The organism is Sulfurimonas marina (assembly GCF_014905095.1).
Lineage (GTDB): Bacteria > Campylobacterota > Campylobacteria > Campylobacterales > Sulfurimonadaceae > Sulfurimonas > Sulfurimonas marina.
Genome location: NZ_CP041165.1, coordinates 461,372 through 519,042, shown reverse-complemented (window position 1 = coordinate 519,042; position 57,671 = coordinate 461,372). Strand labels below are relative to the sequence as shown.

The following is a 57,671-nucleotide window of genomic DNA, read 5'->3' as shown; positions in this document are numbered from 1 at the left end:
CCTGGTCAGTCAGCGGTGTCTCGTGAGATTCATTCTCTACCAGGTTTTCAATGAAATGTTTCACTTCCGATGAAGAGAGGTTTTTAGAAACTGCATTTGTAAAAAATGATTTTAGAGAGAATATACCGCGTTCACATTTTATATATTTATTTGATACCGCTCTAGAGATCGTTGATTCTTCAAAACCTATCTCCTGTGCCACTTGTGCCATTGTCATAGGTTTAAGTTCACTCCCGATAAAAAAGCCCATTTGTCTCTCAACTATAATAAGCACAAGTTTATAAAGTGTCGATTTTCTAAGTTCTAGAAGATTCACAAGATCACGCGCTTCTTTTAACTTATATTTTAACTCATCATTTTTACTCTTAAACGGGTCCTTGATCACGATGTCTGGATAATAACTATGGTTTATTTTTACAGATATATCTTCATCTACATCTACAAAAAAATCGGGAACGATATATTCGTTATCCTCTTGATAATCAATTGCAGGAGGTGATTTGAATTTTTTTATGATATGAGTTGCCTCTTCAAAATGGTGATGTTTATGGTACTTGTCAATACTTTTAAGATTTTTGACCATCTTCTCGATCAACTCACTCAAATCATTCTCAATATTTAGTTGAGAAAGTTGAAACAAGAAACACTCGATCATATCTTTAGCACCCACTCCACACGGGTCTATATATGCAAAACGTTGGCGTATACTTTCGGCGAACTCTTTTGTTGTATTGCATTTTTTAGCTAAAACATCTATATCTCCGTCAAAATAGCCGTCACTGTCGATGTTGTCTAAGATCTCCATTGCAACCTTTTGCGAGTTTGGCGTCGGAAACAGAGGTGCATCGATCTGGTTAGCCACCTTATCGTAAAACGATTCTTTGTAGGTATTTATCTCTTCAATCAAACCACTGCTTGAATAATTTGATTCAAAAGATGAGTTGTATTCCAAAAATGGGTTATCGAAACTATGCTCTTTAAATACAGTTTCTAGGTCTTGCAGAGGTGCCTGTAAAAGCGGCAGCCATAATCTTAGTGACAATTGTAAAGTTTGTTTTTGTTTTGCTTGAAAGCCTAATGATGCTGACATAATATAATTTTACTCAAACCAAGAATGGTTTGAGTCCCTTTATTGCGTAAGATTTATGCAATTTATTAGTATTTTAATCTTACTAAACCGTTTGGCTTAGAGATTTTCATTTGACATGATAAACGAGAGTTTGGTGTACAAGTACCTGAACAGATCTCTTTAAGTACTTTTACCTCTTTATCTGTTTTATCAGAAAGAAATTCCATTCCAGATTCAACTTCAACGATACATGTACCACATTCACCGTCACGGCATCCAAATGGAAGTGCACTACCACTAGCTTCAACGATATCTTGAATAGTACTTCCCTCTTTTACGTTAATTGCTAAAAAATCATTAATGATCTCTACTCTTGTTGTCATTTTTCTCTTTCCTTAGTTTGATTTCATAAAATGAAGAGTTCTCTTCATTCATAACGGAGCACTTGGCTCACTATAGCTTGCCCCTTTGCGAGGCAGTAAACTATAGTTTATTTTTACTATTGTAAAAATGGTTTTATGATTACATCACCCTTTACAAGTGTTTGACATGCAAGTCTCACTTTAGGGCTAATTGTAAACTGTTGACAATGTTCAGCATCTTTAGTTTTTAAGACACCTAGTTCTACTAACTTTTCTAGCTCTTTATCTTCAATATAGTTTGTCGGTTCTTCATCCTCTATATTTTCATACTTGATTAAACAACTAGCACAGTCACCGTCTTGACATTCAAAGTTAATCGGGATTCCGTTATCTTTTGCCAATCTTACGATTGGTTCACCCTTAGGTGCATGATATAATCCATCTTTATCCGAATCAAATCCAATGAAAATTACCTTTGCCATTATTCCCCTCCTTATCTCACTATTTCTCTTCTCTTAATTTAGCCATTTTCTTTCGATGCGCTTCAAATGCTTCTCGCTCCAAAGTCTCTTCATCGACATAGTCATCTTCCATAGATTCTAGTTCATGTTCACGACACCCAACTATTTCAACTTCCATATCGCTTCCAAAAAAATGGACTTCATAAACACGAATAACTTGAAGAAAATCCCCCATTGTTTTGATATATCCGATACTCCCCTTTGGCATCATTAAGGTACCTATTTTTGCATGCGGATATGTTCCATCATTCACAATATCTTCAACGAGTCGTACTTTTTGTCCCACTTTATACTTTGGTTCATCAGCGTCACGCCCTGATCTATCTGCAGTAACACTATCGTACAGAGTAACGTCCGGGTCAAATGTAAAATTAGCAGCCACAACTATTTCCTGCCTGTGGTGTACAACTCATACAACCACTTAATTTTCCATCTTTAAACATATCCCAAACATCTGCTGCACTCGGAGCATAACCGTTTGCAAATTCACCGTACACTTTCAAAAGAGAATACTTCAAAAAGTCTAAAAGACGTTCCTCTTGATCACCCAGGTTTTGCATACCTGTTTTGATCAAAGTTCCATACTCTTTTAAAATGTGAAAGCGCTTTACATTGACCAAGCGTGCATCGTATTCTAAATCAAAAAAATCGAAATAATCTTCTGCATCAGTTAGTTCATAGAACTCATCTAATGACTTTTCTATAGTATTCATAATCTGTTCCTTTAACTACATGGAGTATCAATATGTGTTGTTGCTATGTGAGTAACGTTAGCAATTTTCTTATCTATTTGCGTTGTTAAGGCATCCTGATCTCTTTCACCCGTTCTAATACGCTCAACACCGCCAACTTCAATCCACCACATTTTTCCGGCACCTCGACCTAGGTCATGTGCATTTGAGCGGACACATTCCATAGCACGCTCTTTATTTTCAGCTGTAGAAACTACCATCTCCAGTTTCACTTTTTCAACGAGATCTGCTACACCGTTATCAGCTTCTTTTAGACCAAAAGAACCCTTTCCGATAACATCGCTAACTGTTATCCCTTCAAAATGTTTTGCAAAAAGATCTTCTAGTACGTTTTTTAAATTTGTTTTGTTTATTACCGCTGTAACCAAATACATTTTATTCTCCTAGTTCTGATTTTAATAAGCCAACCCATTGCTCTATCCTTTCTGGAGTTTTTTCACTTTCATTGTGCTCATCAATTCCCAGACCACAAAATTTTCCATCTATCTCTGCAAGAGAAAATTCATACTTATAATCATCTTTAGCAATAGCACCGATAGCTTTTGCTCCTGCATTTGTAAATGTTTGGTGAAGTTTTCCTAAGGCTGAACAAAAGTGCTCACCGTGTTTTTTACAATCACCCGCACCAAAGAAGGCAACTGTTTTACCGCTAAAATCTATGCCATCATCTTCAATCTCTAAAATTGGGTCTACCCAAGAGAAGTGAAGATCACCCTGACCCCATGTTGAACTTCCTAAAAACAGCACATCATATTCTAGAAGTTGCTCCTCTACATCATCAAAGTCCTCTTCCATATTGATGATATCATCCTCATCAATACCGAACTCCTCTGCCAATACGTCTGCTACTTTCATACTAGTTCCACCTGCAGTACCTACAAAAATCCCATATTTAGCCATTTTTTACCTCCTACTTTTTATATTCGTTATAAATTTTTATTGCATCTTGAACCATCTTCTCACCCTCTTCAACAAGCTTCTCGTATGTTCTAAAAGAGAAACGGTGAGCATCTTTAAAAAACTTATTTACGATTACGATCTTGTCTGCAATTACAACTGCACGACCGAAACCTTCATGACTCATCTCCATAACAACAGAGCACATAACACCTGTCTCTTTTTCGAAAGCGAGTGCTACAGATTGATAGATCAAACGGATATCTTGAATCTGCATCTCATCGATATCTGCAATTACTGGAATATTTTTGAGTTCCTCTTTGCTCTTTACATACTTCTCTTTGAGGATCTCTTCGTCTTCACGGTTTGCCCATGTTCCAAACTGATCAAGCGCTCTTACTTGTCCTATTAAAGTATCTATAAAAATATTTTCCATTATGCAGCCTTTTTTTCTATTATTTTTTTAATAAATGGAGGGGGATTTGTACCTAACATAGATACAATTTTCTTAAGCTCCTCATCAATTGAAACAATCTCTTTGTATTTAATTGGGAAAACGCCGGAATTAATAATTTTTGCAGCAGCCGTAGGACCTATATTTACAAAATAAACGATGTCACATTTATCTAGTAATGCTACTGTTTTGTCCGTATCTTTGCTATCTATTTTGATAATCGTAGATATATCAAAACCCTCGCTTGAGATATCATAAACATTAAACTGTTTAGCACTTCCAAAGTGTGCATCAATGTTCTCGTTGTCATTTGTTGCAAAAGCAACTCTAATTGTTCCTACTCCACCGACATTTGATGTCACCGTAATTGTTGAAGCCATGATTTCTCTCCATTTCTTGTATATATATACTTAGATATATACAGAAAGTGTTCCTTAGAGAATTTCCTAGTGCTCTTCAGAGGTGTTTATAAGGTTTGCTAAACTAAAAAGGAGATAACAACTCCCCTCATATAAAGTATCGTTTATCAGCTGGTTTCCGACTGTCTCATAGTTTGGATAACCCCGTAACAGCAGTGCTTTACCCTGCTGATGGGCAATACGTTCACCGTGGAAATTCGTAATTAAAAGATCTGCATCTTCAAGCTTCTCTTCTACATCTTCAAAATCTCCCACAATCACTTCACAATCTAAATGCTCTAAAAGTGTTGTTTTTGTCGGTACAACTATAGTTTTAATATCTGCTCCCGCTTCTAAAACAGTCGTAGCGACACTTAAAGCTTGATCAGCTTCAAGAGCTATGATCATTTTTGTCCCGCCGATTGCAAAATGGGTATCTAAAAGTGCATCTTGAAGTCTTTTTCTCCATCTAACTACACTCGGATGCGGTTTAGAGATCGTTTTAAACTCCATCAGTGCTTTATAAAAAGAATCAGTTGCCAACAAACCGCTTACAGTATCAAAATGTAAATGATTCATCTTTTCATTTTTCTTTTGGAGTAAATTTCCCGCTTTTTCAACAGAAGCACCGATAGAGATAACTACACTAGCATCACCTAAAGACTTTATCTCCTCAACACTGATTCCACCGCTGCTCAGAGCCCCTTGTTTTAAGCCCAGATGTCCATCTAAAGAATCGCTCAAATCGGGTAAGGCATACACTTCAAAACCAAATTTTGCTATCTCTTCTTTAATCTTTTCAACCTCAATGGGTGTCAGATTTACGTTGGGAATTAAAACCGCTTTATTACTATCTACACTCTCTTTCTCTTTTACCAGCTGCTCTACAAGTGCCTCTATCGACTTTGCAAAACCGCTCTCAAGTCCACCTTCAAAATCGGGAGTATTTACATAACAGATCAACTGCTCATCTTTAAGTAATACGGTTGCACCTTTAATGTCATCACCTTTGGTCTCAGTCATCCCGGTTGTAAAGAGTCCCACTAAATCGGGTGTCACTTTTTTCGTAATATTTTTAATCGCTTCAGAGATTGAATACTCCCCTCCGTCAATTACGGCTGTAATATCATTCACTGCTGTGGTTTGGATCGCAATAGGGTCACTAAAATGTCTTGTAAAAAAAACTTTGGAAAATGAAGCACATCCTTGTGCACCATGCATAAGAGGCATACAATTTTTGATACCTAAAAAACATAATAATGCTCCCATAGGTTGTGATAATTTTATCGGGTTTGTTTGTAATGGTTTACTCATAATATCATCCTCTACACCTGAAATATTCATATAATGTTCCATAGAGGTAATTTGATGAATTCCCAACAATTAGATAAAATACCTTTAGATATACACATAGAGGTTGTAATGGATAATAATATAGCTATTTTATGTTCCGGCGGTGATGTTTCAGGAATGAATCCTGCGGTAAAACACTTTGTAGAGTACTCTATACAAAAAGGATTAACGCCCTACTTTATTTACGACGGTTATGAAGGTTTAATCGACAATAATATTGAGCAGGCAACTTATGCGGACGTTGCAGGTATCATCACTAAAGGGGGTACAAAAATTGGGAGTGCCAGAAGTAAACGTTTTCTTGAGAAAAAATATAGAAAAATAGCGAAAAAGAATCTCGATAAACACAATATAAATATGCTCGTAGTACTAGGTGGTGACGGTTCATTTCGAGGATTGGATATCTTTTATAAAGAGCACGGTATAAAATTTTGCGGTATACCATCTACAATTGATAACGACATCAACGGAACAGAATACTGTTTAGGGGTAGATACTGCTTTAAATGTGATACGAAGTGCACTTGATTCTATTCGTGATACTGCATCATCTTTCAAGCGTGCTTTTGTTATAGAGACAATGGGAAGAGATTGCGGTTATTTAGCGCTAGTATCCCATTTAACTTCCGGAAGTGAACTATGTTTAATTCCCGAAGTTCCTTACAATTTAGAACTTTATGTAAACGAATTCAAAAAACAGCTTCATCATGGAAGACGCTACTTTTTGGCTATAGTTTCTGAAGGGATTGAACAAGATACGAATGAAATTGCCGAGTGGTTTGAAAAAGAGGTTGGTATTGAAGCACGTGTTACTGTTCTTGGACATATACAAAGAGGTGGTAATCCAACATCTTATGATCGACTTATGGGGTACAAGTTTGTGAATTATGCAATCGATGCACTTATAATGGGGGAGCAAGAATCTGTTATCTGTTATGATAAAAACGGATTTAACCTCAAAAGTATTGATGAAGTCGCCGGTATCAAAAAAGATTTGGATCCTGAACTTTTACAATATTTGATCGATTAAACTGTATTGGATGAACTATAGCGCTGCAAATGCAGCACTATAATCTACAATGTAGTCTTAACTAAGTTTGTATAAACTTTACTTTGCAGGTCTTCTAAAGACTGCTGTGCTTCTTCTGCGATCTTTGAATCTTTATCTTTAAGAGTTAAGTTCATAGAGAATCCGCTTTCAGCCAAACTTACATTTAAGTTTACCGTTTCGTGAATAATTCTACGTTGACCGCGATTAACCGCATGATTATAGTATTTTCGTTTCTGTGAAAAGTTTTTTTCCAAACTTAGCTTTTGGGGAGTATCACCTGTAACACGCCATGATTCTTTTGAGGCAGCATCCATAAAAGCATCTTTTAATACCTGTGTATCAAAACTGTTTTTAAACGTTTTTTCTACTTTGATCGAATCTTTTTGAACACTCTGTGCCTGTGCCTGAGTAAATAACATACCAGCTGTAAATAATGTAGATACAAGAATTTTTTTCATATTTTTATCCTAAGTTTATAATTTATTTTTTTACTATAGACAATGCTATATTTTATTTGTTTTTGAAATTTGTTTGAATTTTAAGGAGGGAGATATTATAAAACTATAGGAGGTCTATGAATCTCTGTCGAGAACTCTTGCATAGATATAGTGTTATGAAAATCTATTTTTTTTACAAGAGGATAAGCATTTTTTGCAATATCTTCAACTGTAAAAAACAGTCTATCATCATCTTCGATCTCTTCTGGAACATCGATAGTTTGCTGCACTTCTTTTTCCACTGAAATAGGTTCTATACCCTCTGTATAGAGTTGTGCTTCTAAAGCTAAACTAAACAATGATAACAATAAGATTACCAATAACGATTTAATTTTCATACCAGAATTGTAATATTTTAAGGGTAAATATTTAGTAAATAATAAAGGTGTAGATATTAAATTTAAGCTAAAATTAATGCTGTAGTTTTATCCTACAGCATTTTCTCCAGTTTCACCGGTACGAATTCTAATAACATTAACCATCGAAGATACAAAGATTTTCCCATCACCCGCTTTGCCGGTATGATTAACCTCTTTTATTACATCAGTTACTTTTGTAACCTCGTTATCTGCAACAATAATCTCTAATCTCATATGGGGCACAAAATCTATTTGATACTCTGAACCTCTATAAAGTTCAGAATGTTTTTTCGCTTCTCCATACCCTTGTACTTCTTCTACTGTTAAACCACTTATACCAACTTCAACTAATGCAACTTTTAGGTCTTCAAGTTTAAAAGGTTTTATGATTGCTTCTATTTTTTTCATCTCAATTCTCTCTTTTTCAATATCGAAAAGTTCTTATAAGTTAAGAACTTTTTCGCCATGAACAGCTTCATCAAGACCAAGTTGTTCAGTTTCATCATCAACTCTACCACCACCAGTGATTGCAGAAGCGATATAGTAAACGATAACAGTACCAACTAAAGTGAAGATACCAACTACTACTACAGATTCAACTTGAACCATAAATTGACCCATTCTGTCACCTGCAGCTTTTAGTGGACCATCCCATAGTAAGTCTTGGTCGTTTAGAGCTAATAAACCTGTTGCTAATGCACCCCATAGACCTGCTAAGAAGTGGATACCAAATGCATCTAAAGAATCATCATAACCAAGTTTCTTTTTAAGTACAGCTACACCGAAGAAACCTACAACTGAACCTACACCACCTACGATGAATGCACCAGTTACATCAACGAATCCAGCAGCTGGAGTAATTGCAACTAAACCTGCTACAACACCTGAAGCAGCACCTAATAGTGTTGGTTTTTTGAATACCATCCACTCTAATCCTACCCATACCATTGCAGCAAATGCAGTAGCTAATGTAGTTGTTAAGTAAGCAAGACCAGCGATTTCGTTAGCACCGAATGCAGAACCACCGTTGAATCCATACCAACCAAACCATAATAATGCTGCACCTAGTGCTGTTAACATTACTGACATTGGTTTCATTGCAATTTTTGGATAACCGTTACGTTTACCTACTAGGTAAGCTAATACTAAACCAGCTAAACCACCATTCATGTGTACAACTGTACCACCTGCGAAATCTAATGCACCTGCATCAAATAATAAGGCACCGTCTCCACCCCATACCATGTGTGTAATTGGAGCATATACTACAATTGTCCAGATTGCAACAAATACGATCCATGTTGAAAACTTGATTCTCTCAATAACTGAACCAGAAGCAATAGCTACAGTAATAGCTGCAAAAGTACCTTGGAATACAACAAATACATAAGTTGGATATGTACCACTTAAGTCATTCCAGTTAATACCGCTTAAGAATGCGTTACCAAATCCACCGATAAATGTTTGAAGGCTTCCACCGTCACCGAATGCCATTGAATAACCTGCTGCTATCCATGCGATAAAAGCAACTGCAAATGCTCCTAATACCATTGCATAAGTATTAAGCACATTCTTACTTCTTGTCATACCTGCATAAAAAAGCGCCAACCCTGCCGGCGTCATTAGTAATACTAATGCAGCTGATACCATCATCCACGCTGTATCACCTGTATCTAGTGTAGGCGCATCTTCCGCTAACGCCAAAGTCGGTAATGCGAACAACATCGCTACTAGCCATTTCTTCATGTTAATCCTTCGAAATAATGTAGAAAAATTATATACCTTTTCAAAGTGATTGACGACAAAAAACTGATTATTTTTTAGGCAGTTATTTTGATTAATTATTAATCAAAAAGTGATTAATAATTGAGGGGAAGTGTGTAGAGAGGGAGTATGGAGAGACTATAAATCTCTCTCAATTACTCTTTTAAATGTATTGAAGTAGTTATCTTTAAGTAGTTCCATGCTCATTGAAACATCATTGATTCTGATTGTATCGCCACCAACTGTACCGATTTTTTCACAAGCAAGACCGTTTAGTTCAGCTTCAAAAGCAGCTGCATTTTCTGGTTTTACAGATACGATCGCACGAGAAAAAGACTCAGCAAAGATATCACGCTCATCTTCTACACTCATATTTACGTCACATCCAAGACCTGAAGTTGCCGCCATTTTAGCTAAAGCGATAGCTACACCACCGCTTGAAGCATCTTTAGCACACTCTAGTAGATGTTTTTTATTTGCTTCGATCACTAAGTCCCAAAGCGCAAGCTCTTTTTTGTAGTCGATCTCAGGAAGAGTTCCAGCAACAGTTCCACAAATCTCTTTCATATATAATGAACCACCGAACTCACTTTTTGACTCACCAACCAGGTAAAGGATATCACCTTCGTTTTGGAAGTTTGAAAGAAGTACATTGTTTTGGTCATCATTTACACCAACAGTTGCGATCGAAGGTGTAGGGAATACTGAAACTCCGTTTGTTTCATTATATAGTGAAACGTTTCCACCGATAACCGGAGTAGTAAGTTCAGCACACGCTTCTTTAATACCTAGACAACCTTCACCGAATTGCCACATAACTTCCGGATTTTCAGGGTTACCGTAGTTTAGACAGTCAGTGATCGCAAGTGGACGAGCACCAGACATTGCAACGTTTCTACCAGACTCGATTACTGCAGCAGCCCCGCCCCCTTTAGGATCGATAAAACAGTAACGAACGTTACAGTCAGCACTCATTGCAAGTGCGCGACCATTCTCTTTTACACGGATTACAGAAGCGTCAAGCTCTCCACCTTTTTTTACCGTATTTGTTTGTACCATTGAATCGTACTGAGTATAGATCCAAGATTTATCTACAACTTCCATAGATTTTGTAAGTGTTTCAAACGCTTCTTGGTTTGACACTTTTGCAAAGTCATTAATAGTAGTATCTTTGATCTCATCTAAGTAAGCAGGTCTTTTCATCGGACGGTTCAGCTCAGGTGCCTCTTCAGAAACCGGATCAACTGGAACCTCAGCAACTTTATCACCGTGCCAGAAAAGTTCCATGTTTCCAGTTGCAGTTACTTCACCGATAACTGCAGCATCAAGATCCCATTTTTCAAAAATCTTGATGATCTCCTCTTCTGAACCTTTTTTAGCACAAAGAAGCATACGCTCTTGAGATTCTGAAAGCATAAAGTCGTACGGAGTCATCCCCTCTTCACGAGCAGGAACTTTGTCCAGATGCATAATCATCCCCGAACCTGAACGTCCAGCCATCTCAAAAGATGAAGATGTAAGTCCAGCTGCACCCATATCTTGGATACCAACAACGTGATCAGTTTTGAAAAGCTCTAAACACGCTTCAAGTAAAAGTTTTTCAGTAAACGGGTCACCTACCTGAACAGTCGGGCGAAGAGATTTTGACTCTTCAGTAAAAGAATCTGAACTCATAACAGCTCCACCAAGACCGTCACGACCAGTTTTTGCACCAACGTAAAGTACAGGGTTACCAATACCCTCTGCACGACCGTAGAAGATCTCATCAGATTTTGCAAGACCTAATGTAAATGCATTTACTAAAATGTTTCCATTATAACATTCATCAAAACTTGTCTCACCACCGATAGTCGGTACACCCATACAGTTACCGTATCCACCGATACCTTCAGTTACACCGCGTACTAAATATCTTTGGTGCTTAGAGATATCATCATCGTTTAACACATTACCAAATCTTAGTGCATTTAAATTTGCAACAGGACGAGCACCCATTGTAAATACGTCACGCATAATACCACCAACACCAGTTGCAGCACCTTGATACGGTTCAATAAAACTTGGGTGGTTGTGTGATTCCATTTTAAATACGGCAGCATAACCGTCACCGATGTCAATAACTCCGGCATTTTCACCTGGACCTTGGATAACCCATGGTGCTTTAGTAGGGAAACCTTTTAAGTGTACTTTTGAAGATTTGTACGAACAGTGCTCAGACCACATTGCTGAGAAAACACCAAGCTCTACAAGATTCGGTTCACGACCTAAAATCTCTTTTATATGTGTGTAGTCATCTTGGCTTAACTTGTGATTTGCAAGTTGTTGATCTATATCAGGTAATTGTTGGCTCACGGATAGTTCCTAAAATTTGAGTTTTTAAATGCGGATTATATCGAAATTCTGCTAAATCTTATTTTAATGGAAGGAAAAGTCTTTTTTAGTCCTAATATTCTTTTTGAGTGTAAAGATATTTATATACTCTATCGCTTCAATCTCATACTCTTTAATACCGTTTGGAAGTTTTACTTTAAAATCATCACCTACTTCTTTACCGAGCATTGCACGAGCAAGCGGAGAATGAATAGAGATCAAACCGTTTTCAATTTCACTTTCAAGCACACCACACAATGTATATTTTTCCTCTTCGTCAGTATCATAATTTACAATGGTAACGGTACTTCCAAATGAAACTTTTACATGGGGATGAAGCGAAGGGTCTATCACATTCGCGGATTTTATCATTTTATCTAGATAAAAAAGTCTCTTATCAATAAAACGAAGTTTCTCTTTAGCGGCTTGGTAATCTGCGTTTTCGCTTCTGTCACCAAGGGCAGCAGCCACCCTTTTCTCTTCTGCAGTTTTGGGTTTTTCAACCTCTAGTAAAAATTTAAACTCTTCTACCAGAAGGTCGTACCCTTCTAAACTCATAGGTTCTGTCATAATTTTAGTGATGAAATCCTAAAATGTAGTACGTTTCTTTTTGAGGGATTTTTTCAAGTTTAACTTTATACTTATCGCTGAAGTGCTTTACTTTTTGATGCGCTTCTTGCACCAATTCTTCCGAATCTGATTCAATTTTAATCTTTAAATAATCTTTCGAATTTGAAAGGGCTACATAGGCATTGTTCACTTTTAAATGATCGTGTAAATCCATAATGTGTTTTTCAATTTTTGCATAATCTTTTGTATTATTTTTTATCTTTTCAAACTGTTGAACCAGTGTTTGATTTGGTGCATATCCTAACTGTATTAGCATCGCATCATTTTGCATATTAAATCTCCCTGTTTTTAGTAATTAATTTTTAAAGAAAATCATAACAGCTTTTTGTAAATATTCAGTCTGATTTTATCTATAAGTTATATAATTATACAATTACAATAAATCTAAAATAAGAGAGTCTACCCTTATGACTGAAGCAATTTTAAAAAAGATTAAACAACTGCCGCCACTTCCGGAATCTGCTATGGAGATCGAAGCAGTATATCAAAATCCGGATAGTACGTTTAACGATATGGTAAAGATCCTAGAAAAAGATCCTCTTTTAACTGCAGATATTTTAAAAGCTGCAAACTCTCCACTATACGGCTTTTCACGTGAGATTAACGCTATCTCTCAAGCAGTAGGACTTTTTGGAATGGGTACTGTTCGCGGTTTTGCTTTAGCTTCAATTGTAAAGAAAAGTTTTCCTCTTGACTTATCTCCTTACGGAATCTCAAATGAAATGTTTTCTACTCTTTCAAAAAAACAACATGCACTTGTAACAGCATGGTGTTTAAGAAAAGAGAACAAACTGATGGGTGTTTTATCTCCTGCAGCTTTTTTAGTTGAGATTGGAAAAGTTCTTATAGCTCAACAAATTATTGCCGAATCAAAACAAGAACAATTCCGTGATACTTTAGAGAAAATAAAAGATGTTGAAGAAGCTGAAAAAGAAGTAGTGGGTGCAGATACTCCTGAAGTAAGTTCTTTAATCTTCAGTCAGTGGAAATTTGAAGAAAGTCTTGTTAATGTTATAGCACATTGTGAAGACCCTGAAAAAGCTGAAGATGAAGATACAAAACGTGCAGCAAAAATTCTTCATGTTGTTCGTGTATCGGTACCTATGAATGGTACGGTTACAGAAGAAAGTATTGCAGCAGCAAAAGAGTTAATCGCAAAATATGAACTTGATTTAGAAAGCTATGAAACAGCTATAGAAAATCTATAGAAAAGATCTTACAAGTTGAAATCTCTACTCATTAAGCTCACTCATGGATTGAGTGAGCAAGATACCACTGAACACGAACTCCAACTTATCGGAGAGTGGCTCTCCAAAAACTACCTCACATACAAAGACAATGTTTATAAGTTTCATTCTAAATATCGTGCAGGTACTTTAGGACTTGTACAAAACAATACAGCATATCTACATGTTATCGGTGAGAATGTAAAAGACTTGTATATAGATGATATTGGTGTAGCTACAGAGGGTGATCTTATTATTGCGAAGAGATTACTTGGGAAACGGGGAACTCCTGCTGCAACTATTGCTGAAATTGTAGGGCGTGAACAAACTTACTCTATCGGGTATATTATAGAAAAGTACGGGCATAGATCATTCGTAGATCTTAAAACTGAACATCCCGTCGGAGCAGAACTTAGTGAAGAGGAATTAAATAGCCATAATCTGGGGGACCTCTTTAAAATAGATAACTTCGAAAACACAGTAGTTGAATTTCTTGGGAACCTTGATGATCCTCTAGTAGATGAAAAAATAGTACTTGCACAGTTCAATAAACATGATGAATTTGATGAAGAGGTTTTAAAACTTGCAAAATCATTTCCTGAGGTAGATGCTTCAAAATATCCAAAAAGAAAAGATCTCAGATCACTACCGTTTTCTACGATCGACCCTGTTACTGCAAAAGATTTTGATGATGCCATCTGCTGGGATGATGCAAACTCTGTACTTTATGTAGCAATCGCAGATGTAAGTGAATATGTAAAACCATTCGGTCCAATAGATGATGAAGCGATATACAGAAGTTTTTCTATCTATCTGCCTCATCGTTCAATTCCGATGTTACCGCGTGAACTAAGTGAGACTTTATGTTCACTTCAGCCTCATAAGGACAGACTCTCTTATGTTTTTGAGATGCACCTCGACAGAGAATCTTTAGAGGTTGTACACTCTGAAGTTTATGAAGCTATTATCCATTCAAAAAGAAGATTTAACTATGAAGAGATAGATCTATTTTTTGAAGGGAAACTCAAACCGAAAAACAGTGATGAGGAAGAGGTTTTAGATGCAATCTCTAAACTCAAACCTATTACCGATGCGCTACGTGAGAAAAGATTAAAAATAGGATTTGATTTCAGATCTAGCGAGATAGAGATGCAGATCGATGAACAGCATAATATCGTCTCAACACATGAAGCTGAGGAGACTCCTTCACACTCTTTGATCGAAGATTGTATGCTTTTAGCAAATAAAGAAGCAGCCAGCCGTTATGATCGCGGAATCTTTAGAATTCACGAACCGCCTAGTCAAGCAAAACTGCAAGTGCTTTACCAAGAGTTAGCATCTATCGGTATTCAAATAGAGATAAAAGACACAGTTAAAGAGACTATAGAGTTTATTCAGGAGCAGGCTCGAGATCTGAACCTGGAGAGTGAAGTCGATACCCTCATTATTCGTGCACAGATGCAGGCTCGATATGCACCGCTTAATTACGGTCACTTTGGACTTGGCTTTGATCGATATACACACTTTACATCTCCAATTAGAAGATACAGTGACCTGATTGTACACCGCCTTTTAAAAGCTATTAATGCAGGTGATACAGCTGAAGGTTCTTATGTTCTTAGAAACATAGAATCTCTCTCAATGGCGATCAGTGAAAAAGAGCGTGAAGCAAGTACCATAGAGATAGAGTTTATGGCTCGTAAATACGCACGATGGGCAAACGAAAATATAGGGAAAGAGTTTAAAGCAAAAATCACGGCAACCGATCCAGAACTTCGTGGCGATCTCAAAGATGAGATCATCGGTGCGAAACTTCAACTCACTGCACATGATAATTTTGTTCTCTTTGAAGATGTAATTGTAAGAATAGATAAAGTTGATATTGCACGTGCAAGAATCTTTGCAACAATTGTAAGAAGAGTTGATGTATAAAGCAGAGTTTGACAAACATATTCAAAGTAAAAGTGTTTCAAACGCCTTAGTTTTTTTCGGTGAGAGTGCTTTTCTTATAGATATGTACACAAAAATGATGACAAACATCGAAGATGCAAACACTCTTACATATTATTATGATGAGTATGACTTCAACTCTGCAAAAGCGCATCTTTCACAAGCTTCACTTTTCGGCGATCGCAATATTTTGATCATTAAGAGTGAAAAAAAAGTTAATAAAAAAGACCTCGAAACTCTCATAGCACTATGTGAAAAAAATCCCGATAATATTTTTGTGTATGCTTATTACGGAAGCGATCATAAAACATATACGAAAGCGTTTGCAAAAACAAAAGCGATGAACGTGAGATTTTTCAATCCAAAAGAGTATGAAGCGCAAAATATCATCCTCAATCTGGCTCAGCAAAAAAATGTCAAGATAGACAAATACAGTGTTTCACATCTTCTGAACACTCATAATGCAGATGTAGCACTAGCTGCAAATGAGCTTGACAAGCTCGCAGTTTTCGATCGTGAAATTACAACAAAAGATATAGATAATGTAGTATATGGTTTAGGGGAGATAAACCTAGAAGACTTTATGAAAAAGCTTTTAGAAAAGCGTGACATTACGGAGGATCTTCAAAACATACTTGAACACGGTGAAGATGAGATTAGAATCCTTACCACACTAACATCTTATATTACGCAGCTCTATATGTTCAATATCTATATCCGTGTTAACGGTGCACCAAATGCCCTTGAAATACTCGGCTATCCAGCACCGAAGTTTGTAGTTGATGCAAAAGCAAACCAGTCAATTAAGATAAAACCGCCTGTATACTATAAGCTTCATGAGCTCCTTTTAGATAGTGAGCTTCAGATGAAAAGTACCCATACCGACAAAGGTGCCATTTTACGCTCTACCCTTATCCGATTCCAAAAGATACTTTAAAAAAAATTATAATTAAAATATAAGGATTCTCCTTTAATAATTGGTGTTGTATAATATAAACATGGAAAATTATACAGAACTATTAAGAGCTCATAATCTAAAAGCGACGCCTCAACGTATTGAGATCGCGAATGCTTTAATGCTCAATGGGCACTTAACAATAGAAAAACTCTATGATATATTGTTAAAAAAGTTCAACTCAATATCTTTGGCGACGATCTATAAAAATATCAATATTATGATCGAAAATGCCTTTATACAAGAGGTAAAACTTCCAAATGCCAAATCTGTGTATGAACTTACTAAAGAAGCACATTCTCATTTAGTATGTGAAAAATGTGGAGAGGTGGAAGATATCCATTTAGATCTTTCCCCTATTCATGAGTTCGACCTAAGCCATATAAATTTTCAAGTTAATAAAGTTGATATGGTTTTATCAGGACTTTGCAAAAACTGCCAATAATTTTTCAACATCCTCTTAGGACAGTTGGAGTATAATCACGTATTAAATTTACCAAAAGGTTAACTTATGCGTGGTTATAAAATTTTTGCTGGTACTGCAAGTGTCGATTTTGCTAAAGAGATCTGTTCTGTTTTAGATGTGCCGTTGGCAAAAGCTGATGTTAAAAAGTTTAGTGACGGTGAGATCTCAGTACAAATTTCTGAGTCTGTTCGTGGTCGTGATGTTTTCATTGTACAATCTACTGGTGCTCCATCTAATGATAACTTAATGGAACTTCTCATCATGACAGATGCACTTCGCCGCTCTTCTGCATCAAGCATCACTGCTGTTGTTCCATACTATGGATATGCAAGACAAGATCGTAAAGCTGCTCCAAGAGTTCCAATTACTGCAAAACTAGTAGCCGATATGTATCAAACTGCAGGTATAGACAGAGTTGTAACTATCGATCTACACGCTGGACAAATTCAAGGATTCTTCGATATTCCAGTTGATAACCTCTACGGAAGTATCACTTTTGAGACATATATCAAATCTAAAAATCTTAAAAACCCTATTATCGCTTCTCCGGACATAGGTGGGGTTGCTCGTGCTAGATATTTCGCAAGCAGAATGGGCTTAGAGATGGTTATCGTTGATAAACGTCGTGAGAAAGCAAACGAGAGTGAAGTTATGAACATTATCGGTGATGTTACAGATAAAGATGTAATTATGATCGACGATATGGTAGATACTGCAGGTACTATGGTAAAAGCGGCAACTGCACTTAAAAATAAAGGTGCTAACTCTGTAATGGCTTGTGCAACTCACGGAGTTCTCAGCGGAAAAGCATACGATAACCTTTCAAACGGTGAACTTGATGAACTTATCATCACAAATACACTAGAGACAAAACAACACAATAAAATTAAAGTTTTAACAGTAGCTCCACTTTTCGCTGAAGTAATCCGTAGAGTTTACCACAACGAAAGTGTTAACAGCCTGTTTATGTAGAGGAAAACCTTGGAAAATATTAGAAACTTTTCTATTATCGCACATATTGATCACGGTAAAAGTACACTAGCAGATAGAATTATCCAGGAGTGTGGAGCAGTAAGTGATAGAGAGCTTAGCTCACAGATGATGGATACTATGGATATTGAACAAGAGCGTGGTATCACGATCAAAGCACAATCTGTTAGACTTGACTATGTAAAAGACGGTGAGCACTATATCCTTAACCTTATAGACACTCCGGGCCACGTTGACTTTTCTTATGAGGTAAGTAAATCACTTGCCTCATCTGACGGTGCACTTTTAATCGTTGATGCTGCACAAGGTGTTGAAGCACAAACGATTGCAAATGTATATCTTGCACTTGACAATGACCTTGAACTGATCCCTGTTATCAACAAGATAGATCTCCCTGCAGCTGAACCTGAACGTGTAGCTGAAGAGATTGAAACTTCAATTGGAATCGATGCAACAGATGCCGTACTTGTCAGTGCGAAAACAGGTATAGGTATTCGTGAACTAATTGACGCTATCGTTGATCGTGTACCTGCACCTGTTGGAGATCCTGATGCAACAACGAAAGCGATTATTTACGATTCTTGGTTCGATACATATCTCGGTGCACTTGCACTTGTTCGTGTATTTGACGGAGAGATCTCAAAAGGTCAAACGATTAAACTTATGAGTAGTGGAGAGGAGCATCAGGTACTTGATCTTATGTATCCACACCCTAAGAAAAAGATCAAAACAGGTTCAATCAAATCAGGTGAGATCGGTATTGTTGTACTTGGACTTAAAGAGGTAAGTGTTGTAAGCGTTGGTGATACAATTACAGATGCTAAAAATCCTACTGCAGAGCCTGTTGGAGATTATGAACCGGCAAAACCGTTTGTATTTGCAGGACTTTATCCGATCGATACTGATAAATTTGAAGATCTTCGTGATGCGCTTGACAAGTTAAAACTTAACGACTCATCTTTATCTTATGAGCCTGAGACATCAGTGGCTCTTGGATTTGGTTTCCGTGTAGGTTTCCTTGGAATGCTACACATGGAAGTTATTAAAGAGAGACTTGAGCGTGAATACGGTCTTGACTTGATTGCAACAGCACCTTCGGTAATCTATCATGTATATATGACTGACGGGACAAAGATTGAAGTACAAAATCCTTCAGAACTACCACCTGTTCAAAAGATAGATCATATTGAAGAGCCGTATGTACGTGCAACTGTGATTACTCCAAGTGAATATCTTGGAAATATTATCACGCTACTGGTTTCTAAACGCGGTAACCAAACGAAGATGACTTACCTCAACGAGGATAGAGTTATGCTTGAGTATGAGATCCCTATGAATGAGATTGTAATGGATTTCTACGATACGCTGAAATCTATCTCAAAAGGGTATGCTTCTTTTGATTATGAACCAATTGACTTCAAACAGGGTGACCTTGTAAAACTTGATATTAAAGTTGCAGGTGAAGCTGTGGATGCTCTAAGTGTTATCGTGCCACGTACACAAGCGCTGCCGCGCGGACGTGCACTTGTAAAAAATATGAAAGAGTTAATTCCTCGCCAACTTTTCGAAGTTGCTGTTCAAGCATCTCTTGGAAGTCAGGTTATTGCTCGTGAGACTGTAAAATCTACAGGTAAAAATGTTACGGCAAAATGTTACGGTGGTGATATCACCCGTAAAAGAAAACTGCTTGAAAAACAAAAAGCAGGTAAAAAACGTATGAAAGCTATCGGAAAAGTACAACTTCCGCAAGAGGCATTTATGTCCGTACTAAAAATGGATTAATAAATATGAATGTCTCTCTTTGCGAAAGCAAAAGCTTTAGTGAGATGAATTCTAATTGGAACTTGTTCCAATTGCAAGAAGACAGACAAACAGTAGTTGTTATGTCTGTTCTTAAAATGGACTAACATGCGCTGTATGATGTGTGAGAGATTCTCTTACACTCATATCTGCAAGTTGTGTCAAGAAAACTTTCTTCAACCATCCCTCTACAAAAGAACACTTCACAATAACATCGAGCTCATCTCTTTTTATAAATACGATGAGATCAAAAAACTGCTTCATACAAAACATACAGATGTGGGTTATCATATTTACAATATCTTAGCCAAACACTCATTTGCTAAATTTGCCGAAGAGTTTCATACAAAAGAGAACTATATATCTCTTGCAATCGATGACAAGATTACAAGTGGATATTCACATACGGCTATACTCAACAAACACCTCAGCTCTTACAACATCAAACCTCTTTTTAATAAGATAAGAGCAAAAAACAAAGTCTCCTACTCCGGAAAATCAAAAGCTTTTAGAGAGAACAATCCCAGAGATTTTCAACTGAAAAACTTTCAAGGTGAGAACGTTATTTTGGTAGATGATATCGTAACAACTGGTCTTACAATGAAACAGGCAATCGATATTATTGGCCAGAACAAAGTCGCTCTAGCCCTTAGTCTTGTGGATATCAGCCAAGGTCAAAAACTCTAGCTGATTAAAAAACATACAATTTTGTAATGTGAGTGTAATAAAAAATAGTTATAATTCTTTTATGTTTAAAACAGTAATATTAACTATTTTATTGGCACTATATCTTAACGCTTCAGAGGTTCAACACAATAGTTCCCCCTCGTATGAAACTTCAATTTCACTCCTAAAGAGTATAGAAAGAGATGGGCTAATTTACGGTAAGGGAAAGCGTTTAGTCTATGTTTTTTTAGATCCGTTATGCCCCTACTCTCGTAAGTTTATCTCTATGGTTTCACAAAACCCTAAAATGTTATTAAAATATCGTTACTGTATCTATCTGTATAGTATTCCCCGTCTTCATTCAACAGATGCCGTATCAGCCGTTTACCTCTCTAAAAAACCGATAGATACCCTACTAAAGATCATGATAGCAAAACAAACAATTCTCGCTACCGGTACTCCTCTTTCAAAACAAAGAGTACAAAGGATTGCGACTGTAGCCAAAAAGATGAATGTTAATAAACGTCCCTTTTTAATTATTCAAAAGTGAGTTCTTAAATGTACTACCATACACCAAATATAAATAGATATGTTGATCAAGTTGTAAAATATCGTAAAACTATTATAGTTTTCTATTTTTTACTTGCAGCACTACTCGCATTTTTATATCAACCGAAATTTCTCTCTTCAGATGAGCTGTTTTGGTTAAAAGATTCCCAAGAACTTAAAAAAACAAACGCTCAACAGTTTGATACATATGATCTTTCCAAACTAATAGTCCATATAAAAAATTTTGATGAGAATTCGCTTGAAAAGTTAAAAAATCTTCACAAACAACTTTTGACACTTCAAGGGGTTACAAAAGTATCTTCCCTTTTTAGCAATGACTTTATAGAGACTAAAAAAGAAGATGGTTCAGAGATGGTTGTAGTTGTAAACTCTACAGACTTAGATACTTTACGTCTTAAAAAACTTGTAAAAGAGGTGCATAATGATTACTGTAATGTAGTAGATGAAGAGTTTCAAACATTTTACTTTTTTATCCGTAGCCAACAAACAATAGATCTAAGCAGTTTAAATATTCCCGGGGAATATGAATATGTAGATGTAAATCACGAAATTAACTGGCAAGTAATGTTTTTCTATGCATTTATTTTTATGTTTGTTACATTGATTGTTTTTCGCTTGCTGTTTCGCAACTATCTTGCTGCTATCGGTGGGATGATACTTGTCGGACTATCAACGATCTTGACATTTACAACAATCATAATGGTAACAAACATCTATACGATACATGTAACCATGCCATTTATCACCATTAGTATCGCTTTAGTTGATTTTTTATACTTCTACTACAGATGGCATGTCTCTCAGTACAAAACGAATAAAATGAATGCCCTGAGAAAAATGTTAAACCGCAGTATGGTTCCGGCAATGTGGACCTCTGTTTTAACGGCACTAGGACTTGGTAGTTTAGTGTTTATTGATTCTGATATTATTAGACTTCTGAGTTTAAGTGTAATCATCTCTTCGATCATAGGGTATCTGTTAAACTTAACATTTTTACCTGCATATGTGAGTCACTTTGAACTCAAACACACCCATGTTCCTTATGCAAAACTAGGCTACCTTCTTGCATCAAATGAATTGCACTATTCAAAAAAATACCTTTATAGTTTTTTAACTGTTACCTATCTGCTTCTTATCAGCGGCGGGTATCTGATCTACTCAAAAAGCAATAACCTCTTTAAACTCCCTGTCAAAAATGAGCAGATTGAACTTAAAGTACCCTACAAACAGCTTGATCTAAACCTCATCCACTCTGTAGAAAAATTCAGTAACGATCTCCAAGAGAGGTTTGAGGATGAACTCGGAGATATCAACTCTCTTGCAACTGCCATAGAGAACCTGAACAATGCAAATACCCAAACTGATGAACTTGACCAAGAGGCACTGCTACAAGCTCTTTTTTATATGGATCTTTATAATCTAAGCGATAAATATTTTGATGAGAGTGCCATAAACATCGAGATCAATCTTTTTGATATCAATAAACTTGAACTTCTGGAGTGGCTTGTCAACTATAAAGGGATAGAACTCTATTTTATAGACAATAAAACACTGCTTGGTATCTCTAAATACAGCCAAACATTGTTACTTGCTACATCGCTTTTTTCAGCCCTTGTTATTATAGGACTTATAACAGGATGGATTTTTAGATCAATTGGGATGGTCTTTGTCGGTTTTACTATAAATGTTATCCCAATACTATGGTTTGGAATTATTATCTCACTCCTAAGCATTCCTCTAAGTTTAGAGATGCTTATAGCCATGACTATATCTTTGGGGCTTGCTTCAGATGCAACAATTCACTTTGCCTTTAAATACTTCCGTTTGAGATATTTTGGACGCTCTCAAAAACATACACTTGAAAAAGTTTTTTTCTATGCAGGGATACCTGTTATTATAGGCTCTTTTGTACTTATTTTAGTGTTTGCATCTTTATACTTCTCACAGATCCATTCACTGCAGCTTATCGGAATGTATAGTGCGATGTTAATTTTACTCTCTTTACTGACAGACCTTTTCGTATTGCCTGTCATGTTACTGTTTGTAGACAGATTTAAAACCCAGCGTTAAAAAAGTTTTTTAAAGAGTTTGTTCACCTCTTTGTTGATCACTTTTTTTGCCTCGTCTTTTATAAGTGCACTCGCATCCACTTGTACTTTTGGGGCATTTGCATCCCCTGTCAGTTTTACATAAATTGCAGGATTATTGTTTGCAACAATAGCTACTTTTGAATCTATCTGTTTAGTTTTCGAATTTAACTTCGTGCCTGTAGTTTTTATCGAAGATGTGTTTGATTTGAGATCAAGCGAAGCTACAATATTCTCTTTTTTAATTTTTGCGTTAAGATCACCGAAAAACTTTTGTTTATACAGATCAATCTTTGCATATTTTTTTGTTAAATCCAGAGCTTGGTTACTCATAAACAACCCATCTTTGAGTTTTGCATCACACGTACCGCTGGCAGTTGCCAAGTTATACTTCACTTTTGCATCTACGTCTGATTTAAAGAGTTTCGGGTAAATCAGGATATCTAATATTTTTAAAGTATCCATATTTGAAATATTTGCTACAAAATCATCATTATGAAGTTTTGCATCCAGCTTTCCTCCCGCAATATTACTAAGGGCCGTAAAATCTAAATCTTTATCTTTCTTGAGCTCACCGTTAGCCAGGATAGAACCTTTCAAATGTCTCTCTGTTACAAAATAAAACTTATCTAAGTTATCTACATTTACTTTATAATCACTCTGCAGTGAACTATCTTTAAGATTAAAGCGGGCACGTTTAATATCTAAGTTTGCCAAATTTGAATTTAGATCCAGTTTAGTATCAACTAAATTTCCATCTAGTGTTGTAAAAGTTGTAGCATTAAAAGTAGTGCGTGGTATAAGTGTCTTAAACTCATACGTTTTACTGAGATATTTAGAATCAAGTACACCCTCACTGATAGCTGTTTTTATATTACCTTTTAAGTTGTTCATATCTAAACTGCTCAAAGATGCACTAAGATCAAATGTAGCGTCTGCATAATGAGGTTGTTTTACCATATATAAAAGTTTTTGCAGCTTAAGATGTTTGATAGAAGCTTGAAGTGTTTTTGGTTCAAACTCTTTGAGCACTGCTTGAAAAGTTGTATTTGATCCTGCTATATCAGTTTTACCTTTTATCTTCATCTGCTCTTTTGAACCTTTTACATCACCATTAAGTTTTAAATTTCCTCTTATATCGGCATTTGTAATCGGCTTTAATACTGCAAGTTCTTGAACATCAAGCGCATACTTTAGATCAACTGCTAACGGCTCTGGAACCACTTTACCCTCTGAAGATATTTTTGCCAGATTTGAATTTAGTAGATAGTTGTAATCTATATCATCACCCTGGAGTTTTGCATCCAGTTTCATTTTAAAATCTGTTTTTGGGATTTTGATATTAAAATCTTTTCTCATTACTTCAGAGTTTAGTGTCCCGTTGAGTGTAGTAAGTTTTATATCTCCGTCAAGCTGATGGGGTGTTATGTTTTTAAAGTTAAGGTCCAGATTGATCACTGCACTTGCATAAGCAGGTTTATTTACCATATGTAAGAGTGTTTTGAGATCTGCTTTTTCAACTTTGGCAATAATTGCACTTGGGTTAAACTCATTGAGCTTTACATAATATGTAGTATCGCTTTTTCCCAGATCACTTTTTCCCTTGATCTCAAGAAGTTTCTTGTCACCTACTATAGTTCCGTCTGTAAAAAACGAACCGTTTAGCTCCGTTTGTGTTAAATGTTTCAAACTTGCTAAATCTTTTAGATCAACCATATAGTTCAAGTTAAATGATTGAGAAAAAAGTGAATACTCCCCTTTTACAGATAGAATATTGTTTTGAGGAAGCCATATCACTACCTCGATCTCGCTCATACTTAATTTAAAGGTTTCAACTTTAGCATTTAGCTTAGCCTCTTTATTAATTTGCTCTTCAAGTATAGGCTTAACTATAGAGTTTCCAAAACTAGTAAACACAAGTGTATAAACACTTGCCAAAATGAGTATGAATATTCCAATAATCCACTTTAAATACTTCATAATAACTCCAAATTTTTCATATATACAATAATACATTAATAGATATAATAGAGCAAACAACAAACTTGATACAACTAGACTAAACTTTATTTATATAATTTTCCTAAATTAGCACTTGACATTATTACACTCAATATGTATAATAATGTCATCTTTAGTAAAGGAGAATATAAACAACTATGTCTGAAGAAAAAAAAGATACACAAAATGAAGAACTAGAAGAGACTCTAGAAGAATTAAACGAAGAAGCAGAGGCTGATGCCCAAGCTGTTGATAATGAACTAGATCTTTTACAAAATGAATTAACAACATTAAAAGATAAATATGCACGTGTTCATGCAGATTTTGAGAATATCAAAAAAAGACTTGAACGTGAAAAATATACAGCTGTAGAATATGCAAACGAAAAATTTGCAAAAGATATCATTCCTGTTATAGACTCATTAGAGGGTGCTTTAAAATCAGTTGCTACTGATGGTGATAAGGCAGAACTTTTTGATAAACTAAAAGAGGGAATTGAATTAACACACAAGCAATTTTTAACATCCCTAGAAAAGCACGGTGTAACAATGGTATCTCATGATGAACCGTTTGATCCGAATATTCACAATGCTATCCAAAGTACAGATAGCGATGAAGTTGAAAGTGGACAAATTGTTCAAACTTTCCAAACAGGTTACAAATATAAAGAGCGTCCATTACGTGAAGCAATGGTGGTAGTGGCGAATTAATTTCACTTATGCAACAAAAGTTGCAAAACATATTTTTTAAAGATCGTACAATTACAACGGTTAAAAAATAAATAGTTTTAATAAATTAAGAAAATAAATAAAAAGGAAAAAAAATGAGTAAAGTTATTGGTATAGATTTAGGTACAACAAACTCTTGTGTTGCAGTTTACGAAGGTGGTGAAGCAAAAGTTATCCCAAATGCAGAAGGGAAAAACACAACTCCTTCAGTTGTAGCATTCACAGATAAAGGTGAAGTATTAGTAGGTGATCCTGCAAAACGTCAAGCGATTACAAACCCTGAAAAAACTATCTCTTCTGTTAAGAGAATTATGGGTCTTATGATGAACGAAGAAAATGCTAAAAAAGCGCATGACAAAGTTACTTATAAAATCGTAGACAAAGATGGTATGGCTGCTGTTGATGTTGCTGGAAAAGTTTATACTCCTCAAGAGATCTCAGCTAAAATCCTTACTAAACTAAAAGAGGATGCTGAAGCTTACTTAGGTGAAAAAGTTACAGATGCTGTTATTACAGTTCCAGCTTACTTCAATGATGCACAAAGAAAAGCTACTAAAGATGCTGGTACTATTGCTGGTCTTAACGTTTTACGTATCATCAATGAGCCGACAGCTTCTGCACTTGCATACGGGCTTGACAGCAAAAACGATGAGAACGTTTTAGTTTACGACCTTGGTGGTGGTACATTCGACGTTACAACACTTGAAATCTCTGATGGTACTTTCGAAGTTCTTTCAACTGACGGTAATGCATTCCTTGGTGGTGATGACTTCGATAACAAGATCGTTGACTTCTTAAACGATGAGTTCAAAAACTCTCACGGTATCGATCTTAAAAATGATAAAATGGCATTACAACGTCTAAAAGATGCTGCTGAAAATGCTAAAAAAGAGTTATCTTCAGCTACTGAGACTGAGATCAACTTACCATTCATCACTATGACTGAAGCTGGTCCACAACACTTAGTTGTAAAACTGACTCGTGCTAAATTTGAAGGTATGATTGACGTTCTTGTTAAAGAGACAATGGATCACATCACAACAGCTATGAAAGATGCTGATTTAGATAAAGGTGAGATCAAAGAGATCATCATGGTTGGTGGTTCTACTCGTGTACCTTTAGCACAACAAAAAGTAAGTGAATACTTCGGTGGTAAAGACCTTAACAAAGGTGTAAACCCAGATGAAGTTGTTGCTGCTGGTGCTGCTATCCAAGGTGGTGTTTTAAGAGGAGACGTTAAAGATGTTCTTTTACTAGACGTTACTCCATTATCTCTTGGTATTGAAACGCTTGGTGGTGTTGCTACTAAAGTTATTGAAAAAGGTACAACTATTCCAGTTAAGAAATCTCAAGTTTTCTCAACTGCAGAGGACAACCAACCGGCAGTATCTATTAATGTAGTTCAAGGTGAGCGTGAGTTCGCTAAAGACAATAAATCTTTAGGTTTATTCGAACTTGGTGATATCCCGGCAGCACCTCGTGGTGTACCACAAATTGAAGTAACATTCGATATCGATGCAAATGGTATCTTAACTGTTAGTTCAACTGATAAAGGTACTGGTAAATCTCAATCAATCACAATCTCTGGTTCATCTGGATTAAGTGAAGAAGAGATCGAAAAAATGGTTCAAGATGCTGAAGCTCACAAAGCTGAAGACTCAAAAAGAAAAGAGTTAGTAGACACTAAAAACCAAGCTGACGCTTTAATCGCTCAAACTGAAAAAACTATGGAAGAGATGGGTGACAAACTTGAAGCTGATGAAAAAGCTAAAATCGTAGCTGCTATCGATGCTCTTAAAGAGACTCTAAAAGATGAAAGCGCTACTAAAGAGCAAATCGAAGAGAAAGTTAAAGCACTTGCAGAAGCTTCTCATAAAATGGCTGAGCAAATGTATAAACAAGAGCAAGAAGGTGCACAAGGTGGTGCTGATGCTTCTAAGAAAAAAGACGATGACGATGTTATCGATGCTGAGATCGAATAATATTAATCTTTCTTTTTAATTTTAAAACGATTGTCTTTATGGCAATCGTTTTTATCTCCAAATATACACTTCCTATTTTTATAAACCCGAGTCAAAAATATACTAAAAAGTACAGATGCGACAATTCCACTAAATACTGCTTGTACAATAAGTTCTTCTGAAATAAATACAAGTGTGAGTACTATAGCTATAATTGAGAATACAAAACAGATAGGAAACCCCTTTGATAAAATATACTAATATAATATCAAAGTCTATTTTAAAAGAGAGCGTGTTACAATTTTTATTATGCAGATAGGTTCAAATAACTCTTATTCAATTGGTACAAATGTTTATCAGCAACCTCAAGGTACAAATAAAGAGGAAAATAAAGAATCATCTACGCAAAAAGACTCACAATCATCAAACACACAACAGAAGCTAGAACCTTCAGAGCAACAACAAGTTAACAAGCTCCAAGCAAGAGATACTGAAGTACGTGCACATGAATCTGCACATAAAGCTGCCGGCGGTGGACTTGCAGGTTCAGCATCCTTTTCATATCAAAAAGGACCTGATGGCAAAATGTATGCTATAGGTGGTGAAGTTCCAATCTCTTTTAAAGAGGGGTCTACTCCGCAAGAAACGATTACAAATGCCAGACAAGTGGTAGCAGCTGCAATGGCACCTGCAAATCCAAGTCCTCAAGACTACTCTGTAGCATCTTCTGCACGAATGGTTGAGATGCAAGCACAACAAGAACTTATTAAAGAGATGCAAGATAAACTAAATGCCAAAGAGAGTTACGGCGAAAACAGATCCCCTCAAGAACAAGAAAATACTTCAAATTTAGATATTGCTATATAAATAAGCAATTTTGTGAACACATTTTGCTTATAATATATTGTTTTACTTTTGTAAAAATCAATACTAAGGATCTGTCATGAACCATGTTTATGCTGAAGTTGCTCTATTTAGTGCCCATAATCCTAAGGTGAACCCAAACATAGAATTTTTAAAAATGGTGAAAGTTAATTTACGACTTGATGATAAAGGGGGTTGATCCAATCATATTGGTATCAATTAGTAGTTATCACTCCCTAAAAGGGAGTGGTGGTCTTTTTAAAATTCTTCCTCTTCGAACTCTGCCATATCTTGTTCATATTGCATCTGCTCTAATGCTTCATCCGACATAAAAAGCTCTTTCATCTTTTTTACAAAAATAGTACGATCTTTTAATTCAGTAAAATATGCGTATGTACCCCAAATAACTGCAATAGTAGTAAAAATTAGAATAATCTTTTGTAGAGGGTTAAACTTTTGTACATCATCTTTTACTCTTATCTCACATACACCGCCCGGACAGTGTGTAGCTTTCTCTTTCATAAACAGATTAAACATTTTACACCCTATACAGATCGAAAAAGCTGATTCAAAAAAAAGCAGGAACATACAGATTAAACACACTAGTACCTTTAAAGGATTAGGTTCAAAACTGATTACCAGATAGTAAAACATTGGAACAGCAATGATAAATCCAAGCCCCCAAGCAAATCTTTTTTGCATGGCACCTACATATTCAGGTGTTTGATTTTGTACAAAAAAACGACCAAGTATTAAACTTGGTGCATATCTAGGGTTTAATATCCTAATTAAAAAATCTAAAGTAAAAAAAGAGATGAAATACTTTGAAAATACTGCAGTTTGTAACATTACACCATTTGTAAGCCCAATAAATGCGCCTACAAATAAGATCGCTGCAGCAGCTCTTGCTTCACGTTCATTAAGTACTCTTACATCATACCCTGGAACTTTTTCTCCATATTCTGGTAAAAAACCCATCTAAAACCTTTTATTGAAAATCTTTTTGTGCCTCTTTTAAAGCACCGTTAAAGTCCATGATATCTCCACCATGTTTTTTCTGAAATTGTTTTGCCGCTTCTAAAGTTCCAAAACCATATTTACTTACACGACTCATAGTCCCTCTTACTTTACTCCCTACAACATAGTAAGCTTCAAGAACTGGGATAGGTTTTAGAGTAGTTACATTAATAACTTTTGGATTTTTTAACTCTACACCTTGATTTAAATGGTCAGCTAAACAGTGGATTGAACAATATTGGTATTTACGGCTTTCATCCTCTGCAATGTAACCTGTTTTATAAAACTTAACAAGGTTCATTCCACATAAATGACAATGGTATTTCTCTTTTCCCTCTTGTACAAGGATCGCATCTTTTTCACTTACTGTTTGAAACATTACCTTTGGTTTTGCATGAGTGTGATGCGGCATTTCAGATTTTTGACTACAACCTACAAATCCTATTAAAAATACAGCTAAAATTATATTTTTCAACATATCAATTTTCCTTCTATCTAATCTTAATTTCAATAAAATTGTAACTTTTTATCATTACAATTATATTAAATTAATTAAAAAGAGAATATATGTTCAAAAAGAAAATTTTCCACTACGCAAAAGAGTTCCTGTTTGTCATTTTGTTTATGAGTATCATTGCAAATATACTAAGCTTGTATAAAAGTCAGGAATTAAATCAAGAACCTCTGCAAATAAAGAGTTTTAAACTAATAGATAATTCAAACTATAATATTGATAGTTCAAAACCTTTTATAATCCACTTTTGGGCTACCTGGTGTCCTACATGTAAACTTGAAGCTTCAAATATTGAGCTACTATCTAAATACTATAATGTTGTTACTATTGCAGTAAATTCGGGAAGTGACTATGAAATTCATTCCTATCTTAAAGAGAGAGATTTAGATTTTGAAGTAGTTAACGATACAAACTCAGAGCTTTCTAAAATATTTAAAATTCAAGCTTATCCGACAACTTTTATCTATGATAAAAATCAAAACCTAGTTTTTAGCGAAGTTGGTTATACAAGTACATTTGGATTGTTTTTAAGAATGTGGTGGGTAGATTTTTTAAAGTAAGAAAGATTGTAGGATAAAAGCCTTACGCTTTTATCTCTACTTTATAAGCTTTATCCGATAGTGGAACCCATGGACGCTTAATGTGTTGTGGACGACGTAACTTGTCATCTTCATTTAGTGGACGAGTAAGTTGGTCTCTCCATCCTTGGTAAATTTTGAAGTTATTTTCATAGTTAACATAGATGTCACCTATTTTGTCACCAGCTTGTGCAGGTTCTAAAATAACTTTTTGGTGCCAACAATGCATACCAGAAATTGGATCCGGATGCGCAGCAGCTACAGCATTTTGCCAAGAACCACTTAGACCATCCCACCAGATATTTCCGCTATCACGGTTATAATCAGCAAAACGCTCTGTATGGAATGGAACAATACCTTGAGTATATTTTAACTTACCGATTTTTCCATCCATTACAAGTTCAGCAGTTGGAACACCAAAGCTGTTCATACCACTTGTACCATCATAATCTTCGATCTTAATTTGACCAGCTTCAGAACCTGCATTTTCAACTTTAGCAGCCATGAACTGAGGATCGTTCATATTACGTGCTACCGGTTGAGACGCTACTTTACCATCAGTAACACCGTTAGGGATACTTACAGAGTTAACAAGCTTCCATCTACCACCGTGGTGTGAACAAGCTAAAGTACCTGGTAATACACCTTCAGTTGGAACTGCCATAGCTACAAAGTGACCAGACTCTAAACCAGTTACAGAATCCACGATTCTAACACGAATAGCATCACCACGTTTGAAACCTTGACGCTTAGCATCTTTAGTTGAGATCCAAATTGGATCGTGGTTTTGCGAGATCTCCATTAAGTGTTTAGAATTCGCAGAACGTGTATGGATGTTATACGGTAAACGGAATACAGTATTTAACGCATACGAGTTCTCTTCAGTCATATAAGTATGGTCTACATGAGATACGATGTGTTCCATTCTTTTTTTCTCTTCCGGTGTTCTCGGATAGAATGGAATCGCATATTCCGGCCATTTCCAATCGTCAGCTAACCACTCACAGAAGAAGTCAAGTTTCTTATCCATTGTTGCGAAACCTTCCATTTTCTTACCGTCAATTTCGATACCGATAGAGTGTTTTTTACCATCATGCTCAACAGACATAACACCTGTACGTTTATCAGTGTGTACGTGATGTTTGTTATATTTTTTACCGTGAGCGATATAGTTGTTACCCTCTTCTTTGATCTCACGCTCTTGTGCAGAGTAGATTTTACTCTCTTCCATCCAAGCACCGTGATCTCTCATATACTCATAAACTGGGTATTCAGCATCTTTGTATCTTGCATCAGATGTAGCTGTTGCTTTAAGATTTGGTAAGTTATCACCAAATGCTGCATCATACCACTCAGCAATTGTAACTGGTTTACCAGGGTTCTTTTTAGATTCCCACATTTTCTTGATACCAAGTTTACCAGTTGGATCGATGTAGTTAACACACATATCGAACCAGAATTCATTCTCTTCCCAAACTTCACCAAGACCAGCTTTAATGTGTGCTTCAAGTGTAGCACGGTTAGGGTTGTTAGGTTTCCAACCAGCTTTTTCTAATGCAACTCTCATAACCGGCTGACGGAATGAAGTCCAACGCGCAGGCATTGTAGCTTCAGAGTGTTGATCGTGACGCTCACCAGCTAAACCAACTGGTAAGATGTAGTCAACATGCCAGTTTGTCTCAGACCAAGTTGGTGAAAGGTTGAAAGTAAGCTCCATTTTCTTTTCATCTTTAAGAACTTCTAACCATCTGAAACCATCCGGGTTAATCCATACCGGGTTATACATACGAGGGATCCATACAGAAAGCTTAGTTGGAACATTAAGTCCTTTAGCTTGCCATTTCTTTTGCCACTCTGTATCCGTTAGGAGGTGTGGTAGTAAGAATGATAACTCGTAAGTTGATAATGGCCATTCCGGCGGCCAAGTCAGTTCGTTATAAACATCAACTTTAGGTACGTTAGCACCACGTTTACCTTGACCAACTGTAGCAGCTCCACCTTTACCAGCAACAGAAATAACGTGCCAGTGGTGGAAGAATGTACCACCCTCAGGACCGATAGCACCACGAAGAGCGATTGGTAAATAACCTGTTCTACCACTCATCCAACCACCACGGTTACCAGCAGCAGTTGCACGCCAGAAGTAAGAAGAGATTGAAGTACCAGCCCAGATAAACATCTCATATAGTTTTTCTAGTTTATATGCAGGAACGTGAGTTTCTTTTGAAACGTGCTCTAATGTATATGGTGTATAAAGCTCTTTAATAGTATCTAAGAATGCATCGAAATCATTTTTCGTAGGTACTTTAGAGATATACCCTTTTTCTACCATATACTCTAAGTATTTTTTGTTATCTAGGAATACTTCCCAGTTCATCCATTTTTTAACGAATTCACGGTTTACTTTACCTTCGTTAAGGATTCTCTGCGTTAAGTATAGATAGATTAAAGGCTCAGTACCAGGCCATGCAGCAATCCAAAGATCTGCCATACCAGCAGAGTTAGACATACGTGGATCCATAACTACAAGTTTTGCACCTTTAGCTCTTGCATCAGCAATAAATGAAGCTGACTGTTGGAAATAGTGACCAGCATCAGCAGCGTGAGAAGAGTTAAGGAAAATTAACTTAGCGTTAGCCCAATCCGGAGATGTTCTATCGTCATTTGCCCATTGAATTGTTGGTGTACGTCCACCTGATGAACAGATGTTTGTATGTGAGTTAAATGCATCACAACCAAGTGTATGCCATACTTTACCAGTAAATCCGTTCTCATTTGGACGACCAACGTGGAACATTACAGATTTTTTAGATAATTCGTCACCTTTAGCTAATGTATCTCCCATCTTCTTACCGATAGTAGTCATAGCTTCATCCCATGTAGTACGGATCCATTTACCTTCACCACGAGCAGAACCTGGAGCACGCTTTAATGGGAATGCTATACGATCCGGATCGTACATTTGAGATTGTGTAGCGTAACCTTTTGCACAGTTTCTACCACGAGAACCTGGGTGTAATGGGTTACCCATATATTTTTTAACTGTGAATGATTTTTTATCGATCCATGCAGTTAAACCACAAGAAGCCTCACAGTTTGAACATGCAGTTGGTACGATTGTATAATCATTAACTTCAATACCGTCCGGGTTTGATTCACTTCTTACACCGTGACGGTCAATACCACCACGTTTCCAGTCGTCACCATCTAACTCTTTAAAATCAGACCACTCTTCCATTGGAGGATAGAATGATAATGAATCTGGAGTATTAGTAAATTTGCTCTCTTCAACAGATTCAGCGATAGCATCAGTTGTAAAAACACCCTTTGCAATAGCAGCACCAGCAACTGTAAATGCAGCACCTTTTAAAAATGTTCTTCTACTTTCTAAATACATTTATAATCCTCTTTCTAACTTAACGGTAATAATTGTGGTATTACTAACCAAACGTGTTTAACAACCCATAAACCAGCGATTGCTAAAATTGCTGCTAAATTTAACATAGCAGTTGAGTTTTTCACTCTACTTAATGCTACAAGTAACATTGGTAAGATATATGCTACCCATTGTCCAATCCAGAACATAGTTGCATATTCACCGTGACCTTTTACATATTCTAAGATCGCAGCAACCTCTTCAGCTTTCATTGCACCGAAGATATACTCTGACATATAGATGATAAATGCCATTAATGCACTTAAACCAAGTACTGAACCAAAGAATGTTCTTGTTTCATCACTTAATTTAGAACCACCGATTAAGATCATAGCTGCAGAACCAGATAGTGTAGCTGCTAAAATCATTTGTGCAGATTCCGTCGGCATTTGCCATAGTTCACGAGCAGTAGCTTCTGCCATAATACCCGCAGTATAAAGTGTAACAGGGATAGCAAGTAAAGTTACCCAGAATAATAATTTATCAAATGCTGCAGTATTGTTTCTTAGTAACATAACAACGATCATTAAGAACTCTAAACCAACAAATAGTGTAGCCATCCATGCACCAACTGTAATTGCAGAAGTCCAGTGTGGATAAAAGAAAATATGCCACATTCTCCACATTTGGTGAAGGTCTAACCAAGTAAACAGTAAGAAGATGTTCATAAATACGAACGATACGATAAGTGTAGAAGTTCTTAAACCTTCCATCTCACTTGCATTTTTCTTCATTAATAGGAAAAGCATAAAGATTAAACCAGTACCAATACTTTTCGCCCACATATTCATAGTAACATACCAACCCCAAAAGATATCCGGTAAAGCTACGTCCAAAGTTACTACAGCATTTGTAGCTGCTAATGTTTCATGTACCATTAGTGATGCCCTCCTAGTGGAAGTTTAGTAATATCGTTAAATAAGTTATGTCCCTCTTCTCTTCTTGAAGCAAGTGGGTTAAGAGTAACGTTTCCACCACCAGTATAGTAATGATGAGGGTTAGTACCTTTTTCAGGTTTACGAACTTGTACATCACCTTGGTGAGTTTGAATATATTTAGAGATATTTGATGTAGGATCATCTAAATCACCAAAAATATTTGCTTGAACTGGACATGCAACAACACACGCTGGCATCATAGATGAAGCAATACGGTGCGCACAATAAGTACACTTATCAGCTGTTTGAGTTTGTGGATCGATATAGATCGCACCATATGGACAAGCCATAACACAACCAGCACAACCGATACATCTTTCTTTATCGATGTTAACAATTCCGTTTTCTAAATAATGTAATGCGCTTACTGGACAAATTCTCTCACATGGAGCATTTTCACAGTGATTACATCTTAGAGGTGTAAATGTTCTTTTAGTTTCTGGGAAAGTCCCCACGTCTACGTATTTAACACGTAATCTCCATGTACTTAGTGGAACCTCATTTTCCACTTTACATGCGATCTCACAACCTTTACATCCCATACATAGATGCAAATCAACTAGGAAACCTAATTGCATATATTCTCCTTTGACCAAATACGGCTAGTTTAATATTTATAACCAAGACTAATTAAGATTAAAAGAAGCCCTTATATACGGGTATAGGGGCTCTTTTTACTGTAAATATAGTAACTAAGTAACCTTAAATAAAAAATAAATTTATGTGATTTTTTTGAGATATATTTGGAAGTGGGTAATTTTAAACTTAAATAATTTTTCTAAATAAAACTATTAAAAGTTTATAGAATTTATTTTATAAGCTCGAGTTATATCTTCTAATAAAACGACCTTGATAAATTGATCTTGTTTCAATTCTTCAACATTATCAGCAAAATATGCTATTGCATTACTTTCTACTAAAGGTGACAACATTCCAGAACCTATTTTATTATCTCTTGTAGGCGTGAAAACACCGTTTTCTAAAGATCCAAGGACCATGTTATCCCTACCGCTTCTAAGTTTTAGGTCCTTAGCACTCTTAGCATAGAGTGGAGTATGGTAACAATTAGTAGCACCCTGCTTTTTAAAAAGTGCCGGAATTGAAAGTGTAAATACATTTAACATAGTTGTTAAAGGATTTCCAGGCATAGCCATCACTAAAGTTGTTCCCATTTTACCCATCATAGTTGGACGACCAGGTTTTACATTTACACCATGAAAGATAGACTCTAACCCGTTAGCTACATATGCCTGATATAAAAAGTCTGCATCCCCCATACTGATTCCACCTGTTGTGATCACAACATCGTAAGACTTTAGTGTAGATAGGAAGTCGATAGTTTTCTCTAAATCATCAGGAATAGAACCAATATAAGAGGCTTCAAATCCAAACTGCTGTAAAAGAGATTTAATACCAAAAGCGTTCGCATTATAGATCTCATCTTCACTTGCACTCTCCCAAGGTTCCTTGAGTTCATCACCCGTTGATACGATTGCAATGTTTAAAGGGGCTACAACTTCTATAGTCGTTATCCCTTGAGAGGCTAATAGAGCTATATGTGCAGCTGTTACGATTTCACCCTTATTAAATAAAATCTCTCCAGCTTCGAGTTCTTCCCCTTTTTTTCTTAAGTTATCACCTAAGTTAATATTTTCAGGAACTATAACACTCTCTTCCGTAACAGCACTGCAGTTTTCAATGGGAGCTATTGTATCAATCCCTTCGGGAACTTTAGCTCCCGTCATAATCTTACAGCACTCCCCCTCTTTTATTTTACACTCATGTGCCTCTCCGGCAAAAACAGTAGATACTATTTTGAGTTTTTTTCCCTTATCTGAATGCATAAATGCGAATCCATCCATTGCAGAATTATCAAAAGAGGGAAGATTTTTCTTTACATATATATCATCAGCCAAGATCGATTGTTCAGATTCCATAGTTGGAATAAATAACGATTCTGTTTTAGGTGTAATTACCTCTATAACCTTTTCTTGGGCTTGACTTAATGATAATGATGTAAATTTTGGCAAATCTCTTTTCCTATTTTAATCTAACTCTTACTGATTGTTCATGCGCAGTTAACCCTTCAGTGTTTGCGATCAATGCACACTCTTCTCCAATCTCATTGATAGCTTTTGAACTAAATGAGATAATAGAAGATTTTTTCATAAAATTTTCTACACCAAGCGGCGAGTAAAATTTCGCTGTTCCACCTGTCGGTAAGGTATGATTAGGTCCCGCAACATAATCTCCGATAGCTTCAGGAGTATTGTGTCCTAAGAAAATTGCCCCTGCATGTTTAATAAATGGTAACAGTTCAAATGGTGATGTCGTTGCAACTTCTAAGTGTTCAGGTGCTATTTGGTTCATAAGCTCTATCGCTTCATCCATATCAGATGTTACTATAATCGCTCCACGCTCTTCAATAGATTTTCTTGCGATCTCTTGACGAGGAAGTTTTTGTAACCAGTTTTCAATTTCAACTTTTACTTCATCAGCTAATTTTTGAGACGGAGTAATTAAAATCGAGCTTGCCATCTCATCATGTTCTGCTTGAGATAAAAGGTCAATTGCCATATGGTTAGGATTTGCACTCTCATCTGCAAGAATTCCGATCTCACTCGGTCCTGCGATCATATCGATGTGTACATCTCCGAAAACCATCTTTTTAGCAGTTGCTACAAAGATATTACCTGGTCCCGTAATAACATCAACCTTAGGGATATTTTCAGTACCGTAAGCCATAGCTGCAATTGCACTCGCCCCTCCAACTTTAAACACTTTTGTTACACCACATAAATGACATGCAGCTAAAAGCAGTTCATTTGGTTCATTATCTGGTGTCGGTGTACATACGATTATCTCTTCAACACCCGCAACCTGAGCAGGAATTACGTTCATAAGTAATGAAGAAGGGTAAGCAGCTTTACCACCTGGGATATAAAGTCCTGCACTATCAACAGGCGTTACTTTTTGACCAAGGATCGTACCGTTTGCTTCATCGTCAAACCAAGATTTTGGTTTTTGTTTCTGGTGATAAGCTTTAATTCTGTCATATGCCAAATGGAGCGCATCTTTTAATTTTTTATCTAAATTTTCATACGCTTTAGCCATAGACTCTGTAGAGATTTGTAAATCTTCATCACTGTTGGGTGTCCATTTGTCAAACTTGCTAATATGTTCTTTTAAAGCTTTGTTTTTATCTGTTCTGATCTCATTGATTATATTCATTACTATATTGCTAACTGTCGCAATATCCATTTTTCCACGCCCTAAAAGCTCTTGGAAATTAGCCTCAAAATTACCATCTTTTGAATTTATAAACATCATTTTATTTTGCCTTATTTTTTTGTGTCAAATGCTTTTTTTACAACTTTTAATGCTTCTATAAAGTACTCTTCACCAACTGCACCCATTAAAGGTTGATACATTGGTTGTCCATTTTCATCTAAGAACCATAGTGTCGGAGTACCCGGTCTCCATAACTCTTGAGGGAATCTGTCCCCTTCATCACTATATGCAATAATAGAAACAAAATCTTTATTTAAAGTATCAATCACCTGGTTATTAGAGAAAGTTGTTTTCTCTAGAATTACACAATATTTACATGAGTGTCTTGAAAAAACAAATAAAACCGGTTTATTCTCTTTTTTTGCTGTTTTTATACCGCTTGTAAAATCTTTTGCCCAGTGAATCTCATTTGCAAAAAGAGATCCGCTTAAAAGCATCATAATAATTAATAACTTTTTCATAACTTTTTCACCTTTTTCAATAACTCTTTTGCACAATCATGTGCCGATTTATTTGTAACATCTACAACTACGTCAGCTACTTTTAAATACTCTGGACGACGTAAATCGTACAGCTCTTTAGCTTTTTCAAGATCTTGCAGTAAAGGTCTTTTTTTAAATTTTTTCTCTGCTTTTGGATGTTCTTTTATTCGCTTTATAATTTCATCAAAAGGGGAATCCAATAAAACAATTGTACCTATTTTTTTGATGTTTTTTTGTTTATAAAACCCGCCGCCTGTAGAGATAAGTGTATTTTTTACACTCTCCTCTAACCATTTAGCAACTTTTTTTTCTATTTTTCTAAAATACTCTTCACCCTCGATTTCAAAAATTGTTTTAATTTTTCTGTTTTCCATACTCTCGATAAGATCATCAGTATCCATAGCTATATAGTCAGAGTGTTTAATAACTTCACGAGCTACGCTCCCTTTACCCACTCCCATAAAACCAATAAGTACAATATTTTTCATTCTTGTAAAATTCACCTTTAATACAGCTACAGCTATTTTCTTTCGACATTATATATAATTTTTTTTAAACTACCATTTAATAAGAGTTGGTATAATATCCACTTTCAAAATCAAGTATATAAAGATTAGGCAATCATCATGAAAAACAAAAAACTTTTTACCCTCGGATTTAGCTCTGTAGCTATTTCATTATCGCTTTTGCTCTCAAGCTCACTTTTTGCAGAAGCTACAAAAAAAGATGCTGAAACATCGCGACTCGAAGCACTCGCTAAATTTACAAAAGTTATCTCAATAGTAGAGCAATATAACGTTGATGATGTAACAATCGAAGAGTTAATCGATAAATCGCTTGACGGGATGATGAAAAACCTGGATGCACATTCAAATTACTTGACACAAAAAGACTATAAACGCTTAAAAGTACAGACTGACGGTGAATTTGGAGGATTAGGTATTACGGTAGGGATGAAAGACGGTGCATTAACGGTTATAGCACCTATTGACGATACTCCGGCAGATAAAGCTGGTCTCAAAGCTGGTGATATTATTTTAAAGATTAACGAACAATCAACGCTTGGTATGACAATTGATGAAGCAGTATCTTTAATGCGTGGAAAAGTTGGAGACCCAATCGATATTACGATCGTTAGAAAAGGGGAGCTTGAACCAATCCCTGTTCATATCGTTAGAGGAAAAATCACTATAGATTCAGTTCATTCAAAAACTGTCGGTGATGATATTTTATATATCAGAGTTTCTAGTTTTGATAAAAAAGTAGTCGAAGATGTTACAAAAGCAATCAAATCAAAAAAAGGCTCAACAAAAGGGATCGTGCTAGATCTTAGAAATGATCCGGGAGGACTTTTAGATCAAGCTGTAGGTTTAGTTGATATTTTTGTAGATGAAGGGAAAATCGTATCTCAAAAAGGGAGAGATAAAAGAGAGGATAAAGTATATAAAGCTTCTCGCTCTTCAACTTTAACTAAAGTTCCTATGGTTGTACTTATTAACGGTGGAAGTGCAAGTGCAAGTGAGATCGTAAGTGGTGCCCTGCAAGATCATAAACGTGCCGTTTTAGTTGGTGAAAACACTTTTGGAAAAGGGAGTGTACAAGTTGTACTTCCAATTACAGATGAAGAGGCGATTAAATTAACAATTGCAAGATATTACCTGCCGAGTGGAAGAACTATTCAAGCAGTTGGTGTAACGCCTGATATTACTGCCTTACCGGGTGAATTAAAAACGCATAAAAATGAGTTTGCGATCAAAGAAGCAGATCTCAAAAAGCACCTTGAACAAGAGCTACAAAAAGTTGATGGAAAAAAATCTGCCGACAAAGCTAAAGAAAAAGATAAAAAAGATATAATTACGCCAGAAATGTTAAACAAAGATAATCAACTCAAAACCGGAGTTGATATTTTAAGAGCTCTTATAATTACGAAAGGATAATTTTTAACATGGAAAAAAAAGAACTTCTTTATGAAGGTAAAGCAAAAAAAATCTGGTCTACTGAAGATGCGAACCTAGTAATATCTGAATTTAAAGATGATTTAACAGCATTTAATGGGGAGAAGAAATCTAGTGAAGCCGGCAAAGGTGCTTTAAATAATAAAATTTCTACAGAGTTATTCAAACTTTTAGCGGATAATAAAATCCCTACACACTTTGTTGAAATGTTAGATGACAACCATATGCTTCATAAAAAAGCTGATGTTATCTTAATAGAAGTAATTGTAAGAAATATTGCCACAGGTTCACTTTCACGCAACCTTGGAATTGAAGACGGAAAAGTTTTACCATTTACTTTAGTTGAATTTGACTATAAAAATGATGATTTAGGTGATCCAAAACTTAACGATCAACATGCACTTATCTTAGGTCTTGTAGATTACCAAGATGAATTAGACAAACTTCGCAGAATGGCTAGACAAGTAAATGATGTACTTAAACCTTATTTTGCGACAAAAGGTCTTAACCTCGTTGATTTCAAACTTGAGTTCGGTAAAGATGCTGATGGTAATATTATCTTAATCGATGAGATCTCTCCGGATAACTGCCGTTTCTGGGATGCTGAAACTGGTGAGAAAATGGATAAAGACAGATTCCGTCAAGGTTTAGGTGGACTTAAAGTAGCTTACGAAGAAGTACTAAACCGTATTTTAAACAAATAAATTCAAGGAAAAGAGAAAGAATGAAAGCAATTGTAAACGTATCTTTAAAACAAGGTGTATTAGATTCTCAAGGAAAAGCTGTACATCATGCTTTAGATTCATTACACTTCAATGGTGTAGAAGATGTTCGTGTTGGAAAACAAATAGTATTACAACTTCAAGAGAGTGATAAAGAAAAAGCTATGAGCGAAGTTACTAAAATGTGTGAAGAACTTTTAGCAAATACTGTTATTGAAGACTACGAGATCGAGCTAGTATAATGAAAGTTTCAATTTTACAATTTCCAGGTACAAACTGTGAATATGATACACAGTATGCATTTGAAAAACTAGGTGCACAAACAGAGATCGTTTGGCATAAATCAGAATCTATTCCTGCAGACACAGACCTATTAGTTGTTGCTGGTGGATTCTCTTACGGAGATTACTTAAGAAGTGGTGCTATCGCAAAATTTTCACCTGTTATGCAAGCTGTAAAAGAATATGCTTCTAAGGGTGGGAAAGTTTTAGGTATCTGTAACGGTTTTCAAGTTTTAACAGAATCTCGTCTTCTTCCTGGTGCACTAAAAAGAAATGAAAATCTTCATTTTATCTCAAAGCACCACCACTTAAAAGTTGAGAATAATGACAATACATTTTTGAAAAAACTTGATAACGGTGATGTTGTAAATATCCCTATTGCTCACCATGACGGGAACTACTACATTAATGAAGATGGACTTAAAGAGCTTGAAGCAAACGGCCAAATTCTTTTAAGATATACAGATGCTGAGGGTAATATCCAAAACCCTAACGGAAGTGTAGCTTCTATTGCAGGTGTTTGTAATAAAGAGAAAAATGTATTTGGTCTTATGCCACACCCTGAACGTGCTATGGAAGCAGTACTTGGTAGTGATGACGGTGTAAAAATGTTAGAAGGATTTTTAGAGTCGTGATTGTAAGAGCTCTTTTTATCCTCTCTCTCATTACTAGTGCTTTATTCGCAAATAAAGTGATCTACTTTAGTTACGATGAAGTACCTCAAAGAGTGATAAAAGGGCAAATCTTCGATGTGACAGTAAAGACTCTCTCTACTGTCAAAAACTTTCAAGATATAAAATATAAATTTAGCGATCATAAAGGCATCCGTGTTTTAAATAAAGTACCCTACAGAGTAAAAAAGGGTAAATTTTATTACGATACTTTTAAACTTTACCTTACATCTAGCAGAGCAAAGCTCCCCGATATAGAAGCATATCTTGTAAGCTCACAGGAGTATGATTCTACTACAATTAAGGGTAGTGACTTAAATATTATTACGCTCAATCCCCAAAGAGATTTCTCACATGTAATTGCAGACAGCTTTTCTTTGAAAAACTACAAAACTACAAGCTATGACAATAAACACAATATTGTAGTGTTTAGTGCAACGGCTGAAAACTCCATGCTTAATGCTATGCACTTTAAGAATGTATACAAACAGGGGCAAGAGTCTTTGAAGCAATCACTTAAAAATGGTAAGGTTACTTACTTTGTAGTGATTGATAAAAAATATGAAACATTTACATTTTCATATTTTAACCTCCTTGAAAATAAATTTTTAGATATAAAAATTCCTATTATTGTAGATGATGACAGTGTTGCGACACAAACAGATCTCAAACCTCAAAACCAATCACATGAAAAAATAAAAATGTACATAGCTATAGCAGTCGCTGTACTGCTTGCAGTTTTGATTGTATGGAGAAAAAAATATATCTATTTAATTTTAGTTGTTTTCCCGCTAGGATATATCTATTTCATAGCGACACCGCAACAAGAAGTATGTATAAAAAAAGATGCTTCTATCCATCTCCTTCCGGTAGATAACGGAACAATTTTTGAAGTTACGGAAAATCAAAAATATCTTCTCAAAGAGGGAAGTGTTAAGAACTATATTAAAGTTCGACTAGAAAATGAAAAAATAGGTTGGGTCAAAAATGAAGATACTTGCTCATATTAATTGGTTTTTTGCAACAGTTATAATATTTACTGCATTGGCCTTATCAATATTACTGCACTTTATTCTACCTAGACCTTACCCTAGAAAAATCTCATCTTGGTTTATTCGTGTCACTACTTTTTTCCGCACTACAATTAAAGGTGAAGAGGCTGAAGATGTACAGATGTTTTTAGTCAACCACCAAAGTGACCTAGATATCGGTGTAATGGAGACAACAACAAAAAAAGATCTTGCATGGGTAGCAAAAAAAGCTCTGTTTCATGTTCCTTTTTTCGGTCTTGCTATGAGATTGCCTGAAGATATTGAGATAGAACGTGAGAGCAAAACATCATTAGTAAAGCTTTTAAAAGCGACAAAAGACAGACTTTCAAAAAATAGGGTTATTACAATGTTCCCTGAAGGCACACGCTCACGTACTAGAAGAATGCTCCCTTTTAAAGCAGGTGCAAAAGTTATTGCAGATAAGTACAAACTAAAAGTACAGCCTGTTGTTTTAATCGATACAGCCGGTTGTTACGATGTAAAAACATTTTTTTATATGCCAAGAAACATTACTGTAGTTTTTTTAGAGCCCTTTATTGCCGATAAAAGCGATCCAGATTGGTTAAATAATCTCCACGATACTATGCAAAAGGTTTACGATGATGAGTTGGCAAACGCTACTGGCAATAGGTAGCGGCGGTTTTATCGGAGCAGTTCTTAGAGCCTATCTAAACGGTGTAATTTCACATAAACTGCCTCACGATCTCCCTTTTGGAACTCTTGGTGTAAACCTTTTAGGCAGTTTTATAATGGGATGTTTAGTAGCTTATTTTCTTTACTCCTCACTTCCCGTAGCTTTCAAATCTTTTCTCTCAACAGGGATACTTGGAGCACTTACAACCTATTCAACATTTGCAATGGAGAGTTTTTTACTGCTTCAGGGTGGAAGTTTAGCACTTGCATTTGTAAATATGGCACTAAACCTATTTGGTACTATTTTAATGGCGGGAAGCGGCTACTATTTAGTCAACCACTTTTTTAAATCTTAATAATCTCATCACTGCACCATTTTGCTAAATCCAAATCGTGTGTAATAAGTAACATCCCCATCTTATCGAGATGTTTTATAAGCATCTGCATCACATCCAACTGTATAACATTGTCAAGAGCTGATGTAGGTTCATCAAGAAGCAGAAGGTCTGGCTTCATTAACATTGCACGAAGTATTGAAGCACGTTGCAGTTGACCGCCTGAGAGTTTATGGGGCAACTGTTCTAAAAGCTCAGCTTCAAGCTGTAATATATCCAAATACTCTTGCAGTTCGTCAAGAGGCGCTACATCTTTAATCTGGTTGATTATAGTATAACTAGGGTGAAATGAGCTGTAAGGGTCTTGAAATACTTGAGAAATTTTACTTGCTTTCACGCTCCCTTGAAGCGGCTTTAGATTTCCGAGAATAAGTTCAAATACAGTACTTTTACCCGCACCGCTTGCACCGGTAATAGATTTGAACTCCCCTTTTTTTAAAGAGAGGTTGAGATCGGAAAATAAGATATTGTCCCGACTATATCCAAACTCTAAATTTTGAATCTCTAAAATCTTATCCAAATAAAATCACTTTACAAACGCGTGATATGCTTTCGTTAATTCTTTGTAGAGGGCATCAGGTTTAAGATCAGGGTTTTCTTCCCAAAGACGTTTCATAACAACGTTGTCCTCTTCACTCCCCCAAACTTTTACATAACTGCCGTCTTTATAACCGTTGTCCTGACGGAATTGATTTAGAATATTTTTTCCAACGTACAGACGATACAATGTATCTAAGTTTAAGCCGCTCATACTTACCAGTTCAAAGAAATCAGTTAAAAGTCTATTTAACTCTAAAGAGTCTCTTGATAATGATAAACTCATAATCTCTTCAACTTTTTGCATTACAGCATTGTCTAATGCATACTCTTCAGAACCTTCATTTTCTATACTATGAAGAGCTTCAAGATCTGAGATCATCATAGCGATATCCTCGATACCACCTTTCATCTCTTGATGATAGTTCTCGATTGCTAAAGACATTATAAAATGCCATACATCCACAACTTCAATTTGCAGGTTATCCCAATCAGGCTCTTGATAAATATTTTTCCAATGTTTCCAAGAAAAACTATCGATCATCTCTGCACATTCCATATATATGCAGCGTCTCCAGTTGATCACTTTATCGTTTTTTGTAAGCCCTTTTGTCCATTCATCACCATTTGTAGCATCGTTCAGTTGATTTTGCAGTTGTAGCATTAAAAGAATTTTACTATTCATTTTCCCTCTTTCTTTCTTATTAAACTTCTTATATTAGTATAGATTCAATAACAAATCCTCTCTACGGTCTGTGCAGCATTTCATCTAAACTAATATAAGAAGTTCTCAGGCTTTTATTGTACAATAGCGTTCATAAAAGAAAGTATAAGTATGAAAAGAATTAACTGTAGAAGATGTCAATATTATTTTGTAACGTGGGAAGCTTCTCAACCCCATGGATGTAAAGCATACGGCTTTAAATCAAAGCAACTCCCATCACAAGTTGTTTTTTCCAGCAGCGGAACCCCTTGTTCATTATTTCAGGAAAAACCTAAGGCCAAATAACCTTTTTACCAAACCCCAAACGATTATCGGTCAATTTGAAAAAATCAACTTCAATATTCCACAGTTTAGGATTTAAAGCCAAAGCGTAAGGGAATTGCTTAAAGTATAAATGGCTAAACTCTTTTGAATTGTTTTGTTTAAATATTCCGCGAAACTGTAACCCCTGGATCTTTCCAATCTCTTTAGTTTCAAGTAAAATGTTTCCGGCAATTCTATTGTTTTTTTGGATCTGTTCTATATGAAGGGTATCATCGCTGCTTGCAACGACAAAAATTTTTTTTTCTTTGTCGTATGCATAAAATAGGCTGCAGGCACTCACACACTCTTGATCACATGTAGCGAGAGTCAGGACATGGTGCTGCTCTATAAACGCCTCTATCTTTTCTAAATCTTGTGACATTAAATCGTGTATAGAATTTTTTCTAATGTTGCCGCATCGGTAATATTGCGCTTCTTTAACATCATTTGACCGATATCATCCTCTTTTAAAGCATCGTAAATATCATAAGGATTTGTCATATTGTAATAACTTTTTAAAAACTCTAAAGTTATTTCAAAATTATCATCTCTCACGCTGTATTGCTTATGATCCTTGTATGCATCCCAGTCAATTGTCATCTTGTTTTCATCCTTTGCAAAGCATTTTGTAGTTGTGTAATTATTTGCGCCATTTTAGCAGATGAAACTGCAAAATTCAAGCGCATGAAACCACTCCCCTCTTTCCCAAAACTAAGCCCTGCATTGAGTCCAAGTTTTGCCTCTTTTACAAACCATTCTCGTAATACTTTGTTATTCAGATCCATTTTTCTGCAATCCAACCAGGCAAGATAAGTTCCCTCAATCGGTGTTAATTCAATATACTCTTTATATCTATCAGCCAAGTCTGAGAGCATCATATAGTTTTTATACAAATGTATTTTCAACTCTTTGAGCCACTCTTCTCCGTTATTGTAAGCACTCTCAAACGCAACGTGGCTCAGAACACTACCCTGTGCAAAATGAACATTGTCATACGCTTTTTTAAACTTATCTCGAAGATTTTTTGGAACAACAATGCTGCTTACTGCAAAACCGGCCATATTAAATGTTTTTCCAACACCTATAGCTGTTATTACTCTCTCCTTAGCACCCTCTAACGAAGCCAGAGGGATATGTTTGTTTGGTTCATATACAAGATCACAATGTACCTCATCGGCAAATATAATAATATTGTTTTCTCTACATATTTCCAGAAGTGCTTCAAGCTCCTCTTTTGTCCAGACACGCCCAACAGGATTATGGGGGGATGAGAGTAAAAGCAGTTTTGTTTTGTCTGTAATCTTTGCTTTTAGATCTTCCAAGTCAAAAGTATAAGTTCCATCTTCTAGTTGCATTAATGGGTTCTTTACTACTTTTCTCTCCATATGTGCCGGCGCATGAAAAAAGGGAGGATATATAGGTGTTTGGACGATCACCTCATCCCCCTTGTTTGAAAAAGCTTCAATCACAACCTGCATAGAGGCGACCACAGAGTGGGAATAAAACATCTCCTCTAGATCATACTCTACACCGTGATGTTTTTTCATCCATCTTATCTGTGCTTTAAAAGCACTTTTTGGAAACTCTTCATATCCAATTACAGGATGAACCAGCCTTTTTTTTACACTCTCTAAAACAAAATCGGGCGTATCTATATCCATATCTGCCACCCATGCAGGAAGTACATCTTCTGTACCGAAGAGTTCCTCTCTTAAACTGTATTTTTCTGCATTACTCCCGCTTCGATCAGCGGAACTTGTAAAGTCATAACTCAAATTTTTCTCCAAATACTTGCTTCTGAAATAGTATGTTGATATTTTCTCTTTGTTTCAGGGATCACAAACTCCAAATCCTCTACTCCTACTAGTTCAAACTGATCTTTTAAAATCTGTTTCAAACTCTCTAACGTACTTACTTCCTTACCTTGTTCATCGTAATATCCGCCAAGCCAAAGCTCTTTTTGAGTCGATTCCTCCTGCCATGTATACGGAGATGTAATGATCAGTATCCCATCTTTGTTCAATCTTTTTGGCACATCTTCCAAAAAAAGTTTAGGATTATACAATCTATCTATCAGATTTGTTGCAAGGATTAAATCATATCCCTCAAAACGAGGTTTTAGATTACAAGCATCACCCTGCCAAAAACTCACTTTCTCTTTGAGTGTTTCATAGCCTAACTCCTCAATAGTTAGAGTTTTCTCTTCAACTATTTCACCCTCTTGTTTTACTTGAAAGCTTATTTTCCCATCCTCTTGCAGTTTCGTACCCACACCTACAAAACGAACAGAGAAGTCTATCCCCTCCACTTCATTAAAATACTTTGCAAGCTCAAAAGTAGCACGCCCTGTTGCACAGCCAAGATCAAGTGCTTTTTCTTTGTTTATTGCATATTTTTGAGCAACTTTTGCACACGCGATCGCAAAATTTTCAACTCCAAAGTGACTCTTTCCATATTGAAATTCACAATACTGAGAAACCAGTTCATCTGTTTCATAAATATTTTCATCATCTTCTTTGTTTTGAGAGATCACATAACGAAAACCTGCATGCTGAAAAAAGTGTCTTCTAAATGCATAACGGGAATGTTTCATTATTAAGTTTCCTGTACTTGCGAAAGAGGAACCGAGTATTAAAGCGTGTTTTTCATCAAAAGTGGGTGTCGAGAAATCATCATACGCTGTGTGAGGCTCAAACCCTTCAAAACCTCGAATCGGTGTACGGCTCCACTGCCACACATTCCCAATCAGATCGTAAATTACAGAGCCGTTTTTAAGAGAAAAACTAAACTGATCGACAGGACAAGATGAAGCATAGTGGTAAAAGTTAATATTTGCACTGCTTTCATGTAACTCCGGAACATCTTTGAGATTTGATTGATTGTAGATTGCCATATATTCCGCTTCACTCGGCAATGTATAGTTTTTCCCCTCTAGTTGCGATTTGAAATTACAAAATGCTTCAGCCGCTAAGGCATTTACATCTACTGGCCAATTTAGTGGTAAAGGGATAACTCTACTAAGGGTTCTGTAGTTAAATCCTTTCTCTGTTTGAATCCAAAAGTGGGGATGTTTTGCACCGCTGCGTTTTAAAAACTCTTTGCCCTCATCACTCCAAAACTCCTCTTTCTCATACCCATTGCTCTGAACAAACTCCAGAAACTCACCGTTACTTACTAAATACTTTGAAACCTGAAACTCTTTTATATCTTCACTGTAACCGCCATACTCATTATCCCAACCGTATAAGTTATGTGTTTTTGACTTACCGAGCTCTACATAACTAGCCTCTATTGTAATCATCTCATTTTTTATATTCTTGGCTGCATATTCACATAAAGAAAAAGATTCAACCTCTTTTATAAATTCTATAGGCATTTGACGATGTAAAACCGAAGATGTTTCTATATGAATCCGCTCATGTTCAATCCCCATCAAGATAATCCACATAGGTGATTCTTGGGTAATAGGAAGGGAAAATTCAAGGGTATCGATCAAAGAGTTCACTAATGTACGAACTTGATTACGATACTCCCTTACCTCTTTAACTTCAGGCCAGCTATAATTGGATTGGTCCATATCATCCCAACTCATCTCATCTACACCTATCGCAAACAGAGATTCAAATTCAGGATTTATCCGCTGTGTAATAATTTTCATCAATAGAAGTTTATTAATAAAAAAAGTAGCAGTATGTCCAAAATAAAAGATCATAGGATGACGAGTAGGTTCTGACTTTTTATAAAATACATCATCATCTTTTAAAAGTTCAAACAGTTTTTCAAAAAGGTCAAAACTGTTATTAAAATATTTTTTTATCTCTTGCCGCTTTTCTTCTACACTCTTCCCCTCTAAAGTCGGGGGAAATAAACTAAGTTTACTCACAAAAACTACCTTCGCCTTTTTTTGTTATAATCATTATATGAAATTAAATCAAAAGCCTTTATTAATCTTTAGTGATAAGTGTGATGGCAATATCGCATTTCATGTCGGAGATAAAATAGACAATGTTATAGCCAACCATAAAGCCTTGGCATCTAAACATAACTATAATCATACAGACCTTGTCCATATGAAACAGATCCATTCTGATATTGTTCATGTAATTACAGAAGAAGATGATTTTAATAACCCTCCCACATGTGATGCATTAATTACAGATAAAAAGCATACTCCTTTAATGGTGATGGTAGCAGATTGCAGCCCTATTGTTTTTTACGATCCAAACAAAAATGTGATCGCAGTTGCCCATTCAGGTAGGGAGGGTACATTCCAAAATATTACAAAAAATGTGCTTGAAAGTTTTGTGAACAAATATAACTCAAAAATTGATGATATCGACGTTATTGTAGGCCCCGCTATAGGAGTCTGTTGTTATGAGGTCGGCAAAGAGATTGCAGATGAGGCACAAGGGCTTGGGCTTTCATTTGCGATCGAAGAAAAAAACGGCAGTTATTATCTTAATATCCCTGCTATTTTGAAAAAACAGTTTGAAGAGTTAGGGATTAAAAACTATACTATATCAGATAAGTGTACCTGTTGCAATACAGATAAATACTACTCTTATAGAGGGGAAGGACAAACTGGACGTTTTAGTGCAGTGGTAGAGTTACGATAACTCCTGCACTTTTTTTACAAGTTGCTCAGGGAGTAGGCCTAAAGACTCTTCAACAAGCTTTGTATTTCCGTGAGTAATAAACTTATCTTCATACTCAAAGCTCACAACTTGCACATCACTAATAAACTCTTTTGTTAAAAACTCCGAAATTGCACTGCCAACCCCACCCATTTTTGCACTGTCTGAAAAGATAAACCATTTTTTATGTTTTGATGCCAGATTTTTTAACATCACCTCATCTAAAGGTTTTACGAAACGAAGGTCTAAAAGCGCTACATTTTTTTCTAAAAGCTTAGCAGTTTGTGCCGCACGTCCCACACCGTTACCGTAACCGATAAAAAGAATATCCCCTTCACTCGCTTGTAAAAGTTGAGATTTTGCCAACTCGAAAGGTTGTGATTCCGGTAACTCTTCAGAGGCTATAAACGCACCTCTTGGATAACGGATAGAACATGGATGCTGGTACTGATGTGCAAATCCCATAGCCTGATGAAAACTTTTTTCATCTCTTGGAGCTAAAAGGGTCATATTTGGAATAGCTCTTAAATAAGAGATATCAAACGCACCTTGGTGTGTTTCGCCGTCTTCACCTACAATCCCTGCACGATCGAGTGTAAATACAACTGGGAGGTCCATTAAACAAGTATCGTGAATCACCTGATCATATGCACGCTGCAGGAATGTTGAATAGATCGTACAAAAAGGTTTAAACCCCTCTTTTGCAAGAGCTGATGCTGATGTTACGGCATGTTGTTCAGCAATTGCAACATCCCAAAAACGTTCAGGGTATTTCTCCATTAAAGGTGTTAAACCTGTTCCACTCGGCATAGCGGCAGTAACTCCTACAACCTTTTCATCTTTATCGGCTAAATCCATTAACGCTTCAGTGTAGATCTGTGTTGCTGATTTTGCAGAAGATTTCTTTGCACTGTTTCCGCTGCTTATATCAAATGGCCCTACTCCATGCCATTTTTCCTCTTGTCCTTCAGCTATTTCATAGCCCTTCCCTTTAAGAGTTTGTGCATGGATAATCACAGGTTTTTTCAGTTTTTTTGCCGTTTGGAAAATATCTATAAGCTGAGAAAGGTTATGCCCGTCAACCGGACCGATATAATCTATTCCCATCTCTTCAAACATAATTCCCGGAGTTACAAGTTTTAACGACTCTTCCATACGTTTGGCGATATAGCGGGCACCATCACCGAAATTATCTACAAAATTTTCTGTATGCTTTTTAAATCTCTGATAAAACGGGCTTGCCATCGCAGAACTTAGCATTCTACTCATAGCTCCAATTGGTTTTGCAATAGACATCTCATTGTCGTTTAATATAATCACCATCGGGTATTTGCGATCACCGAGTTCATTCAGTGCTTCATACACCATTCCCGCAGTCATCGACCCGTCACCGATCATAACTACAGGGACACGCTCATCCTGCTCATTTTTAAGTGCTATCGCTTTTGCAGCACCTACACCTAAAGAGATTGATGTAGAACTATGTCCGGCTACAAAGTAATCATCATCACTTTCACTCGGTTTTGTATAGCCGCTAAGACCGCCGAAAGTTCTTAGAGAATCAAATGCTTCCCATCTTCCCGTTACTAGTTTGTGCGCATACGCTTGATGCGATACATCAAAAATAAATGGATCTTTTTTACTGTCAAATACTTTATGCATAGCGATAATAAGTTCAGTTGCACCAAGTGTTGAGCTTAAATGACCCCCATTTTTACTTACAACTCTTAATATCTCTTCTCTTATATCACCACAAAGAGCCTCCAGCTCTTCGACGCTTTTTTCTTTAATGTTCATTTTACTCACTTAAAGCTGCTTTTTTTACTCTTTCAAATCTTTTTTGTATTTGTGCATCAATATTACCGGCATCGCTTAATACTACAACACCACCTTCACTTATGGCATTATCTGATAATATTGTTATATTTTCTATGTTTCCTAGATGTTGAGATATTACACTATGATCTTTAGGATTTACTTTCAAGGTGATTTTAGAAGCACCCTGTAAATCTTTTATAAGCTCATCTGAAAGTGTTTTTGCTATCTCACTTGAATTCTCTGAAACCTCTACTTTGATAACCTCTTTTGCGATATCAAGTGCTGCCAATACAAGCTCATTTTTCAAAGATTCGATTGATGTTCTAAACTCATTAGCTGATTCTTCCAACTTCTTGATTGATGTAGAATAAAGTTCTATAGTACTTTGCATACCAGATGCCAATTGTTCCTGTGCTTGTTTAGCACCGGTTTCAAGGCCCTCTGCAAATGAGTCCTCTTTTGCTTTTTGAAGCTGAGCTTGAAACTCCTCCTCTTTTGCCTCAAGTTTCATCTGTAACTTGATAAAGTTTGAAGACATCTCATCTGTTTTTTTCATCAAAGACTCGATCAGAGAATCTTTTGTATTGTCACTTAATGCACTCGAATCAACTTTCTCATCTGTAAGCTGCGGTTCAATACTTACTTTTGGTTCCTCTTTTGTCTCTTCATCTTTTGCACCAAAAGCGATCACCTTAAAGTTGTATTTGTTAACATTATGTTTTTCAATAGACTCGTTTGAAATTACCGTTGCCATAATTTTTACTCAACCATCTCTTCAGTTGAACCCATTTGGATAGTACCAGCTTCAGCAAGCTGGTTAACAGCCTCAACAATTTTTCTCTGCGCTGCTTCAACATCTTTCATTTTAACAGCACCCATAAACTGCATCTCTTCATCAAATGCGTCTTGTGCTCTTTCACTCATTGCAGAGAAGAACTTCTCTTTTAACTCTTCAGGAGCAGATTTGAGTGCTAACATAAGATCTGCTTTATCGATAGCTTTTAAGATCTCTGCAATTGCATTTTTATCTAAAGTAACAATATCCTCAAACGTGAACATCATCTCTTTAATTTGTGTCGCTAACTCTTCATCAACCTGCTCAATTGTTGCAAGTGTTGACTTAGAACTTTTCGCACCTAAACGGTTAAAGATATCTGCAACTGCACGCGTACCACCAACTTCGACTTTGTATGAAGCAAGTGATTCAAGTTTAGATTCTAGTACGGCAGATACACGTTTAATAACCGATGGAGAGATATCTCCAAGTTTTGCCATCCTCATAGCAACTTCACTTCTTAGATCATCAGGGAAGAACTGCAATGTATCGGCAGCTTCTGTTGAATCCATATGTGCAAGTATCAGAGCAATCGTCTGAGGATGCTCGTTTAAAATAAAGTCTGATAGCTGTTGCGGTTTAATTTTAGAAAGATATGCAAAGTTTTGTGTATTTTGCATAGACTTGCTAAGTTTATCAAGAACTTTTTTCGCCTCTTCAGGACCAAGAGTTCTATATAACAGTTCACGCGCATATTCCAGACCACCGGTAGTAAGATACTGACCCGATTGAAAGATTGCATGAAACTCTTCCAAAACCGTTGTAGCCAAAGCTCTGTCAATACTCTTATTTACCGCAATAAACTTAGAGATCTCGGTAATAGCATCTACCTCCATATTTGAAAATATGGCCGCTGTTACCTCTTCTCCAAGTTGTAAAAGTAAAATAGCGATCTTTTCTGCCATCCCCATTTCATCAAATGCAGCTTGTTGTTGTTGTGTCAATTTTGCCATTTCAACCTATCCTTGTCTACGGTGTGGAAGATCAGCCTCTTCCGATAAAAGTGCCTGAAGAAGTGCTGCAACATTTTCAGGTTCATCTTCAGCCATCACTCTTACTTTTTCAAGAAGTACTTCATGTTTCAGTTCATCTTCGTTGAGTGTACCGCTAATACCAAGTTGATCTTCAACTTTCTTACGCATATTTTGTACTTTTTCAACGAGATCATCATCTTCATCTTCTTCAAGATCGAGTGTCGGTCTCTCAAGCTCTTCATCCTCTTTAGAAACCTCTAACATACGATCTGCAAACGGTACAATCGCTTTTTTGTAAACAATAAATAGAAGTAGTAATACAAAAATATACTTAAACAGATCAGCAAACGGTGCTAAGTAAGTTTGAGAGAACTTGATAACTTCCGATACTTGTGTAGCAGAAGGGTCTCTTGCTTCTCTTTCAAACTGTAAATTTTGTACACTTATCTGATCACCTCTATCGGTATCGATACCAATAGAACGACTCGCAAGTGAAGTCAGTGCATTTAAATCAGCTTCATCTAGTGGTGTATACTCAGTTTCATCTGAAAACTGACCGTTTTCATCCACTTTGTACTTATATTTTCCATCTACTAAAACAGCAGCTGTAACTCTTTTAATACGGGCAAACTGAGCCTTTGTAGTACTTACGGTTTTTCCAACTTCATAGTTGGTAGTCCCTGTATTTTTACTATATTTTTCAGTAGTTTTATTTGACTGTAGTCCCTCAACAGGACCGATATTACTAACAGTTCCTGGTACTCCACCTACAACGTCAGGTGACATCCCCTCACGCTTCTCTTCACTTACCTGTTCACTTCTAACTACATTTTCAGGATCATATTTCTCACTTGTAGAGCTCTGTATAGAGAAATCATAATCGATTGTCACCTGTGCTACAACTTTATCTTTTCCACCAACAAAAGGAGCTACAACTTCAACAATCTTATTGCGAAGTTTCCCCTCCTCTTTAGTTTTATAGCGTTGTTGTACCACTGAGAGTTCATCCATCTGCCCCATCTCGTCATCATCACCCAGGGTAATACCGTTACTGCTTACAACCATAACGTTCGATGATTCAAGTTTAGGAACAGCAGAAGCTACAAGATTTTTAATACCTCTTATCTGCTTATGTGAAAGTGTACGTTCAGTTTCAAACTCAACCATTACAGATGCAGTAGGCTTTGATTGTTTAGAAACAAACAGTGTCTCTTTTGGAAGCGCTAAAGATACACTTGCATTTTTAATAGGTGCAAGGGCTTCAATGGTACGTGAGAGTTCACCCTCTAAAGCACGAAGATATTTAACATCTTGGTCGAACTGAGTTGCACCGAACTCTTGCGTATCAAAAAGTTCGAATCCTACTACATTATCTTTAGGAATTCCCAAAGAGGCTATAGATATTCTCTCTTTATAAACAACATCACGAGGCACTTTTATGATGTTGTTATCTTCAAGTTTATAAGGGATTTTGTCTTGTTCAAGCTGTTCAATAACTTTTGCGGCATCTTGCGAACTTAAAGAGTCGAACAGAACTTCATAAGAATTTAATCCTGAACTTCTGGAAGTATATGTTACAAGAAAGACTAAGAATGCAACAATTCCAAAAATCGCAAAAGCAATAATAGCTTTTTGCTGCTTTGTCAATTTTGCATATACAACCGATAACTGTGAAAAAAGTGCCTTAAAGTCCATTAAATATCAAATCACCTATAAATATTGCTTTGCAAGTTCAAAAAATTTATCATTTTGTTCACTTGTTCCAACTGTTACACGTATAGCATTCATTCCATAACCTGCAAGATCCCTTACAATCATTCCACGACGAAGTAGATCATCTGCTAGTTTTGTCGAATTTTGGTTCTGATTCAGACATAAAGTAACGAAATTTGTATAACTCTCAATTATATCTAGTTTTTGTTCATTTGCAAACTCTTTATAACGTTTCATCTGCTCAAAATTTAAAGCGATACTTTTGTTAACAAACTCTTCATCTTCTAATGCAACCGAAGCTGCTTCCAAAGATAGTGTAGTAATATTAAACGGTGGACGTAACTTATAAAGTTCATTGATAATAAGCTCATCTGCAATACCGTATCCTGTACGCATACCGCCTAATCCATAAGCTTTTGAAAAAGTTCCTAAATAGATAACATTTTTAAACTTCTCAATAAGTTCTTTAGGCTCAACAGCTTTCTTATCATCAGCGTATTTTGCATATTCCATATATGCACCGTCAACTACTACAAGAGTATCTTCATCGATCTTTTCTAAAAACGACATCATATCTGCAGCATCAATAGCATCACCGGTAGGATTGTTCGGTGTACATAAGAAGATAATTGACGGATTCTCTTTTTTGTAAAGATCGTAAAACTCATCAAGATTATGCTCTTGTGAAGCTGTTTTAATTATTTGTGCTCCAACGTGTTTTGCATAGATCTCATACATTGCGAATGTTACGCTGTTTACTAAAACTTTCGTATTTTCATCCGCTTTAGCATGGATAATAAACTCAATCACCTGATCACTACCGCTTCCGATGATGATATTCTTTTGTTCTACATCAAATCTTTTACTAAGACCTGCTTTTAACTTGATCATAGAATCATCCGGATATAAAGCCATATTTTTTACGATCGCACTTACAGCATCTTGTACTTTTTGTGAACATCCAAGCGGATTCTCATTTGATGCAAGTTTTACAATATCTTTTGGTTCAATACCAAACTCACGAACAACTAACTCTATCGGCTTTCCAGCTTCATAAGTTTTTATACTTTCAAGATGTTTATTAAATTTCAATTTTCACCCTTTGCATATGATCCTAGCCATGTTACTTCGCTAGCATGCTTATCTATAACTTTTTTAATACGTTCTTCATCTATATGACCGTAGAAGTCTATATAGAACCAATATCCAAAACCACCGTCTTTATCTATTGACGGGCGAGATTCGATCTTAGAGAGATTAATCTTCTCTTCATCAAAATCTTGTAAAAAATGTACTAAAGCTCCGGCTTCTACAGCATCTTTTAAACGTACTAGAATCGAAGTTTTATCATCATCACTCATACCGTTTTTAAAGTCACTTAGTATGATAAAACGTGTTGTATTTTCCGATTCATCTTCAATATTTTCA

Annotated in this window: 62 protein-coding genes (2 of these 62 running past the window's edge); 23 read left to right on the top strand and 39 right to left on the bottom strand. The window is 36.1% G+C overall.

Annotation, left to right across the window (positions count from 1 at the left end):
• From FJR03_RS02760 to nifN, 10 genes are all read right to left on the bottom strand, one after another.
• Positions 1 to 1,090, bottom strand: the 5' portion of a protein-coding gene (locus FJR03_RS02760; protein WP_193114138.1) for an RNA polymerase factor sigma-54. 128 nt of this gene lie to the left of the window's left edge; 1,090 of the gene's 1,218 nt are visible here — the first part of the coding sequence; it begins with the start codon at positions 1,088 to 1,090; its stop codon lies off the left edge, out of view.
• Between the two features lie 65 nt (positions 1,091 to 1,155).
• The gene (locus FJR03_RS02755) at positions 1,156 to 1,452 is read right to left on the bottom strand and encodes a 2Fe-2S iron-sulfur cluster-binding protein (protein ID WP_193114137.1); all 297 of its coding nucleotides are present in this window, start codon (positions 1,450 to 1,452) and stop codon (positions 1,156 to 1,158) included.
• Positions 1,453 to 1,568: 116 nt separating this feature from the next.
• Positions 1,569 to 1,913 (bottom strand): 2Fe-2S iron-sulfur cluster-binding protein, encoded by a 345-nt coding sequence (locus FJR03_RS02750; RefSeq protein ID WP_193114136.1) that lies wholly within the window; start codon positions 1,911 to 1,913, stop codon positions 1,569 to 1,571.
• Positions 1,914 to 1,932: 19 nt separating this feature from the next.
• Positions 1,933 to 2,334 (bottom strand): nitrogen fixation protein NifZ, encoded by a 402-nt coding sequence (locus FJR03_RS02745; RefSeq protein ID WP_226962163.1) that lies wholly within the window; start codon positions 2,332 to 2,334, stop codon positions 1,933 to 1,935.
• A complete protein-coding gene (locus FJR03_RS02740; protein ID WP_226962162.1) occupies positions 2,324 to 2,665 on the bottom strand; it encodes a nitrogenase-stabilizing/protective protein NifW in 342 nt (113 codons plus the stop codon). The genes FJR03_RS02745 and FJR03_RS02740 overlap by 11 nt, the downstream gene beginning before the upstream one ends.
• An 11-nt stretch (positions 2,666 to 2,676) precedes the next feature.
• Positions 2,677 to 3,078, bottom strand: a complete 402-nt coding sequence (locus tag FJR03_RS02735) for a P-II family nitrogen regulator (protein ID WP_193114135.1) — start codon at positions 3,076 to 3,078, stop codon at positions 2,677 to 2,679.
• A 1-nt stretch (position 3,079) separates the two neighbouring features.
• The gene (locus FJR03_RS02730) at positions 3,080 to 3,604 is read right to left on the bottom strand and encodes a flavodoxin domain-containing protein (RefSeq protein WP_193114134.1); all 525 of its coding nucleotides are present in this window, start codon (positions 3,602 to 3,604) and stop codon (positions 3,080 to 3,082) included.
• Between the two features lie 10 nt (positions 3,605 to 3,614).
• Positions 3,615 to 4,037 (bottom strand): NifX-associated nitrogen fixation protein, encoded by a 423-nt coding sequence (locus FJR03_RS02725; protein WP_193114133.1) that lies wholly within the window; start codon positions 4,035 to 4,037, stop codon positions 3,615 to 3,617.
• A complete protein-coding gene (gene nifX / locus FJR03_RS02720; protein ID WP_193114132.1) occupies positions 4,037 to 4,435 on the bottom strand; it encodes a nitrogen fixation protein NifX in 399 nt (132 codons plus the stop codon). Before nifX ends, FJR03_RS02725 begins: the two co-directional genes overlap by 1 nt.
• Positions 4,436 to 4,501: 66 nt before the next feature.
• Positions 4,502 to 5,809, bottom strand: a complete 1,308-nt coding sequence (nifN, locus tag FJR03_RS02715) for a nitrogenase iron-molybdenum cofactor biosynthesis protein NifN (protein ID WP_226962161.1) — start codon at positions 5,807 to 5,809, stop codon at positions 4,502 to 4,504.
• A 66-nt stretch (positions 5,810 to 5,875) separates the two neighbouring features.
• Between nifN and FJR03_RS02710 the strand changes: the two genes are divergently transcribed.
• Entirely contained in the window at positions 5,876 to 6,835 is a 960-nt protein-coding gene (locus FJR03_RS02710) for a 6-phosphofructokinase (protein ID WP_193114734.1), read from the top strand.
• A gap of 44 nt (positions 6,836 to 6,879) precedes the next feature.
• Here FJR03_RS02710 and FJR03_RS02705 read toward each other — a convergent pair whose 3' ends face one another.
• From FJR03_RS02705 to FJR03_RS02675, 7 genes are all read right to left on the bottom strand, one after another.
• Positions 6,880 to 7,314 carry a hypothetical protein gene (locus FJR03_RS02705; RefSeq protein ID WP_193114131.1) on the bottom strand — a complete coding sequence of 145 codons (435 nt, stop codon included), beginning with the start codon at positions 7,312 to 7,314 and terminating at the stop codon, positions 6,880 to 6,882.
• A 95-nt stretch (positions 7,315 to 7,409) separates the two neighbouring features.
• The gene (locus tag FJR03_RS02700; protein WP_193114130.1) at positions 7,410 to 7,691 is read right to left on the bottom strand and encodes a hypothetical protein; all 282 of its coding nucleotides are present in this window, start codon (positions 7,689 to 7,691) and stop codon (positions 7,410 to 7,412) included.
• A gap of 87 nt (positions 7,692 to 7,778) precedes the next feature.
• The gene (locus tag FJR03_RS02695; protein ID WP_193114129.1) at positions 7,779 to 8,120 is read right to left on the bottom strand and encodes a P-II family nitrogen regulator; all 342 of its coding nucleotides are present in this window, start codon (positions 8,118 to 8,120) and stop codon (positions 7,779 to 7,781) included.
• 33 nt (positions 8,121 to 8,153) lie between these two features.
• Positions 8,154 to 9,458, bottom strand: a complete 1,305-nt coding sequence (locus FJR03_RS02690; protein ID WP_193114128.1) for an ammonium transporter — start codon at positions 9,456 to 9,458, stop codon at positions 8,154 to 8,156.
• A 156-nt stretch (positions 9,459 to 9,614) separates the two neighbouring features.
• Entirely contained in the window at positions 9,615 to 11,828 is a 2,214-nt protein-coding gene (gene purL, locus FJR03_RS02685; RefSeq protein WP_193114127.1) for a phosphoribosylformylglycinamidine synthase subunit PurL, read from the bottom strand.
• Between the two features lie 63 nt (positions 11,829 to 11,891).
• Positions 11,892 to 12,416, bottom strand: a complete 525-nt coding sequence (locus FJR03_RS02680; RefSeq protein WP_193114126.1) for a GreA/GreB family elongation factor — start codon at positions 12,414 to 12,416, stop codon at positions 11,892 to 11,894.
• A 4-nt stretch (positions 12,417 to 12,420) separates the two neighbouring features.
• Positions 12,421 to 12,747, bottom strand: coding sequence for a hypothetical protein (locus FJR03_RS02675; protein WP_193114125.1), 327 nt, complete (start codon positions 12,745 to 12,747; stop codon positions 12,421 to 12,423).
• A gap of 136 nt (positions 12,748 to 12,883) precedes the next feature.
• On the opposite strand from FJR03_RS02675, the gene FJR03_RS02670 reads away from it, so the two are divergent.
• The 9 genes from FJR03_RS02670 to FJR03_RS02630 all read left to right on the top strand — a co-directional run bounded on the left by FJR03_RS02670 (position 12,884) and on the right by FJR03_RS02630 (position 23,169).
• The gene (locus FJR03_RS02670; protein ID WP_193114124.1) at positions 12,884 to 13,684 is read left to right on the top strand and encodes an HDOD domain-containing protein; all 801 of its coding nucleotides are present in this window, start codon (positions 12,884 to 12,886) and stop codon (positions 13,682 to 13,684) included.
• Between the two features lie 48 nt (positions 13,685 to 13,732).
• Positions 13,733 to 15,634 carry an RNB domain-containing ribonuclease gene (locus tag FJR03_RS02665; protein WP_226962160.1) on the top strand — a complete coding sequence of 634 codons (1,902 nt, stop codon included), beginning with the start codon at positions 13,733 to 13,735 and terminating at the stop codon, positions 15,632 to 15,634.
• Positions 15,627 to 16,589 (top strand): DNA polymerase III subunit delta, encoded by a 963-nt coding sequence (gene holA / locus FJR03_RS02660; RefSeq protein ID WP_193114122.1) that lies wholly within the window; start codon positions 15,627 to 15,629, stop codon positions 16,587 to 16,589. The genes FJR03_RS02665 and holA overlap by 8 nt, the downstream gene beginning before the upstream one ends.
• Positions 16,590 to 16,650: 61 nt before the next feature.
• Positions 16,651 to 17,052 carry a Fur family transcriptional regulator gene (locus FJR03_RS02655; RefSeq protein WP_193114121.1) on the top strand — a complete coding sequence of 134 codons (402 nt, stop codon included), beginning with the start codon at positions 16,651 to 16,653 and terminating at the stop codon, positions 17,050 to 17,052.
• A gap of 66 nt (positions 17,053 to 17,118) precedes the next feature.
• Positions 17,119 to 18,045: a ribose-phosphate pyrophosphokinase gene (locus FJR03_RS02650; protein WP_193114120.1), complete on the top strand. Its 927-nt coding sequence runs from the start codon at positions 17,119 to 17,121 to the stop codon at positions 18,043 to 18,045.
• Positions 18,046 to 18,054: 9 nt separating this feature from the next.
• Entirely contained in the window at positions 18,055 to 19,845 is a 1,791-nt protein-coding gene (gene lepA, locus FJR03_RS02645) for a translation elongation factor 4 (protein ID WP_193114119.1), read from the top strand.
• A gap of 135 nt (positions 19,846 to 19,980) precedes the next feature.
• Entirely contained in the window at positions 19,981 to 20,550 is a 570-nt protein-coding gene (locus tag FJR03_RS02640) for a phosphoribosyltransferase family protein (protein WP_226962159.1), read from the top strand.
• A gap of 61 nt (positions 20,551 to 20,611) precedes the next feature.
• Positions 20,612 to 21,079 carry a thioredoxin domain-containing protein gene (locus FJR03_RS02635; protein ID WP_193114117.1) on the top strand — a complete coding sequence of 156 codons (468 nt, stop codon included), beginning with the start codon at positions 20,612 to 20,614 and terminating at the stop codon, positions 21,077 to 21,079.
• Positions 21,080 to 21,087: 8 nt separating this feature from the next.
• Positions 21,088 to 23,169, top strand: coding sequence for an RND transporter family protein (locus tag FJR03_RS02630; RefSeq protein WP_193114116.1), 2,082 nt, complete (start codon positions 21,088 to 21,090; stop codon positions 23,167 to 23,169).
• On the opposite strand, the gene FJR03_RS02625 is transcribed toward FJR03_RS02630, so the two are convergent.
• Positions 23,166 to 25,166, bottom strand: a complete 2,001-nt coding sequence (locus tag FJR03_RS02625; protein WP_193114115.1) for a translocation/assembly module TamB domain-containing protein — start codon at positions 25,164 to 25,166, stop codon at positions 23,166 to 23,168. The genes FJR03_RS02630 and FJR03_RS02625 overlap by 4 nt on opposite strands.
• A 179-nt stretch (positions 25,167 to 25,345) precedes the next feature.
• Here FJR03_RS02625 and grpE point away from each other — a divergent pair, with 179 nt between their 5' ends.
• The 3 genes from grpE to FJR03_RS02610 all read left to right on the top strand — a co-directional run bounded on the left by grpE (position 25,346) and on the right by FJR03_RS02610 (position 28,743).
• The gene (grpE, locus tag FJR03_RS02620; protein ID WP_193114114.1) at positions 25,346 to 25,897 is read left to right on the top strand and encodes a nucleotide exchange factor GrpE; all 552 of its coding nucleotides are present in this window, start codon (positions 25,346 to 25,348) and stop codon (positions 25,895 to 25,897) included.
• A 113-nt stretch (positions 25,898 to 26,010) separates the two neighbouring features.
• The gene (dnaK, locus tag FJR03_RS02615; protein WP_193114113.1) at positions 26,011 to 27,897 is read left to right on the top strand and encodes a molecular chaperone DnaK; all 1,887 of its coding nucleotides are present in this window, start codon (positions 26,011 to 26,013) and stop codon (positions 27,895 to 27,897) included.
• Between the two features lie 288 nt (positions 27,898 to 28,185).
• A complete protein-coding gene (locus FJR03_RS02610; RefSeq protein ID WP_193114112.1) occupies positions 28,186 to 28,743 on the top strand; it encodes a putative metalloprotease CJM1_0395 family protein in 558 nt (185 codons plus the stop codon).
• Positions 28,744 to 28,998: 255 nt separating this feature from the next.
• Here FJR03_RS02610 and FJR03_RS02605 read toward each other — a convergent pair whose 3' ends face one another.
• Together FJR03_RS02605 and FJR03_RS02600 are read right to left on the bottom strand one after the other, a co-directional pair.
• Positions 28,999 to 29,718 (bottom strand): DUF4395 domain-containing protein, encoded by a 720-nt coding sequence (locus FJR03_RS02605; protein ID WP_193114111.1) that lies wholly within the window; start codon positions 29,716 to 29,718, stop codon positions 28,999 to 29,001.
• 10 nt (positions 29,719 to 29,728) lie between these two features.
• Entirely contained in the window at positions 29,729 to 30,235 is a 507-nt protein-coding gene (locus FJR03_RS02600; RefSeq protein WP_193114110.1) for a nitrous oxide reductase accessory protein NosL, read from the bottom strand.
• Positions 30,236 to 30,324: 89 nt separating this feature from the next.
• Here FJR03_RS02600 and FJR03_RS02595 point away from each other — a divergent pair, with 89 nt between their 5' ends.
• On the top strand, positions 30,325 to 30,831 hold the full coding sequence (locus FJR03_RS02595) for a redoxin domain-containing protein (protein WP_193114109.1): 507 nt from the start codon (positions 30,325 to 30,327) through the stop codon (positions 30,829 to 30,831).
• 22 nt (positions 30,832 to 30,853) lie between these two features.
• Here FJR03_RS02595 and FJR03_RS02590 read toward each other — a convergent pair whose 3' ends face one another.
• From FJR03_RS02590 to FJR03_RS02560, 7 genes are all read right to left on the bottom strand, one after another.
• Positions 30,854 to 34,246, bottom strand: a complete 3,393-nt coding sequence (locus FJR03_RS02590; RefSeq protein WP_193114108.1) for a molybdopterin-dependent oxidoreductase — start codon at positions 34,244 to 34,246, stop codon at positions 30,854 to 30,856.
• A gap of 14 nt (positions 34,247 to 34,260) precedes the next feature.
• Positions 34,261 to 35,163, bottom strand: a complete 903-nt coding sequence (gene nrfD / locus FJR03_RS02585) for an NrfD/PsrC family molybdoenzyme membrane anchor subunit (protein WP_193114107.1) — start codon at positions 35,161 to 35,163, stop codon at positions 34,261 to 34,263.
• Positions 35,163 to 35,801 carry a 4Fe-4S dicluster domain-containing protein gene (locus FJR03_RS02580; RefSeq protein ID WP_193114106.1) on the bottom strand — a complete coding sequence of 213 codons (639 nt, stop codon included), beginning with the start codon at positions 35,799 to 35,801 and terminating at the stop codon, positions 35,163 to 35,165. Before FJR03_RS02580 ends, nrfD begins: the two co-directional genes overlap by 1 nt.
• Positions 35,802 to 36,014: 213 nt before the next feature.
• Entirely contained in the window at positions 36,015 to 37,253 is a 1,239-nt protein-coding gene (locus tag FJR03_RS02575; RefSeq protein WP_226962158.1) for a molybdopterin molybdotransferase MoeA, read from the bottom strand.
• A gap of 10 nt (positions 37,254 to 37,263) precedes the next feature.
• The gene (gene hisD, locus FJR03_RS02570; protein ID WP_193114105.1) at positions 37,264 to 38,553 is read right to left on the bottom strand and encodes a histidinol dehydrogenase; all 1,290 of its coding nucleotides are present in this window, start codon (positions 38,551 to 38,553) and stop codon (positions 37,264 to 37,266) included.
• An 11-nt stretch (positions 38,554 to 38,564) separates the two neighbouring features.
• Positions 38,565 to 38,975 carry a thioredoxin family protein gene (locus FJR03_RS02565; RefSeq protein ID WP_193114104.1) on the bottom strand — a complete coding sequence of 137 codons (411 nt, stop codon included), beginning with the start codon at positions 38,973 to 38,975 and terminating at the stop codon, positions 38,565 to 38,567.
• On the bottom strand, positions 38,972 to 39,484 hold the full coding sequence (locus FJR03_RS02560) for a shikimate kinase (protein WP_193114103.1): 513 nt from the start codon (positions 39,482 to 39,484) through the stop codon (positions 38,972 to 38,974). Before FJR03_RS02560 ends, FJR03_RS02565 begins: the two co-directional genes overlap by 4 nt.
• Before the next feature lie 138 nt (positions 39,485 to 39,622).
• Between FJR03_RS02560 and FJR03_RS02555 the strand changes: the two genes are divergently transcribed.
• Genes FJR03_RS02555 through FJR03_RS02525 form a run of 7 tightly spaced genes read left to right on the top strand, consistent with a single transcriptional unit; the run spans position 39,623 to position 44,666 of the window.
• Positions 39,623 to 40,933 (top strand): S41 family peptidase, encoded by a 1,311-nt coding sequence (locus FJR03_RS02555; RefSeq protein WP_193114102.1) that lies wholly within the window; start codon positions 39,623 to 39,625, stop codon positions 40,931 to 40,933.
• Between the two features lie 8 nt (positions 40,934 to 40,941).
• Positions 40,942 to 41,655, top strand: a complete 714-nt coding sequence (gene purC, locus FJR03_RS02550) for a phosphoribosylaminoimidazolesuccinocarboxamide synthase (RefSeq protein ID WP_193114101.1) — start codon at positions 40,942 to 40,944, stop codon at positions 41,653 to 41,655.
• 20 nt (positions 41,656 to 41,675) lie between these two features.
• Positions 41,676 to 41,915 carry a phosphoribosylformylglycinamidine synthase subunit PurS gene (purS, locus tag FJR03_RS02545; RefSeq protein WP_193114100.1) on the top strand — a complete coding sequence of 80 codons (240 nt, stop codon included), beginning with the start codon at positions 41,676 to 41,678 and terminating at the stop codon, positions 41,913 to 41,915.
• Positions 41,915 to 42,589 (top strand): phosphoribosylformylglycinamidine synthase subunit PurQ, encoded by a 675-nt coding sequence (purQ, locus tag FJR03_RS02540; protein ID WP_193114099.1) that lies wholly within the window; start codon positions 41,915 to 41,917, stop codon positions 42,587 to 42,589. Before purS ends, purQ begins: the two co-directional genes overlap by 1 nt.
• Positions 42,586 to 43,635, top strand: coding sequence for a hypothetical protein (locus FJR03_RS02535; protein WP_226962157.1), 1,050 nt, complete (start codon positions 42,586 to 42,588; stop codon positions 43,633 to 43,635). The genes purQ and FJR03_RS02535 overlap by 4 nt, the downstream gene beginning before the upstream one ends.
• A complete protein-coding gene (locus FJR03_RS02530) occupies positions 43,613 to 44,311 on the top strand; it encodes a lysophospholipid acyltransferase family protein (RefSeq protein WP_193114098.1) in 699 nt (232 codons plus the stop codon). Before FJR03_RS02535 ends, FJR03_RS02530 begins: the two co-directional genes overlap by 23 nt.
• Positions 44,280 to 44,666 carry a fluoride efflux transporter FluC gene (locus FJR03_RS02525; protein ID WP_193114732.1) on the top strand — a complete coding sequence of 129 codons (387 nt, stop codon included), beginning with the start codon at positions 44,280 to 44,282 and terminating at the stop codon, positions 44,664 to 44,666. Before FJR03_RS02530 ends, FJR03_RS02525 begins: the two co-directional genes overlap by 32 nt.
• Here FJR03_RS02525 and FJR03_RS02520 read toward each other — a convergent pair.
• Both FJR03_RS02520 and FJR03_RS02515 read right to left on the bottom strand, forming a co-directional pair.
• The gene (locus FJR03_RS02520; RefSeq protein ID WP_193114097.1) at positions 44,656 to 45,225 is read right to left on the bottom strand and encodes an ATP-binding cassette domain-containing protein; all 570 of its coding nucleotides are present in this window, start codon (positions 45,223 to 45,225) and stop codon (positions 44,656 to 44,658) included. The two genes, FJR03_RS02525 and FJR03_RS02520, sit on opposite strands and share 11 nt — an antisense overlap.
• A 6-nt stretch (positions 45,226 to 45,231) precedes the next feature.
• Positions 45,232 to 45,927, bottom strand: coding sequence for a dUTP diphosphatase (locus FJR03_RS02515; protein WP_193114096.1), 696 nt, complete (start codon positions 45,925 to 45,927; stop codon positions 45,232 to 45,234).
• 150 nt (positions 45,928 to 46,077) lie between these two features.
• Here FJR03_RS02515 and FJR03_RS02510 point away from each other — a divergent pair, with 150 nt between their 5' ends.
• Positions 46,078 to 46,251 carry a uracil-DNA glycosylase gene (locus FJR03_RS02510; protein ID WP_193114095.1) on the top strand — a complete coding sequence of 58 codons (174 nt, stop codon included), beginning with the start codon at positions 46,078 to 46,080 and terminating at the stop codon, positions 46,249 to 46,251.
• Here the strand turns inward: FJR03_RS02510 and FJR03_RS02505 are convergent.
• Genes FJR03_RS02505 through ovoA form a run of 4 tightly spaced genes read right to left on the bottom strand, consistent with a single transcriptional unit; the run spans position 46,238 to position 50,152 of the window.
• Complete coding sequence (locus tag FJR03_RS02505) at positions 46,238 to 46,651, bottom strand: pyridoxamine 5'-phosphate oxidase family protein (protein WP_193114094.1); 414 nt, start codon at positions 46,649 to 46,651, stop codon at positions 46,238 to 46,240. The genes FJR03_RS02510 and FJR03_RS02505 overlap by 14 nt on opposite strands.
• Positions 46,651 to 46,869 (bottom strand): hypothetical protein, encoded by a 219-nt coding sequence (locus FJR03_RS02500; protein ID WP_193114093.1) that lies wholly within the window; start codon positions 46,867 to 46,869, stop codon positions 46,651 to 46,653. The genes FJR03_RS02505 and FJR03_RS02500 overlap by 1 nt, the downstream gene beginning before the upstream one ends.
• Positions 46,866 to 48,044 carry a PatB family C-S lyase gene (locus FJR03_RS02495; protein ID WP_193114092.1) on the bottom strand — a complete coding sequence of 393 codons (1,179 nt, stop codon included), beginning with the start codon at positions 48,042 to 48,044 and terminating at the stop codon, positions 46,866 to 46,868. The genes FJR03_RS02500 and FJR03_RS02495 overlap by 4 nt, the downstream gene beginning before the upstream one ends.
• Positions 48,041 to 50,152, bottom strand: coding sequence for a 5-histidylcysteine sulfoxide synthase (gene ovoA, locus FJR03_RS02490; RefSeq protein ID WP_193114091.1), 2,112 nt, complete (start codon positions 50,150 to 50,152; stop codon positions 48,041 to 48,043). Before ovoA ends, FJR03_RS02495 begins: the two co-directional genes overlap by 4 nt.
• Before the next feature lie 37 nt (positions 50,153 to 50,189).
• Here ovoA and pgeF point away from each other — a divergent pair, with 37 nt between their 5' ends.
• Positions 50,190 to 50,885, top strand: coding sequence for a peptidoglycan editing factor PgeF (gene pgeF / locus FJR03_RS02485; RefSeq protein ID WP_193114090.1), 696 nt, complete (start codon positions 50,190 to 50,192; stop codon positions 50,883 to 50,885).
• Here the strand turns inward: pgeF and dxs are convergent.
• The 6 genes in view from dxs to pheA are tightly spaced (at most 15 nt apart) and all read right to left on the bottom strand, a layout consistent with a single transcriptional unit that may run on beyond the window.
• A complete protein-coding gene (gene dxs, locus FJR03_RS02480) occupies positions 50,877 to 52,700 on the bottom strand; it encodes a 1-deoxy-D-xylulose-5-phosphate synthase (RefSeq protein WP_193114089.1) in 1,824 nt (607 codons plus the stop codon). The two genes, pgeF and dxs, sit on opposite strands and share 9 nt — an antisense overlap.
• Position 52,701: 1 nt before the next feature.
• Positions 52,702 to 53,475: a flagellar assembly protein FliH gene (gene fliH, locus FJR03_RS02475; protein ID WP_193114088.1), complete on the bottom strand. Its 774-nt coding sequence runs from the start codon at positions 53,473 to 53,475 to the stop codon at positions 52,702 to 52,704.
• A 5-nt stretch (positions 53,476 to 53,480) separates the two neighbouring features.
• Positions 53,481 to 54,509 carry a flagellar motor switch protein FliG gene (gene fliG, locus FJR03_RS02470; RefSeq protein ID WP_193114087.1) on the bottom strand — a complete coding sequence of 343 codons (1,029 nt, stop codon included), beginning with the start codon at positions 54,507 to 54,509 and terminating at the stop codon, positions 53,481 to 53,483.
• 6 nt (positions 54,510 to 54,515) lie between these two features.
• Entirely contained in the window at positions 54,516 to 56,225 is a 1,710-nt protein-coding gene (fliF, locus tag FJR03_RS02465; protein ID WP_193114086.1) for a flagellar basal-body MS-ring/collar protein FliF, read from the bottom strand.
• Between the two features lie 15 nt (positions 56,226 to 56,240).
• The gene (gene hisC / locus FJR03_RS02460) at positions 56,241 to 57,335 is read right to left on the bottom strand and encodes a histidinol-phosphate transaminase (RefSeq protein WP_193114085.1); all 1,095 of its coding nucleotides are present in this window, start codon (positions 57,333 to 57,335) and stop codon (positions 56,241 to 56,243) included.
• Positions 57,332 to 57,671, bottom strand: partial view of a prephenate dehydratase gene (gene pheA / locus FJR03_RS02455; protein WP_193114084.1) — the final stretch only. It continues 746 nt past the right edge of the window; 340 of the gene's 1,086 nt are visible here — the last part of the coding sequence; the start codon falls outside the window, past its right edge; its stop codon occupies positions 57,332 to 57,334. The genes hisC and pheA overlap by 4 nt, the downstream gene beginning before the upstream one ends.

Excerpts from the sequence above, each read along its gene's own strand:
- purS (WP_193114100.1), top strand. The coding sequence starts at position 41,676 with ATGAAAGCAATTGTAAACGTATCTTTAAAACAAGGTGTATTAGATTCT.
- FJR03_RS02560 (WP_193114103.1), bottom strand. The coding sequence starts at position 39,484 with ATGAAAAATATTGTACTTATTGGTTTTATGGGAGTGGGTAAAGGGAGC.
- FJR03_RS02505 (WP_193114094.1), bottom strand. The coding sequence starts at position 46,651 with ATGTCACAAGATTTAGAAAAGATAGAGGCGTTTATAGAGCAGCACCAT.
- nrfD (WP_193114107.1), bottom strand. The coding sequence starts at position 35,163 with ATGGTACATGAAACATTAGCAGCTACAAATGCTGTAGTAACTTTGGAC.
- FJR03_RS02650 (WP_193114120.1), top strand. The coding sequence starts at position 17,119 with ATGCGTGGTTATAAAATTTTTGCTGGTACTGCAAGTGTCGATTTTGCT.
- FJR03_RS02755 (WP_193114137.1), bottom strand. The coding sequence starts at position 1,452 with ATGACAACAAGAGTAGAGATCATTAATGATTTTTTAGCAATTAACGTA.
- pgeF (WP_193114090.1), top strand. The coding sequence starts at position 50,190 with ATGAAATTAAATCAAAAGCCTTTATTAATCTTTAGTGATAAGTGTGAT.
- FJR03_RS02750 (WP_193114136.1), bottom strand. The coding sequence starts at position 1,913 with ATGGCAAAGGTAATTTTCATTGGATTTGATTCGGATAAAGATGGATTA.
- FJR03_RS02655 (WP_193114121.1), top strand. The coding sequence starts at position 16,651 with ATGGAAAATTATACAGAACTATTAAGAGCTCATAATCTAAAAGCGACG.
- FJR03_RS02590 (WP_193114108.1), bottom strand. The coding sequence starts at position 34,246 with ATGTATTTAGAAAGTAGAAGAACATTTTTAAAAGGTGCTGCATTTACA.
- dxs (WP_193114089.1), bottom strand. The coding sequence starts at position 52,700 with ATGAACATTAAAGAAAAAAGCGTCGAAGAGCTGGAGGCTCTTTGTGGT.
- FJR03_RS02725 (WP_193114133.1), bottom strand. The coding sequence starts at position 4,037 with ATGGAAAATATTTTTATAGATACTTTAATAGGACAAGTAAGAGCGCTT.
- FJR03_RS02635 (WP_193114117.1), top strand. The coding sequence starts at position 20,612 with ATGTTTAAAACAGTAATATTAACTATTTTATTGGCACTATATCTTAAC.
- FJR03_RS02630 (WP_193114116.1), top strand. The coding sequence starts at position 21,088 with ATGTACTACCATACACCAAATATAAATAGATATGTTGATCAAGTTGTA.
- nifN (WP_226962161.1), bottom strand. The coding sequence starts at position 5,809 with ATGGAACATTATATGAATATTTCAGGTGTAGAGGATGATATTATGAGT.
- FJR03_RS02625 (WP_193114115.1), bottom strand. The coding sequence starts at position 25,166 with ATGAAGTATTTAAAGTGGATTATTGGAATATTCATACTCATTTTGGCA.
- FJR03_RS02700 (WP_193114130.1), bottom strand. The coding sequence starts at position 7,691 with ATGAAAATTAAATCGTTATTGGTAATCTTATTGTTATCATTGTTTAGT.
- dnaK (WP_193114113.1), top strand. The coding sequence starts at position 26,011 with ATGAGTAAAGTTATTGGTATAGATTTAGGTACAACAAACTCTTGTGTT.
- FJR03_RS02565 (WP_193114104.1), bottom strand. The coding sequence starts at position 38,975 with ATGAAAAAGTTATTAATTATTATGATGCTTTTAAGCGGATCTCTTTTT.
- FJR03_RS02525 (WP_193114732.1), top strand. The coding sequence starts at position 44,280 with ATGAGTTGGCAAACGCTACTGGCAATAGGTAGCGGCGGTTTTATCGGA.
- purC (WP_193114101.1), top strand. The coding sequence starts at position 40,942 with ATGGAAAAAAAAGAACTTCTTTATGAAGGTAAAGCAAAAAAAATCTGG.
- FJR03_RS02675 (WP_193114125.1), bottom strand. The coding sequence starts at position 12,747 with ATGCAAAATGATGCGATGCTAATACAGTTAGGATATGCACCAAATCAA.
- hisD (WP_193114105.1), bottom strand. The coding sequence starts at position 38,553 with ATGATGTTTATAAATTCAAAAGATGGTAATTTTGAGGCTAATTTCCAA.
- FJR03_RS02605 (WP_193114111.1), bottom strand. The coding sequence starts at position 29,718 with ATGGGTTTTTTACCAGAATATGGAGAAAAAGTTCCAGGGTATGATGTA.
- fliG (WP_193114087.1), bottom strand. The coding sequence starts at position 54,509 with ATGGCAAAATTGACACAACAACAACAAGCTGCATTTGATGAAATGGGG.
- FJR03_RS02705 (WP_193114131.1), bottom strand. The coding sequence starts at position 7,314 with ATGAAAAAAATTCTTGTATCTACATTATTTACAGCTGGTATGTTATTT.
- FJR03_RS02670 (WP_193114124.1), top strand. The coding sequence starts at position 12,884 with ATGACTGAAGCAATTTTAAAAAAGATTAAACAACTGCCGCCACTTCCG.
- FJR03_RS02730 (WP_193114134.1), bottom strand. The coding sequence starts at position 3,604 with ATGGCTAAATATGGGATTTTTGTAGGTACTGCAGGTGGAACTAGTATG.
- fliH (WP_193114088.1), bottom strand. The coding sequence starts at position 53,475 with ATGGCAACGGTAATTTCAAACGAGTCTATTGAAAAACATAATGTTAAC.
- FJR03_RS02735 (WP_193114135.1), bottom strand. The coding sequence starts at position 3,078 with ATGTATTTGGTTACAGCGGTAATAAACAAAACAAATTTAAAAAACGTA.
- FJR03_RS02640 (WP_226962159.1), top strand. The coding sequence starts at position 19,981 with ATGATGTGTGAGAGATTCTCTTACACTCATATCTGCAAGTTGTGTCAA.
- FJR03_RS02600 (WP_193114110.1), bottom strand. The coding sequence starts at position 30,235 with ATGTTGAAAAATATAATTTTAGCTGTATTTTTAATAGGATTTGTAGGT.
- FJR03_RS02740 (WP_226962162.1), bottom strand. The coding sequence starts at position 2,665 with ATGAATACTATAGAAAAGTCATTAGATGAGTTCTATGAACTAACTGAT.
- FJR03_RS02510 (WP_193114095.1), top strand. The coding sequence starts at position 46,078 with ATGAAAAGAATTAACTGTAGAAGATGTCAATATTATTTTGTAACGTGG.
- FJR03_RS02710 (WP_193114734.1), top strand. The coding sequence starts at position 5,876 with ATGGATAATAATATAGCTATTTTATGTTCCGGCGGTGATGTTTCAGGA.
- grpE (WP_193114114.1), top strand. The coding sequence starts at position 25,346 with ATGTCTGAAGAAAAAAAAGATACACAAAATGAAGAACTAGAAGAGACT.
- nifX (WP_193114132.1), bottom strand. The coding sequence starts at position 4,435 with ATGGCTTCAACAATTACGGTGACATCAAATGTCGGTGGAGTAGGAACA.
- holA (WP_193114122.1), top strand. The coding sequence starts at position 15,627 with ATGTATAAAGCAGAGTTTGACAAACATATTCAAAGTAAAAGTGTTTCA.
- FJR03_RS02530 (WP_193114098.1), top strand. The coding sequence starts at position 43,613 with ATGAAGATACTTGCTCATATTAATTGGTTTTTTGCAACAGTTATAATA.
- FJR03_RS02610 (WP_193114112.1), top strand. The coding sequence starts at position 28,186 with ATGCAGATAGGTTCAAATAACTCTTATTCAATTGGTACAAATGTTTAT.
- FJR03_RS02500 (WP_193114093.1), bottom strand. The coding sequence starts at position 46,869 with ATGACAATTGACTGGGATGCATACAAGGATCATAAGCAATACAGCGTG.
- purQ (WP_193114099.1), top strand. The coding sequence starts at position 41,915 with ATGAAAGTTTCAATTTTACAATTTCCAGGTACAAACTGTGAATATGAT.
- fliF (WP_193114086.1), bottom strand. The coding sequence starts at position 56,225 with ATGGACTTTAAGGCACTTTTTTCACAGTTATCGGTTGTATATGCAAAA.
- FJR03_RS02580 (WP_193114106.1), bottom strand. The coding sequence starts at position 35,801 with ATGCAATTAGGTTTCCTAGTTGATTTGCATCTATGTATGGGATGTAAA.
- FJR03_RS02595 (WP_193114109.1), top strand. The coding sequence starts at position 30,325 with ATGTTCAAAAAGAAAATTTTCCACTACGCAAAAGAGTTCCTGTTTGTC.
- FJR03_RS02515 (WP_193114096.1), bottom strand. The coding sequence starts at position 45,927 with ATGAATAGTAAAATTCTTTTAATGCTACAACTGCAAAATCAACTGAAC.
- FJR03_RS02695 (WP_193114129.1), bottom strand. The coding sequence starts at position 8,120 with ATGAAAAAAATAGAAGCAATCATAAAACCTTTTAAACTTGAAGACCTA.
- FJR03_RS02555 (WP_193114102.1), top strand. The coding sequence starts at position 39,623 with ATGAAAAACAAAAAACTTTTTACCCTCGGATTTAGCTCTGTAGCTATT.
- FJR03_RS02690 (WP_193114128.1), bottom strand. The coding sequence starts at position 9,458 with ATGAAGAAATGGCTAGTAGCGATGTTGTTCGCATTACCGACTTTGGCG.
- FJR03_RS02680 (WP_193114126.1), bottom strand. The coding sequence starts at position 12,416 with ATGACAGAACCTATGAGTTTAGAAGGGTACGACCTTCTGGTAGAAGAG.